The 57,671-nt window shown below is 68.9% G+C and carries 5 protein-coding genes (2 of these 5 only partly in view); 4 read left to right on the top strand and 1 reads right to left on the bottom strand.

The genetic code is table 11. The annotated features are described in order from the left end of the window. Window positions 1-27,972: the 3' portion of a non-ribosomal peptide synthase/polyketide synthase gene (locus PSR88_RS00650; protein ID WP_029539649.1), read on the top strand. The gene continues 3,147 nt to the left of window position 1, outside the view; the window shows 27,972 of its 31,119 coding nt (coding positions 3,148-31,119); its start codon lies beyond the left edge, outside the window; the stop codon is at window positions 27,970-27,972. Between the two features lie 534 nt (window positions 27,973-28,506). Here the strand turns inward: PSR88_RS00650 and PSR88_RS00645 are convergent. Then, the gene (locus PSR88_RS00645; protein WP_005255751.1) at window positions 28,507-28,845 is read right to left on the bottom strand and encodes an RNA polymerase-binding protein RbpA; all 339 of its coding nucleotides are present in this window, start codon (window positions 28,843-28,845) and stop codon (window positions 28,507-28,509) included. A 172-nt stretch (window positions 28,846-29,017) separates the two neighbouring features. Between PSR88_RS00645 and PSR88_RS00640 the strand changes: the two genes are divergently transcribed. The 3 genes from PSR88_RS00640 to PSR88_RS00630 form a co-directional block, all read left to right on the top strand. Further along, window positions 29,018-29,350: a hypothetical protein gene (locus tag PSR88_RS00640; RefSeq protein ID WP_005246337.1), complete on the top strand. Its 333-nt coding sequence runs from the start codon at window positions 29,018-29,020 to the stop codon at window positions 29,348-29,350. A gap of 215 nt (window positions 29,351-29,565) precedes the next feature. Continuing rightward, window positions 29,566-56,352: a non-ribosomal peptide synthase/polyketide synthase gene (locus PSR88_RS00635; protein WP_016884223.1), complete on the top strand. Its 26,787-nt coding sequence runs from the start codon at window positions 29,566-29,568 to the stop codon at window positions 56,350-56,352. A gap of 117 nt (window positions 56,353-56,469) precedes the next feature. Beyond that, window positions 56,470-57,671: the 5' portion of a lipase family protein gene (locus tag PSR88_RS00630; RefSeq protein ID WP_009472685.1), read on the top strand. It continues 19 nt past the right edge of the window; only the first 1,202 of its 1,221 coding nucleotides appear in the window; it begins with the start codon at window positions 56,470-56,472; the stop codon falls past the right edge of the window.

Below are 57,671 nucleotides of genomic sequence, written 5' to 3'. Positions count from 1 at the left end.
ACCGCCCTCGGTGTGCGGATCGGGGTCCGCGACCTCTTCCAGTCGCCGTCGGTGTCGCAATTGGCGGTCCCGGCGGCGAACACCGGCCCGCAGGCCGACTCGCGTCCGGTGCTGGAGGCGCGGGAACGACCCGACCACGTGCCGCTCTCCGTTGCGCAGCAACGCATGTGGTTCCTCAACCAGTTCGACACGGCGTCGCCCGCCTACAACCTGCCGATCTCCCTTCGGCTCACCGGCGCACTCGACCGGGAAGCCCTGCGAGCGGCACTCGGCGATGTCCAGGAACGGCACGAGGCGCTGCGCACCGTCTTCCCCGACACCCCGGACGGACCCCACCAGCTGGTCGTGCCCGTCGTGAGCGTGCTGGCCGAGACGGATCCGATCGACGTCGACGCGAAGTCGCTCACCGCCGCAGTGACGGCCCTCGGCGGTGCCGGATTCGACCTCACCACCGACACGCCGCTGCGCGCCGGGCTGTTCCGGGAGACGCCCGACCGGCACGTTCTCGTCCTCGTGGTTCATCACGTTGCCGCCGACGGCTGGTCCATGACGCCGCTGGCCGCCGACGTGATGGTCGCATACGCGGCGCGCGTCGCCGGTCACGCGCCCACCTGGGCGCCCCTCCCGGTGCAGTACGCCGACTACACCCTCTGGCAGCGTGAACTACTGGGTTCGGAAGACGACCCGGACAGCGTGTCCGCGCGGCAGATCGCCCACTGGCAGTCGGCGCTCGCCGGAGTGCCTCAGATGCTCGAGCTGCCCGCCGACAGGCCGCGGCCCGCCGAGATGTCGCATCGGGGCGGTCGTGTCGAATTCACGATCACGGCCGACGTCCACGGGCGTCTCGTCGATCTGGCGCAGAGCACCGGCACCACGCTGTTCATGGTCACCCACGCAGCCCTCGTGGTGCTGTTCCATCGCCTCGGCGCCGGGACGGACATCGTCATCGGCACCCCGGTCGCCGGACGCGGCGAGGAGGCGCTCGACGACCTGGTGGGCATGTTCGTCAACACCCTGGTGCTTCGTGCGACCGCCGAGCCGGGCGACACGTTCGAGGAGGTTCTCGACCGGGTCCGGGACGCCGACCTTGCCGCGTTCTCCCACGCCGACGTCCCGTTCGAGCGCCTCGTGGAGGTGCTCAGCCCCGACCGGTCCGCCGCGCGTCATCCGCTGTTCCAGGTCATGCTCTCGTTCCAGAACACCGCGCCGACCTCCGTCGAACTTCCAGGCCTCGAGGTCGCGGCGGCGGAAATCGATGTCCATGTTGCGAAATTCGACCTCCAGTTGACCGTCACCGAACGGTTCGTCGGGGCGGGCATGCCGGGTGGTCTCGCGGCCGGCTTCGATTACGCCACCGATCTGTTCGACGAGTCGACCGTAGCGTCGATGGCCGAGCGATTCGCGAACCTGTTGCGCTCGGTCGCGGCTTCCTCCGCGACGGTGGTCGGTGATCTGCCCCTGCTCCACGCCGCCGAACGCGACCGTCTTCTCGGCACGTGGAACGACACCGCGCACCGCGTGCCTGCGATGTGTCTGCCCGAGCTGTTCGACGCGCAGGTTGCCCGCACCCCGGATGCGGTCGCGGTGGTGTTCGGAGACGTCACGCTGTCGTATTCCCAACTCGATTGCCGCGCGAACAGTGTGGCGCGCTACCTGATCGACCGGGGAGTGGGACCCGAATCCCGCGTCGGGCTGGCGATGCGGCGCTCACCGGACCTGCTGGTCGGCATGTACGCGATCGTCAAGGCCGGCGGTGCCTACGTGCCGGTCGATCCCGACCACCCGACGGACCGGATCGGGTATGTGCTCGACTCCGCACAGCCCGTCTGCGTGCTCACGACCTCGGCCGACCGCGGCGCACTTCCCGCGGGTCAGTCATTCGTGGAGATCGATCGGATCGCGCTCGATTCCTATTCCGGCGGACCCGTCACCGACTCCGACCGACTGGCACCACTCCGCCCCGACAACCCCGCGTACGTCATCTACACCTCGGGCTCCACCGGTCGGCCCAAGGGTGTGTCGGTGCCGCACCGCGGGATCGTCAATCAGCTCCTGTGGATGCAGTCGGAATACGCGCTCACCGAACGGGACGTGCTGCTGCAGAAGACCGCAACCACTTTCGACGTATCGCTGTGGGGCTACTTCTGGCCCCTGCACACGGGCGCCACGATGGTGCTGGCCACCCCGGACGGTCACCGCGACCCCGAGTACCTCGCTCGGGTCATCGACGAGCACGGTGTCACCGTCACCGACTTCGTGCCGTCGATGCTCGACGCCTTCGTCGCGTCCGTGCCCATCACCTCGTGCAGCACTCTTCGGCACGTCTTCGTGATCGGCGAGGCGCTGCCCCCGGAGACCGTCACGCGGTTCCGGGCACTGTCCGATGCCGGACTGCACAACCTGTACGGGCCCACCGAGGCGGCAGTCTCGGTCACGTACTGGGACACCGCGACCACGGTCGCCGGCACGGTGCCGATCGGCGTGCCCGAGTGGAACACCCAGGTTTACGTTCTCGATTCGCGTCTGCACCCAGTTCCCCCCGGCGTTGCTGGTGAGCTCTACCTGGCGGGCGAGCAGCTCGCCCGGGGATACCTCGGCCGCGTCGATCTCACCTCGGACCGGTTCGTGGCCAATCCGTTTACTCCCGGCCTGCGTATGTACCGCACCGGCGACCTCGTGCGATGGACGTCGGCGGGCGCCCTCGAATACATCGGGCGCACCGACTTCCAGGTCAAGTTCCGAGGTCAGCGCATCGAGCTCGGCGAGATCGAATTCGTCCTGCGGGCACAACCGTCGGTCACCAGCGCTGCCGTGCTGGTCCATTCCGATCCCGGCACCGGCGATCGCCTCGTCGCGTACGTCGTGCCCGAGCCGGGACACGACCTCGATACCACGCGACTTCGAGAGTGCGCGGCCGCGTCCCTGCCGGCGTACATGATTCCGGCGGCGCTGATGGTCGTCGACGAATTCCCGCTCAATACAAGTGGAAAGCTCGATCGTCAGGCCCTGCCCGCACCTGAATTCGGTGGTTCCGGCACGGAGTACGTGGCCCCGCGCACGTCCGTCGAGGCCAACCTCGCGGAGATCTTCGCCGAGGTTCTCGGTCTCGACCGTATCGGCCTCCGGGACAACTTCTTCGACGTCGGCGGTAACTCCCTTGTCGCGACGCGGGTCACCTCGCGTATTCGGGCCGAGTTGGGTGCGCCGCTCGCCTTGCGTGACCTGTTCGATGCCCCCACCGTCGGGGCGCTCGCGGAGCGCATCGAGGGAACAGTGCCGACGACACCGCGCGCCCCACTGGTCGCCGCCACGCGCGCCGGACGGATTCCGCTGTCCCCGGCACAACGTCGCATGTGGTTCGTCAACCAGTTCGATACCGCATCCGCCGCCTACAACATGCCCTTCGCCCTGCGGCTGTCCGGCATTCTCGACTGTGACGGCCTGCGTTCGGCGATTCGCGACGTCCTCGAGCGTCACGAGTCCCTGCGCACCCTGTATCCGGACTCGACGGACGGCCCACATCAGGTGATCGTCGGCGCCGACGAGGTGCCCCTCGATCTCGACGTGCAGCCGATCACCGAGGCCGAGCTGCCGACGCGACTCGTGGAGCTCGCCACCGAGGGCTTCGACGTCACGTCCGCGGTGCCGCTGCGCACGGCATTGCTACGACTGTCCGTCGATGAGTACGTGCTCGCCGTGGTGGTGCACCACATCTCCGCCGACGGATCCTCGATGGCCCCGCTCGCACGTGACATCCTGCTCGCCTACACGGCGCGTACGGCTGGGCGGGCACCGTCGTGGCCGCCGTTGGACGTGCAGTACGCGGACTACAGCTATTGGCAGGCGGAGTTCCTCGGCGACGAGACCGACGGTCGGTCACAGGCCACCGAGCAGATCGAATTCTGGTCCGCGGCGCTCGACGGCATCCCCGACCTGCTGGAGTTGCCTGCTGATCGGCCCCGCCCAGCCATGCCGACGAATTCGGGTGCGACGGTACCGTTCTCGGTCGACGCTGCCACGGCGAAAGCCGTCGCCGACCTCGCGGCCCGCTCCGCTGCCACGCCGTTCATGGTGTGGCACGCCGCGCTGTCGGTTCTGCTCTCACGGCTGTCGAACGCGGTGGACGTCACCGTGGGCACGCCCGTCGCCGGTCGTGCCGAACCCTCTTTGCAGGACCTCGTCGGCATGTTCGTCAACACTCTCACCCTGCGCGCTCGAGTGTCCGGTGACCTGTCATTCGCCGACCTGCTTGCGCAGGTGCGGGAGTTCGACCTCGCCGCGTTCGCGCACGCCGATCTGCCGTTCGAGCGTCTCGTGGAGGTACTCGAACCCGCGCGGTCCACAGCCCGTCACCCACTTTTCCAGGTGGGTCTGTCATACGAGAACTTCGAACCGGGAGTGCTGGAACTACCGGGTCTGACGGTGAGCGCCGTCGAGATGAATCCGGAGATCGCGAAATTCGATCTGAACGTGACGCTCACCGAGATCCGCGACGAGCGCGGCACCGTGTCCGGTCTCACCGGTGCGTTCACGTATGCGGTCGATCTGTTCGACCGCGACACGGTGGAGTCGTTCGCGGACCGTTTCGCGCGGATCGTGACGGCGGCGCTGGCCGATCCGGGCACGGCGGTGGGGGACCTGCCGGTGCTGGATCAACGGGAACTGGTTCGCGTACTGCGCGAATGGAACGCCACGGACGTGGAGGTGAGCGGGCGCCCCTACCTCGCCCGCTACGACGAGCAGGCGGCACGGACGCCTGATGCGGTGGCGGTGGTGTACCGCGACGTGTCTGTGACGTACCGGGAATTCAACTCGCGGGTCAACCGGCTGGCCCGCAAACTCATCGCCGAAGGCGCCGGAACCGAAACCACCGTCGCGGTCGCAGCCCGCCGGTCGATCGAGTTTCTGATCGCCCTGCACGCCGTGTTGCGGAGTGGTGCGGCGTACGTGCCACTCGACGTCGACCTTCCGGCGGAGCGAGTGGCCCATGTCATCGAGGCAGCCCACCCGGTTCTCGTTCTGACCGCAGTTCGAGGCGAGTTCGAGTCGGACTCCGGAGTCCGGGTTCTCCCGATCGACGGTCTCGAACTCGACCGGTTCGACGATGCCCCGGTGACGAACCGCGACCGGCTGCGGCCTCTCGCGGCCGACAACCTCGCGTATGTCATCTTCACCTCGGGTTCGACCGGCCGACCCAAGGGAGTGGCCGTCTCGCACGCCGGTCTCGGAAGCCACTTCGAGTTCCTGATGTCTCTCTGCGCGCTGGACGAGACCGATCGGGTTGTCGTCAAGACACCACAGTCGTTCGACGCATCACTCTGGGAACTGTTGTGGCCCCTGGCTGTGGGCGCACGCGTCGTGATCGCGGAACCGGACGGACACAAGGATCCCGACTACCTCGCGGAACTGATCGATACCGAGCAGATCACGGCGATACATTTCGTCCCGTCGATGCTCGCCGTCTTCACCGACGTGATCGCGCCGTCCCGGTTCTCGTCGCTGCGTACCGTGTTCGTCGGCGGCGAGGCACTGTCCGTCAATGTGGCGCGGCGGTTCGCGGCCGTCTCCGACGCTGCCGTCCTCAACGCATACGGTCCCGCGGAGGTCGCGGCCGCCTCCACCACCTCATGGGTGGACACCTCGAACTCGGCCATCGTCACCGTGGGTACACCGGTGTGGAACACCCGAGCCTACGTGTTGGACCAGCGGCTCCACCCCAGTCCTGCAGGGGTGACCGGTGAGTTGTACCTGGCCGGCACGCAGGTGTCTCGCGGATACGCGGGACGGCCCGACCTCACCGCCGAACGGTTCGTGGCGAACCCCTTCGACGCGCCGGGCACTCGGATGTACCGGACCGGTGACCGTCTTCGCTGGACCGGCCGGGGCGAATTGGAATACCTCGGCCGCAACGATTTCCAGGTGAAGCTGCGCGGACTGCGGATCGAGCTCGGTGAGATCGAGGCGGTACTCGAGTCGGCGGACTCGGTTGCCCAGGCGGTCGTGACCGTGTACTCCGGAGCGGCGAGCGAACAATTGGTGGCCTATCTCGTCGCACGTGCGGGCACGAGGGTCGACCTAGAGGCACTGACGGCGTATGCCGCGAGTCGGCTGCCCGAATACATGGTTCCGGACGGGTTCGTCACGCTCGACGCCTTCCCGCTCAACGCGAGCGGCAAACTGGATCGAGTGGCGTTGCCTGCCCCGGCCGTCGGTGACGTCGCGGTCGATCGAGTGGAGCCACGTACTCCGATGGAGGAATCACTCGCGGCCTTGTTCAGGGAGGCGCTCGGCGTCGACGACCTGGGGGTGAACGACTCGTTCTTCGCTCTCGGCGGCGACAGCATCGTATCGATCCAGCTGGTTTCGCGAGCCAAGGCCGCGGGGATCGTATTCACCCCACGGGACGTGTTCGAGCGCAAGAGCATTGCCGCGCTCGCCGAAGTGGTTACCGTCGCGTCGGCGGATCGACTCGCGCTCGCCGAACTGGCGGGTGGCGGCGTGGGAAACGTCGAGTTGACACCGGTTGTCCGATCACTGTTCGACCGGTCGGGTTCGGTGGGCCGGTATTCGCAGTCCGTGTTACTGACGCTGCCGACCGGGATCGAGCGATCGGACATCGTGGCGACGGTGCAGGCGGTGCTCGACAGGCATGACGCGCTGCGGTCCCGGCTGGTCCGCGACGGTGCGGACGTGCGTCACTCGGTGTTGCCCACCGGTGCCGTCGACGCCGATCGACTGGTCACGACGGTGTCCGTGAATCCCGACCTCGGCGACGCAGCGTTCGATGCGCTGATCGACCGCGAACTCTCCGCCGCGGCCGACCGGTTCGACTTCGAGACCCCGGTGCTCACGCAGTTCGTCTGGTTGGATCGTGGTGCGACCCGGCCCGGGCGGCTCCTCGTGGTTGCGCATCACCTGGTCGTCGACGGTGTGTCCTGGCGGATCATCGTGCCGGACCTCGTTGCGGCGGGAGGTGCCGTCGCGGCCGGTCACGCTCCGAACCTGCCGGAGGTCGGTACGTCGTTGCGGCGGTGGTCGCACGGGTTGTCGGAGGCTGCCCGTCAGCCGTCCACCGTCGCGCAGTTCGACTACTGGCGAAGTGTTGTCGACGCTGCGGACCCGCTCCTCGGCGGCAGGGCTCTCGATCCGGTGCGGGACCGGACCTCGACCACGCAGGAGCTGCACGTCGAGCTGTCCACCGAGATAACGGCCACGCTGCTGGCCCGCGTGCCGGAGGCATTCGGGTGCTCTGTCGGTGATTCGCTGCTTGCCGGCTTCGCGGTGGCCCTCACCGAATGGCGCCGTGCGCGCGGGGTGCCCGCCGCCTCTGCGTACATCACGCTCGAGGGTCACGGCCGCGAAGAGTCGGTCGTGCCGGGCGCCGATCTGTCTCGTACCGTGGGCTGGTTCACCAGCGTTTATCCGGTGCGGCTCGCCCTCGAGGGGGTGGACACACAGGACGCACTCGTCGGCGGCGCGTCCGCCGGCGCCGCGATCAAGGCGGTGAAAGAGCAACTCCTGGCGGTCCCCGACCGGGGCGTCGGGTACGGACTGCTGCGGTACCTCAATCCGGCGACGGCCACCGTTCTCGCGGGCTTCGACCCGCCCCAGGTCGTCTTCAATTACCTCGGAAAGACCGGGATGGGCGATCTGTCCCCGGAGATGCGCGAGATCGGCTGGGTGCCGGATCTCGAATCGTCGCGCGTCTTCTCAGGTGAAACCGATCAGGACATGAGCGCTTCCGCAGCGATCGAGATCAATGCCGGAGTGACGGATACGGATGCCGGACCGCGACTCGGAGCTTCGGTGCGGTTCGCCGGTGAACTGCTCGCAGCCGACGACGTTCGCGAACTCGTCGATCTGTGGCAGCAGGCGCTCGTCTCACAGATCGAGCACGTCGTCGCCGGATCCGGTGGGGGGCTGACCCCGTCGGACATCGGCACGGTGGCGCTCACCCAGTCCCAGATCGACCTCTGGGAGCGGGCGTACCCGACCCTCGAGGATGTGTGGGCGCTGTCGCCGCTGCAGGCCGGTTTCCACTTCCATTCACTGTTGGCCGCCGAGCACAGTGTCGATGTCTACCATTCTCAGCTGCGGATGACCCTGCTCGGCGACGTGTCGGCGGATCGGATGCGGGCCGCTGCTGCTGCGCTCCTGGACCGGTACTCCAACCTGCGGGTGGTGTTCGTGCAGGACGGCGACGTCACCGCGCAGATCCCCCTCCGCGGGGTGGAGGTCCCACTGACCGTGGTCGACCTCTCGGGCCGTGAGAGTGATTCCGGGGAAAGGGAACTCGAGTCGCTCGTCGCAGAGAACCGGACCGCGCCGTTCGACTTGTCCGAGGCGCCGCTGCTGCGACTGCTGCTCGTGCGCACGGGAGCCGATCGGCACGAGTTGGCGATGACCAACCACCACATCCTCCTCGACGGATGGTCCATCCCGCTGATCGTCCAGGACCTGCTGGTGCTCTACGCGACCGCGGGCGATCAGTCCGCACTGCCGGCGGTGCGGCCCTACCGGGAATACCTCGACTGGCTGACCCGTCGAGACCCCTCCGCCTCGCGGGCCGCGTGGGCGCACGCGTTGGAAGGCTTCGACGAGCCGACTCTGCTTGCACCTGCCCGCACCGGCGGCAGCGCAACGGCGGACCCGGAGGAAGTTCCGGTCCACTTTTCCGCGGCGGACACCGCCGAGCTGCTGGCGTTCGCCCGACAGCACGGCGTCACGCCGAACACGGTGATCCAGACCGCCTGGGCTCTGCTGCTCAGGCGACTCACCGGACGGGACGACGTCGTATTCGGCGCCACCGTCTCGGGCCGCCCCCCGCACATCCCCGGGATCGAGTCGATGGTCGGGCTCTTCATCAACACCGTCCCCGTCCGGGTACGAATCGACGCCGACGAGTCGGTGGCCGAATTGCTGGTACGGGTGCAGGGGCAGCAGGCCGATTTGCTCGATCACCACTACCTCGGCCTGACGGAAATCCAGGCAGAGGCGGGGGTCGGGGCGCTGTTCGACACGCTCACCGTCTTCGAGTCGTACCCCATGGATCAGGCGGCGCTGCAGGCGCAGACCGACATCGCAGGTATGCGCGTGGACTCGGTCCAGGTGCACAGTGTCACCCACTACCCCTTGAGCCTGATGGCCCAGGTCGACGACACCCTGCGGCTCGGGGTGGCCTACCTGCCGGACACCTTTGAGCGCGACGAAGCGAGGTTGATTGCGGCGCGGCTCGATTCGGTGATTCGAGCGTTGATCGCAGAGCCCTCCGCCGCGGTCGCCCAGGTCACCGGATTCATCCCGGGCGAGTATGCGCGGGTGATGCACGACTGGAACGCCACCGACCACCACGTGCCGGAGTCGACGCTGCTGACGTTGTTCGAGGCGCAGGCTGCGCGTACACCCGATGCTGTTGCTGTCGATTTCGACGGTGACGTGCTGACGTACGCAGCCCTCGATGCGCGCGCGAACCAGCTGGCCCGGCATCTGATCGCGCTGGGCGTGGCCCCCGAAACCCGAGTGGCCGTGGTGATGCGGCGGTCGCTGGAACTGGTCGTCGGAATCTATGCCGTACTCAAGGCCGGTGGTGCGTACGTGCCGGTCGATCCCGATCACCCGGCGGAGCGAACGAGTTACGTGCTCGCGTCGGCGCAGCCGGTGTGCGTGCTGACCACCTCGGCCGACCGACCGGACCTGCCGAACCGGATCCCCGTGTCGGCCCTCGACACGCTCGACCTCTCGGGTGTCTCTGCGGTGCCGTTGACCGACGCCGAGCGTATCGAACCGTTGCGGCCTGCACACCCTGCGTACGTCATCTACACCTCCGGCTCCACCGGCAAGCCCAAGGGGGTCGCGGTACCGCATGCGGCAATCGTGAATCAATTGCTCTGGATGCAGTCGGAGTACGCACTCACCGATCGGGATGTGTGGTTGCAGAAGACCGCAACCACGTTCGACGTGTCGTTGTGGGGTTACTTCTGGCCCCTTCAGGTGGGTGCCACCATGGTGCTGGCCACTCCGGACGGGCATCGAGAGCCTGCCTATCTGACTCGGGTCATCGACGAGCGTGCGGTGACGGTTACCGATTTCGTGCCGTCCATGCTCGACGTGTTCGTCGCGGCCGCCCCGGAGGGGACGTGCCGTTCGTTGCGGCTCGTGTTCGTCATCGGCGAAGCGCTGCCGCCCGCGACAGTTCTGCGTTTCCGGGAACTCTCCGCGGCCGGACTGCACAACCTGTACGGGCCCACCGAGGCCGCAGTGTCGGTGACGTACTGGAAGACCGGTGACGCCGACACCACGAACGTGCCGATCGGTGTGCCGGAATGGAACACACAGGCCTACGTGCTCGATTCCCGGCTGCACCCCGTTCCCGTCGGCGTTCCGGGAGAGCTCTACCTGGGCGGTGCTCAGCTCGCACGCGGATACCTCGGCCGCGTCGATCTCACGTCCGACCGATTCGTCGCGAACCCGTTTGGACGCACGGGCGAGCGCATGTACCGCACCGGCGACCTCGTGCGATGGACGTCGTCGGGAGCGCTCGTCTACATCGGACGTACCGACTTCCAGGTGAAGTTCCGTGGTCAGCGCATCGAACTCGGCGAGATCGAGACAGTGCTCCGGTCGCACCCGGCGGTCACCGGCGCCGTCGTATCGGTGTACTCCGACACCACCGTCGGCGATCATCTGGTCGCGTATGTCGTCGGTACACCCGGCGAGTTGGACGTCGCGCAGCTTCGCCGGCAGGCTTCGGAATCCCTTCCGTCGTACATGGTGCCGTCCGCGATCACAGTGCTCGACGAGTTCCCGCTGAACACCAGCGGAAAACTCGATCGTAAGGAGTTGCCCGCTCCGGAATTCCACGGGAGTTCGACCGAGTACATCGCGCCGCGAAATGAGGCCGAGCGCACAGTCGCGGCAGTGTTCGCTGACGTGCTCGGTTCGAGCCGGGTCGGCGCGCACGACAACTTCTTCGATCTCGGCGGCAACTCGCTCTCCGTCACACGAGTGGCGGCTCGGCTCGGTGAGTTGTCGGGCACCGGACTCTCCGTGCGCGATGTGTTCACCGCGCCCACGGTCGCGGAGTTGGCTCGTCGTCTCGCCGAGCCCACGGCCGCAGGGGGCGCGCGCCCGGTGCTGTCCGGGATGCAGCGACCGGCCCGGATACCGCTGTCACCGGCGCAGCAGCGGATGTGGTTCATCAACCAGTTCGACCCCTCGTCGCCCGCGTACAACCTGCCGTTCGCGGTCCGCATGTCCGGTGCTCTCGATGTCGCCGCGCTGTCTCAGGCACTGGACGACGTAGTCGGGCGCCACGAGTCGCTTCGTACCGTTTTCCCTGACACGGACGACGGACCCGCCCAGGTCGTCGTGTCCGCGGCAGATCTCTCGATGCCCCTCGAGGTCGTGGACGTACCGGAGGGCGAGCTCGATTCCCGGATGATTGCATTCTCGTCGCACGGGTTCGACGTGTCCGAGGACTTGCCGGTTCGGGCAACGCTGTTCCGCACCGGTCCCGGCGAACACGTCCTGGCGATCACGCTGCACCACATCGCCGCCGACGGTTGGTCGTTCGGACCTCTCGGCGCGGATGTCATGGTCGCGTACGCGGCCCGAGCAGAGTCGCGAAGTCCGGAGTGGATTCCGCTTGCTGTCCAGTATGCCGACTACAGTGTGTGGCACAGGGCGGTTCTCGGCAGCGAGGACGAGCCGGAGTCACTCGCCCGGCGCCAACTCGAGTACTGGACGCGGACGCTCGACGGTCTCCCGGACGAGCTGAAACTCCCCTTCGACCGCCCGCGCCGGACTGAGCAGTCCTACGTCGGGGGATCCGTGGGCTTCACCATCACCCCCGAGATTCACAGCGGCATCGAACGGTTGGCGCGTGAACACGGGGCCACGGTCTTCATGGTGGCGCACGCTGCCTTCGCGCTCCTGTTGGCCCGCCTGTCCGCGTCGGACGATATCGCCGTCGGCGCTCCGATCGCGGGACGTGGCGAACGTGCTCTCGACAACCTGGTGGGAATGTTCGTCAATACGCTCGTGCTCCGCACGCGCATCGAGAGCACCGAGACGTTCGCGGAGTTGCTGACGCGGGTACGCGACGGCGACATCGGGGCATTCGGTCACGCGGACCTCCCCTTCGAGCGTCTCGTCGACGTACTCGACCCCGTGCGGACGTCCGCGCATCACCCGGTCATCCAGACTGCGCTGTCGATGCAGCCGACGGCCATCGACGACATCGAGCTGCCCGGACTCCGGGTGCGTGTCGAGGACATCGACGCGCGTGTCGCGAAGTTCGACCTGCAGCTGACATTGGGTGAGGACATCGATCCCGCGGGCGTTCCGTCGGGTATTCGCGCCGAGTTCACCTACGCCGCAGACTTGTTCGACGACGTTACTGTGCGCCGGTACGCGGGGCAGCTCGTGCGAATCCTCGAAACGGTGATTGCAGACCCGACCACGGTGGTCGGCGACGTGAATCTCCTCGACGACGCCGAGAGGGCCCGCCTGGCACCGGTTCGCGGGCCTGCGAGTCGACCTAGTCGACTGCTTCCCGAAGTTCTAGCCGAGTCGGCGGCCGACCCGTCCGCGACGGCGCTCGTCTTCGGCGACCGTTCGATGACCTACGGAGAACTGGACCGGCGATCCAACCTCTGGGCGCGCGAATTGATCGAAGCCGGAGCCGGACCCGAGACATTCGTGGCCGTCGCGCTCGCCCGCTCGATCGAATCGGTGCTCGCCGTCTGGGCCGTTGCCAAGACAGGTGCCGCGTTCGTGCCGGTGGATCCGAACTACCCGGCCGAACGAATCGCACACATGCTCGGCGATTCGGGGTCCGCGCTCGGCCTGACGACGATCGAGTTCCGAGCCGGATTGCCCGACTCGACACAGTGGCTCGTGATGGACGATCCCGACCACACTGCGCTGGTGACGTCCCACTCCTCGGCCGCGGTGACAGCGGCCGATCGCCTCGGACGGATGCACGCGGACCAACTCGCCTACCTCATCTACACATCCGGATCCACCGGACTGCCCAAGGGCGTCGCCGTCACACACTCGGGGCTCGCGAACCTCCTGACCGAGCTGGCCGACGAGTACGAGCTCACCGCCGACGCCCGTACCCTGCACTTCGCATCACCCAGTTTCGACGCCTCCGTATTTGAGTATCTGATGGCCTTCTGCAGGGGCGCGACGATGGTGGTCGTTCCCCACTCGGTGTACGGCGGTACGGAGCTCGCCGAACTCCTGGGCGCGCAAGGAGTCACGCACGCCTTCTTCACACCGGCCGCGTTGGCGTCCGTCGACCACACGGGACTCGACGAACTCGCCGTCATCGTCGTCGGCGGAGAGGCCTGGGGTGCCGACCTCGCCGAGCGTTGGGTACCGGGGCGGGCACTGTTCAACGGATACGGGCCGACCGAGTCCTCGATGATGGTGACGCAGTCTGGACCGCTGATGCTCGGCGAGCGGATGACCATCGGCGCTCCTGTGCGCGGTGTCGAGGCTTTCGTTCTCGACGCGCGGCTGCATCCCGTGTCACCCGGTGTGCCGGGGGAGCTGTACATATCGGGGCCGGCGCTTGCCCGCGGCTACCACCAGCGACTCGGTCTCACCGCGGAGCGTTTCGTCGCGAACCCCCACGGTGCACCCGGTCGGCGGATGTACCGTACCGGTGACCTCGTCCGGTGGGTCGAGTCCCGCACCGGGACATACGTCATCGAATACGTCGGGCGCAGCGACTTCCAGGTGAAGATTCGTGGATTCCGTGTGGAACTCGGTGAGATCGACTCCGTGTTCCGAGCGCATTCTGCGGTCGGATTCGCCGCAACCATCGCGCACGACACCGAATCCGGCGTTACAGCACTGGTCACCTATGTCTGCGCTGCGTCGGGGAACGACGTCGACGTCGACGACTTGACCGCATTCGTCGGCGGGGTGTTGCCGGCGCACATGGTCCCCGGTTCGATCATGGTTCTCGACTCGATCCCGCTGACACCGGCGGGCAAGCTCGACCGCCGCGCCCTCCCCGAGCCCGTGTTCGTGAGCCATACCCGATTCACCGCACCCGACACAGCGGACGAGATCGCAGTCGCCGCAGCGTTCGCGGATGTGCTGGGTGAATCACGCATCGGTGTGGACGACAACTTCTTCGCTCTCGGTGGCAACTCCTTGTCCGCCACCCAGGTGGTTTCCCGGGTCGGTTCAGCGTTCGGCACCCGTGTCTCCGTTCGCACGCTGTTCGACAACCCCACTGTGCGTCAACTTGTCTCCGCAGTGGCCACGTCGGGGCCGGACGCGTCCTCGGGTCGGCCCGCGCTGACCCGACGCGAGCATCCCGGACGAATCCCGTTGTCGCTGGCGCAGCAGCGGATCTGGTTCCTCAACCAATACGATCCTTCGTCGTCCGCATACAACATTCCACTCGCACTGCGGATGTCGGGGCGTATCGACGTCCCGGCCTTGCGTGCCGCGCTCGGTGACGTTCTGGAACGACACGAGTCGTTGCGGACCGTGTACCCAGGTTCTGCGGACGGTGCGCATCAGGAGATCCTGCCGGCCGCCGCCGCAGAATTCGATCTCACACCGATCCGAACCGCGCCGGACCAGCTGATGCTCCGGATCGCCGAGTACGCAGTCGCCGGTTTCGATGTGACCCGGGAGATCCCGTTCCGAATCCACCTGTTCCGGGAGAACCGTTCCGAACACGTGCTGCTGCTCGTCGCGCACCACATCGCGGCAGACGGATGGTCGTTCGGTCCGCTCGCCGCCGACGTGATGGCCGCATATGCATCCCGAGTGGAAGGGCTGGCGCCGTCCTGGGAGCCGCTGCCCGTCCAGTACGCCGATTACAGTGTGTGGCAGCGGGAACTGCTCGGCGCCGAGGACGATCCGGACAGTCTGTCCGCCACGCAGATCGAGCGTTGGCGTGCGGCGCTGGACGGTGCGCCCGAGGCACTCGATCTGCCTACGGACCACCCCCGTCCCGCGGTAGCGTCGCACCGCGGTGAACGCGTGGACTTCGAGATCGATGCCGACACCCACCGGGGGCTGGTCGAGCGCGCCCAGAAGGGCGGCACTACGCTGTTCATGGTTGTTCATGCAGCGTTCGCGACGCTCTTGCACAGGCTCAGCGGCAGCACGGACATCGTGATCGGCACACCCGTCGCAGGCCGCGGGGACGAGGGACTCGACCCGCTCGTCGGAATGTTCGTGAACACCCTGGCCTTGCGCACACGGATTGACCCCGGCGAGAGTATCGACGCTCTCCTGGAACAGGTGCGCGATGTCGATCTCACGGCATTCCAGGACACGGAGGTTCCCTTCGACCGGCTCGTCGAGATCCTGCGTCCCACCCGGTCGTCCGATCGGCACCCGCTGTTTCAGGTGATGTTCGCCTTCCAGAATCTGCGGCCGGTGACGATGGAACTGCCGCAGTTGGTGGTAGAGGCCGTCGACTTCGATCCTCACATCGCGAAGTTCGATCTGGATCTGGCGCTCGCCGAGATCGTGGACGACGCCGGACACCATCATGGGATTTCCGGTGCCTTCACATTCGCATCGGAACTCTTCGAACGCGCCACTGTCGCGGGATTCGCGGACCGATTCCTGCGGATCCTGGAGGCGGTCGCTTCCGCCGACGACATCGCCGTCGGCGATATCGCCATCCTGGGTGCGGCCGAGCAAGGGTCCCTCGCACCGGTGTGGGGCGGGCCGTTGCTCGCGAACGCCACCCTGCCCGAGCTGCTCGTCGCGACGGCGGAACGGTATCCGGACTCGACTGCCGTCGTCTTCGACGGTGTCTCGATCGATTACCGTGAGCTGGACCGAAGATCGACACAGCTGGCACGTGCACTCATCGGGATGGGCGTCGGCCCGGAAACCTACGTCGCACTAGCCTTGCCGCGCTCTGTCGAATCGGTGCTGTGCGTGTGGGCCGCTGCCAAGACCGGTGCGGCCTACGTTCCGATCGACCCCGCGCATCCGGCGGACCGCATCGCGCACATTCTGCGGGATTCGGGAGTCGTCGTCGGTGTCACCTGCGCCGAGTTCGCCGAACACCTCCCGGGGGTGACGGACTGGCTCGTACTCGACGATCCGGCAGTGCTCCGCGAATTGTCCTCGGCGAGCACTGCGCCGGTCGGGGATGCGGATCGTACCTCCGCTCTGCATGTCGATCATCCCGCCTATCTCATCTACACGTCGGGTTCGACGGGACTGCCCAAGGGCGTGGTGGTGTCCCACCGCGGTCTCGCGAATCTCGCCGGCTCGTATACCACCGCAGTGCGGGCCACCGAGGAATCCCGGGTCGCGCATCTCGCGTCCCCGACGTTCGACCTGTCCGTCCTCGAACTGCTTCTGGCCCACACTTCCGGGGCCGCGCTGGTGGTCTGCCCGCCCGGTGTGTACGGCGGCGTAGAGCTACACGAGGTGTTGCAGTCCGAACGCGTCACGCACATGACCATCACGAATGCTGCTCTGGCGTCGGTCGAGCCGGAGGGACTGGACGATCTACGCTCGATCGTCGTCGGCGGCGACGCCTGCCCACCGGAGACGGTGGCGCGATGGGCCGACCGACTCGAACTCGTCAACGGGTACGGTCCCACCGAAGTGACGGTGGGCGCCACGTTCAGCTCGGTGCTCGGCCAGGGCCGAGACATCACCATCGGCGGGCCGCTGCCCGGGGTCGCCGCCGTGGTTCTCGATTCGAGGTTGCGGCCCGTGCCGGTCGGTGTCGTGGGAGAGCTGTACCTGCTGGGACCGGCTCTGGCACGCGGATACCACGAGCGTGCCGCGCTCACGGCACACCGCTTCGTGGCCAGTCCGTTCGAGGCCGCCGGTGCCCGGATGTACCGCACCGGTGACATTGTGCGCTGGCGCGCAGTACATTCCGGTGTGACCGGCAGCATGACCGACGGCACTTTTCCCGGACATGCGATCGAGTACCTCGGCCGCTCCGACCATCAGGTCAAGGTTCGTGGACTTCGTATCGAACTCGGCGAGATCGATGCCGCCCTCAACGCACATCCCGATGTCGAATTCGCTGCCACCCTGGGCTACGAGTCGCCCGCGGAAACCCGACTGGCATCGCACGTGCTGGTCGGTGCGGGCGCCGACCGTGATCCGGCAGCTCTGCTCGCGTTTCTGCGTCAGGCATTGCCGGGATACATGGTTCCGTCGGCGCTCGTGTTCCTGGACACGATTCCGCTGACCCCGAATGGCAAACTCGACCGGGACGCCCTGCCCGCGCCCGACTTCGGTGCGGCAGCCAAGGAGATCGTGTACCGGGAACCGCGGAACCCCCTGGAGCAGTCGATCGCGGATGCGTTTGCCGAAGTGCTGGGCGGTACGGACATCGGTCTCGACACGGATTTCTTCGATGCAGGCGGTAACTCGCTCTCCGCGACCCGGGTGACCGCCCGGGTCGGCGCCCTGCTCGACATCCGGGTCACCGTGCGTGATCTCTTCGAAGCCCCGACCGTCCTCGCGCTGGCCGAGTCGCTGGCGCCGCGAATGTCCGAGGCGGGCGACGGCGCTTCCGCCGGACCGGCCCTGGCGCCGCAGCCGCGTCCCGACCGGATCCCGCTGTCGCTCGCGCAGCAGCGGATGTGGTTCCTCAACCAGTTCGAGACGTCCTCGCCCGCATACAACCTGCCTGCCGCGGTCCGGCTCACTGGACCGCTGGACACGGCGGCGCTGGCCGCGGCGATCGACGATCTGATCACCCGGCACGAATCGCTGCGGACCGTCTTCCCCGATTCCCGGGGCGGACCGCACCAGGTGATCCTCGAGCCCGGACAGTTCACCCCCGACACCGCACCGGTCCGCGTGAGCGAGAGCGGTCTACGCGCGGATCTCGAGCAGTTCCTGCTGGCCGGCTTCGACGTCTCCCAGGCCGTGCCCCTGCGGGTGAAGGTGTACTCGCTCGGCGACACCGAGCACGTGCTCGCTTTCGTCGTCCATCACATCGCCGCCGACGGCGTGTCCATGGAACCGCTGATCCGGGACGTGATGATCGCGTACTCGAGCCGCGCGGCAGGTCATGCGCCCAGCTGGGCGCCGCTGCCGGTGCAGTACGCCGACTACGCGCTGTGGCAGCGGGAGGTGCTCGGCGTCGAATCCGACCCGGGCAGCCTCGCCGCCGCCCAGCTCGAGTATTGGACCCGGACACTCGCCGGTGTCCCGGACCAGCTGTACCTGCCGGGGGACCGGGGCAGGCCGGCCGTTCCGTCGCATCGGGGTGCGGCAACGCGTTTCACCCTGGACGCCGACACGCACCGGGCCCTGGCCGAGCTGGCACGCGCGCACGGCGCCAGCATCTTCATGGTCGCCCACGCCGCGCTCAGCGTCCTGCTGGGCCGGCTCAGCACGAGCTCCGACATCACCGTCGGCACGGCGATCGCCGGTCGCGGCCGGGTGGAACTCGACGACATCATCGGCATGTTCGTCAACACCCTCGTGTTGCGCACGACGCTGGACCCGGGGGCGTCGTTCGTGTCGCTGCTCGAACAGGCCCGGGACGTCGACCTCGAGGCGTTCGCCCACGCGGACCTGCCGTTCGAGCGGCTGGTGGAGGTTCTCAGCCCGGTCCGCTCCACCTCGCACCACCCGCTGTTCCAGGTGGCGCTCGGCGTGCAGGCGGTCTCCGCCGACCGACTCGAACTGGACGGGCTGTCGCTGGAGCCGCTCACCCTCGACGCGAGCACCGCGAAGTTCGACCTGCACTTCACGCTCACCGAGCGTCTCGACGACGCCTCCGAGGCCGCCGGCATCGACGCCGAACTGGTTTACGCGACAGACATTTTCGACGAGAGCACCGCCGCCGAGTACGCGATCCGGCTGCGGCGGATCTTCGAGGCGGTCGTCGCCGACCCGCAGCGGCCGATCGGTGACATTCCGGTCCTCGGCGACGAGGAATACGCGGCGCTCACCCCGGTGCGCGGCGCCGACGCGCGACCTGTGCAGATGCTGCCCGAGATCCTCGCCGACGCCGTCGCCGCGGCACCCGACGGACCCGCCGTCGTCTTCGAGGGGGAGAGCCTCACGTACCGGGACCTCGACGAACGGTCGAACCAGCTGGCCCGGTTGCTCGTCGACAGGGGAGTGGGACCCGAAACCCGGGTCGCGCTGGCGCTGCCGCGGTCCCTCGAATCCGTGGTGGCCGTGTGGGCGGTGGCCAAGACCGGTGCAGCCTTCGTGCCCGTCGACCCCGGTTATCCCGCGGACCGGGTCCTGCACATGGTGCAGGACTCCGGGGCGATGGTCGGGATCACCGTGTCCGCGAAACAGGACGTCCTCCCGGACTCGATCCGGTGGATGCTGCTCGACGACCCGGCACTCGCGGTGCGCTGCACCCACGAATCCCGGTTGCCGCTGACCAACCGCGACCGCATGCGGCCGATCCTGTCCGACCAGGTGGCGTACGTCATCTACACGTCGGGGTCCACCGGCCGGCCCAAGGGAGTCGCGGTCACGCATCGCGGTCTGATGAACCTGGTGACCGACGAGCGTGAGCTCCTCGGGGTCACCTCCGGCTCGCGGACACTGCATTTCGCGTCCCCGAGCTTCGACGCCTCGGTGTTCGAGATGCTGATGGCACTCGGCGCGGGAGCCACGATGGTCATCGCCCCGCCCACGATCTACGGCGGATCGGAACTCGCGGAACTGCTCGCCGCGGAACACGTCACCCATGCGTTCTCCACTCCGGCGGCGCTGGCGTCGGTGGACCATCACGGGCTCGACGACCTCGCCGTGGTCGTGGTCGCCGGTGACGTGTGCCCACCGGAACTGGTCGCCCGCTGGGCGCCCGGGCGTCGCATGGTGAACGCGTACGGCCCCAGCGAGGCGACGATCATGTCGTCCATCACCGAACCCCTCCGCGCCGGCGAACCGGTCACCATCGGTGGCCCGAGCCGCGGAGTGCGGGCACTCGTGCTGGACGGCCGGCTGCGCCCGGTGCCGGTGGGTGTGCCGGGCGAACTGTACGTCGGAGGACCGAGCCTCGCCCGCGGCTACCTGGGACGGCCGGGACTGACCGCCGAACGCTTCGTCGCCGACCCGTACGGCGAGCCCGGCGACCTGATGTACCGCACCGGCGACCTCGTCCGGTGGCGGGAGAACCGCGTCCTCGATTTCGTCGGCCGCACCGACCACCAGGTGAAGATCCGCGGATTCCGGATCGAACTCGGCGAGATCGATGCCGCGCTCACCGCACACCCGCAGATCGAGTACGCCACCACGATCGGGTACGAGCACCCGAACGGGGAGACCTCCCTCGTCGCGTACGTGCTGCCGTTCACCGGTGAGGACGTGGACCGGGTCGAGGTCGCGAACTTCGTCGGGCGCACCCTGCCCGCCTACATGGTTCCCGCCTCCGTCACGCTCCTCGACGCCCTGCCGCTCACCCCGGCGGGCAAGCTCGACCGGGCCGCGCTGCCCGAGCCGATCTTCGTCGCCGCGGCCACGACATTCGAGGCACCGCGGAACCCGATGGAAGTGATCGTCGCCGGCATCTTCGCGGACATCCTCGCGTTGCCCGAGATCGGCATCCACGACAGCTTCTTCGACCTCGGCGGCAACTCGTTGCTCGCCACCCAGGTGGTGTCGCGGATCAACGCCGCACTCGACGTCCACGTCGGGGTCCGTGAAGTGTTCGAGTCGCCGACCGTCGCCGCACTCGCGGCACGCATCACCGAGACCACCACCCACGGTTTGCGACGCCCCGCGCTGACGGCGAAGCCCCGGCCCGAGCACATTCCGCTGTCGCTCGCCCAGCAGCGGATGTGGTTCATCAACCAGTTCGACACCGCATCGCCCGCCTACAACCTGCCGGTCGCGCTCCGGCTGTCGGGCGAGGTGGACCTGCGTGCCATGCAGATCGCGATCGCCGATCTCGTCGGGCGGCACGAGGCGCTGCGCACCGTCTATCCCGACTCCGTCGACGGTCCGCACCAGGTGATCGTGCCCGCCGGGGACGCGGTGCCCGACCTGACACCGGTGGCGGCGCACCCCGACGACGTCCTCGACCGGGTGCTCGCACTCGTCACGACGGGCTTCGACGTGACCGCGGACGTGCCGCTGCGGGCGCGGATGTACCGCGTCGGCGCCGACGACTACGTGCTCGTGATGGTCGCCCACCACATCTCGGGTGACGGCTGGTCGCTCGCCCCGCTGGCCCGCGACGTCATGCTCGCCTACACCGCCCGCGCCGAGGGACACGTTCCCCGCTGGACGCCGCTGCCGGTGCAGTACGCCGACTACAGCCTGTGGCAGCGGGAACTCCTCGGCGACGAGACCGATCCCGAATCGGTCGCCGCCGCTCAGATCGCCTACTGGACCCGCACGCTGGAGGGTCTGCCGGACCGGCTGTCCCTGCCGACCGACCGTCCCCGCCCCGCGGTCGCGTCGCACCTGGGCGCGCACGTGCCGTTCACCATCGACGCCGGCACCCACCGCGCCCTGCTGGCGCTCGCACGCGGCCGGAACACCTCCCTGTTCATGGTGATGCACACCGCGCTCGCGGTGCTGCTCGCGCGACTGAGCAACGAGTCCGACATCGCCGTCGGCGCACCCATCGCCGGCCGCGGTGAGGAATCCCTCGACGAACTCGTCGGCATGTTCGTGAACACCCTGGTACTGCGCACCCAGGTGGCCCTCGCGAGTTCGTTCGCGGACAGCCTCGCCGACGCACGCTCTGCCGATCTGAATGCGTTCGCGCACTCCGACATTCCGTTCGAGCGCCTCGTCGACGTGCTGAACCCGGCCCGGTCCCGCGCGCACCACCCGCTGTTCCAGGTCGCGTTCTCGTTCCAGAACCTCGCCACCACCACACTCGAACTTCCCGGACTGCACGTCGAGGGACTCGACGTGCCGAACACGATCTCCAACTTCGATCTGCACCTGACATTGTCGGAGAAGCACGACGCCGACGGATCCCCGGACGTGATCGAGGCACAGTTCACCTACGCCACCGACCTCTTCGACGAATCCACCGTGCGGGCGTTCGCGGAACGCTTCACCCGCGTGCTCGCGTCGGTCGTGGAGGATCCGGACGTGGCCGTCGGGGCCATCGACCTCCTCGACGGCCCCGAACGACAGTCGATCGTCGCCGACTTCAACGACACCGGCGTCGATCTGCCGCCGACGACGCTCGCCGAACTGTTCTCCGCCCAGGCGGCGCGCACCCCCGAGAAGGCCGCGGTGTTCTTCGAGGGCACCGAACTGACCTATGCGGAGTTCGACCGCCGTGTCGACGTGCTCGCCCACCGCCTGATCGATCGCGGGGTGGGACCGGAATCCGTGGTGGGACTGGCGATGAACCGGTCGATCGAACTGCTGGTCGGGATGTACGCGGTGCTGCGAGCCGGCGGCGCGTACCTCCCGATCGATCTCACCCATCCGGCCGACCGCCTCGCCTACGTGCTCGCGACCGCACGACCGGTGTGCATCCTCACCACGTCCTCGGACGGGTTCGCCGCCGAGTCCGTCCCGGTCATCGAGATCGACACCCTCGACCACACCGGCTCACCACGCGAACCGGTGACCGATGCGCGTCGCCTCGCCCCGCTGCGGCCGGAGAACACGGCGTACCTGATCTTCACGTCCGGGTCCACCGGCCGGCCCAAGGGGGTCGCCGTGACTCACGCCGCCATCGCGAACCAACTCCGCTGGAAGCAGCACGAATACCCGCTCGACACCACCGACGCCGTCGTGCAGAAGACACCCGTCACGTTCGACCTGTCGGTGTGGGAACTGTTCTGGCCGCTGACCACGGGCGCCCGACTCGTCATCGCCCGCCCGGACGGTCACCGCGACCCGGCCTACCTGGCGGACCTGATGCGTCAGCAGCGCGTCACGACAGCACATTTCGTGCCGTCCCTGTTGGAGGCCTTCCTGGCGACGCCGGATGCGGGGGAGCAGCCGGCCCTGCGGCGAGTGCTGTGCATCGGCGAAGCGCTGCCCGTCGACACCGCCGCCCGCTTCCGCCGCCGGTTCGGGGCCGTCGCGCTACACAACCTGTACGGGCCCACCGAGGCCGCCGTGTCCGTGACCGCCTGGACACACACCGCCGACGATGTCGACACCGTTCCCATCGGCGGACCCGAGTGGAACACGCAGGTGTTCGTGCTGGACGCCCGCCTGAACCCGGTCCCCGTCGGGGTAGCGGGTGAGCTGTATCTCGCCGGTGAGCAACTGGCCCGCGGCTACGTCGCTCGCGCGGATCTGACGGCCGAACGCTTCGTGGCCAACCCCTTCGGCGCATCCGGTTCGCGGCTCTACCGCACCGGCGACGTCGTCCGCTGGCGCGTCCGGGACAGCAGGGGCGTCCTCGAGTACCTCGAGCGCTCCGACTTCCAGGTGAAGGTCCGCGGGTTCCGCATCGAACTCGGCGAGATCGAGTCCGCCCTGGTGTCGAGCGCGGGAGTGGGGCAGGCCGTCGTCGTCGCCCACCAGCACCCGCACACCGGGACCGCCCTGATCGGCTACGTCGTCCCCGAGGACGGTGCCACCGTCGACTCCGCCGCGGTTCTCGCCGAGGTCGGCGCCGCCGTCCCGAGCTACATGGTGCCCGCCGCCCTCGTCGTGCTCGCGCAACTGCCCCTGACCTCGAACGGCAAACTCGACCGCAAGGCCCTTCCCGCACCCGACTTCGCCTCGGCGACAGACGAATATCGTGCCCCCGCGACGCCCACGGAGGAAGCGGTTGCCGCCGTGTTCGCCGACGTGCTCGGCGTCGACCAGGTCGGTACCGCCGCGAACTTCTTCGATCTCGGCGGCAACTCCCTCGTCGCCACCCGGGTGGTCGCCCGGCTGTCCGAGCGGCTCGGGTGCCGCGTGGAGATTCGAACCCTGTTCGAGGCGCCCACCGTCGCCGCCCTTGCGGCACTGCTGGATTCGATCGACGCCACCGCACCCGCCCGCCCGGCGCTGACACCGGCGGTGCGCCCCGAACGGATTCCGCTGTCGTCGGCGCAACACCGGATGTGGTTCCTCAACAGGTTCGACCCGAATTCCGCGGTGCACAACATTCCCGCGGCGGTCCGGCTGTCGGGCGCGCTGGACGTCGACGCACTGCAGCATGCGGTCGCCGACGTCGTCCGCAGGCACGAGTCGCTGCGGACGGTGTACCCGGACTCCGCGGACGGCCCGCACCAGGTGATCCTGCCCATCGACCGGGTGGGGGGCGAAATGTCCGTCGTCGCGACGGACGAGGCCGCGCTGCCCGCTCTGATCGCCGGCCTGGTGACCACCGGATTCGACGTCACCACGGAGGTTCCGGTGCGGGTGCGGATCTTCCGCATGTCCGCGACGGAACACGTTCTCGCCCTGGTGGTCCATCACATCTCCGGCGACGGCTGGTCGATGGCCCCGATGGTGCGGGACGTGATGACGGCGTACGCGGCGCGGTCGGCGGACACCACGCCCGACTGGGCGCCGCTGCCGGTGCAGTACGCCGACTACGCGCTGTGGCAGCGGGCGCTTCTCGGCGACGAGACCGATCCCGAATCGGTGTCGGCACAGCAACTCGCGTTCTGGACGCACACCCTCGCGGGCGCACCGGATCAGTTGGACCTGCCCACCGACCGCCCGCGTCCCGCGGTCGCGTCGTACCGGGGCGGCACCGTCGACTTCGCCGTGCCGGCCGACCTGCACGGCACGCTCCTGGGTGCGGCGCGGGACGCGAACGCGTCCCTGTTCATGCTCGTGCACTCGGCGCTCGCGGTGCTGCTGAGCCGACTCTCCGGCACCGGGGACATCGCCATCGGCACCCCCGTCGCGGGCCGTGGCGAACGCGAACTCGACGACCTGATCGGCATGTTCGTCAACACGCTGGTCCTGCGCCAGCAGGTCGACGGAGGCCGGACCTTCGCCGAACTGGTCGCCGACGTGCGCGAGACCGATCTCGCCGCCTTCTCCCACGCGGACGTCCCGTTCGAGCGCCTCGTGGAGATCGTCAATCCGTCGCGGTCCACCGGGCGGCATCCCCTGTTCCAGGTGATGCTCACGTTCCAGAACCTCGACCAGGCGACCCTTCGACTGGGTGACCTGTCGGTGAGCGGCGTCGACTTCGACGTCGACATCGCCAAGTTCGACCTGCAGCTCACCCTGATGGAGCAGTTCGACTCGGCGGGAAGTCCGGACGGGATCGCGGCCCGCCTCACGTACGCCTCCGACCTGTTCGACGAGCCGTCCATGTACGTGTTCGGACAGCGGTTCCTGCAGGTTCTCCGGGCGGCCACCGACAGTCCGGACACCGCGGTCGGCGACATCGACGTCCTCGGCAGCGGCGAACGGAAGCAGATCGCCGGCACCAACGCGACATCGCACGAGGTGCCCGCCGGCACCCTGGCGTCGCTGTTCGACACGAGGGTCGCGGCGGACCCCGACCGCGTCGCGGTGATCTTCGACCGGGACGAGTTGACGTACGCCGACTTCGACGCCCGGGTGAACAGGCTGGCGCGCCGACTGATCGAGCAGGGCGTCGGCCCCGAGTCGGTGGTGGCGGTCGCGATGCGCCGTTCGATCGATCTGCTCGTCGCGATCTACGCCGTCGTGAAGGCCGGCGGCGCCTACCTGCCGGTGGATCCGGACCACCCCGCCGAGCGCACCGCGCATGTACTCGACACCGCACAGCCGGCATGTGTGCTGGTCAGCGGTGCCGGACTCGCCGGCGGCGGATCGGTCCCCGTCATCGACGTCGCGTCCGAGGACGTCTCCGGCTTCGACAGCTCGCCCGTCACCGACGCGGACCGGCTGTGGCCGCTGTCCCCGGCGAACACGGCGTACGTGATCTTCACGTCCGGGTCGACGGGCCGGCCCAAGGGCGTCGCCGTCACCCACGGCGCGATCGTGAACCGACTGCTGTGGATGCAGCACGAATACACCCTGACCAGCGCGGACGTCGTCCTGCAGAAGACCCCGGTGACGTTCGACGTGTCGGTGTGGGAGCTGTTCTGGCCGCTGCAGGTGGGAGCCTCCCTGGTGATCGCCGCACCCGACGGACACCGCGATCCGCGGTACCTGACAGGGCTGATACAGGAACGTCACGTGACGACCACCCACTTCGTGCCGTCGATGCTGTCGGTGTTCACCGCCGAACCTGCTGTGGCGGTGTGTGATTCGTTGCGGTTGGTGTTATGTTCAGGTGAGGCGTTGACGCCGGAGCAGGTGTCGCGGTTCCGGGCGGTCTGTGGTGCCGATCTGCACAATTTGTACGGGCCGACGGAGGCCGCGGTCGATGTCACGTATTGGGAGACCGGTGCGGCGGATACGGTGACGGTGCCGATCGGGCGTCCGGTGTGGAACATGCAGGTGCATGTGCTCGATTCGCGGTTGCATCCGGTGCCGAACGGGGTGGCGGGGGAGTTGTATCTGGCGGGCGATCAGCTGGCGCGGGGGTATCTGAATCGTCCGGATCTGTCGGCGGATCGGTTCGTGGCGAACCCGCACGTGGCGGGTGGGCGGATGTACCGGACGGGGGATCTGGTGCGTCGCCGCGCGGATGGGGTTCTGGAGTATGTGGGGCGTACCGATTTCCAGGTGAAGTTGCGGGGGCAGCGGATCGAGTTGGGGGAGATCGAGGCGGCGCTGGAGGCGCATCCGGACGTGTCGCAGGCGGTGGTGGTGGTGCACCGCGACGACCGCGGCGAGGAAGCGTTGGTGGCGTACCTGGTGGGACCGCGCGCGGCCGACTGGTCCGACGTGCGCGCACACCTGTCCGCGCGCGTCCCGTCGTACATGATCCCGGCCCAGGTCGTGCACCTGGATACCCTGCCGCTGTCGGCGAACGGCAAACTCGACCGCACGGCCCTGCCCGCACCGGCCGCCCGGTCGGCGGCCGACGAGTACCAGGCGCCGCGAACGGCGGCCGAGCGCGCCGTCGCCACGGTGTTCGCCGACGTGCTCGGCATCGACCGCGTGGGAGTCACGGACAGCTTCTTCGACCTCGGGGGCAACTCGCTGATCGCCACCCGGGTCGCATCCGCGCTCGGGTCCGAGCTGGGAATCGACTTCCCGCTGCAATGGATGTTCAGCGACCCCACACCGCAGTCGCTGGGACAACGCATCCAGAAGTGGACGAACGACGGGGTGGACGGTGCCGGTGCGTCACTCGACGTGCTTCTCCCGATCCGCACGAGAGGAACGGCGGAGCCGCTGTTCTGTGTGCATCCGTTCATCGGGCTCGCCTGGAGCTACGCGGGGCTCGGCCGCGAGCTGACCCAGGACCGGCCGATCTACGGGCTGCAGTCGCCCGCGCTGACCGAGGACGAACCGCACCTGGAGACGATCACCGACTTCGCGGCCCGCTACGTCCGAGAGATCCGTTCGATCCAGCCGCACGGCCCGTATCACCTGGTGGGGTGGTCGCTGGGTGGAGTCATCGCCCACGAGATGGGAGTGCAGTTGCAGGATGCCGGTGAAGAGGTGCGTCTGCTGGGGCTCCTCGACAGCTACGTCGGGATCGACCGCAGCGTGGAGAACTCCGCGACCACCGCGGATCTTCTCGGCGGTGTCGGCCTGGACCTCCCGGACGACAGCGTGCTCGACGAACTCGCGCCGGACGGACAGTTCGACGCCGAGCGTGCGGCGGCACTGCTGCGGGTCGTCGGAGGGCCGCTGGCGGCGCTGACCGCGACGGAACTCGAACGGATCTACGGCAATGCGCTGCGAGCCCCCGCACTGATCGACGCGCACCGGCCGAGGGTCTTCGACGGCGAGCTGGTGTTCTTCACCGCCGCCCTGGACGACGGTTTCCACGTGGACCCGGTGACCTGCTGGGGGCAGTTCGTGCGCGGGAGTATCGACGAGCACCCGGTGGACGCGACGCACTGGACGATGACGACGCCGGATGCTCTCGCCGCGATCGCACCGCACCTCGAGCGTTCGCATCGCCGGCCGCGGCACGCCGCGCCCGACACCGGCAGGGACAGCGATCCCGACGACAGCGCGAACCGGCCGCACTCGGTGCGCTGACCGCATCACCGCCGCCCGACAGACCGGAAGGTTTGGTTTGGGCGGTGGTGGGGGAATACCACGAAATGTGAGTGGTTGTACAGAAAACGAGCGGTTGACCACCCCGAATGTCGTGGACGCCCGACCGGTCGTGGTTTCGGGGTGCCGATTTCATACCCCAGGTGTGAGATCTACCCGAAGAGAAGACCAAACCCTTGACTCCGCGGTACCGAATAGTAGATTGAGAGCGGTCATGTGACCTACCTCTCAAACGGTACGGAAGCCCGAGAGGTCGGTCATACGTGGTTTCTTCGACTGCGTGTTCGGGGCGTGACGCTCGGTGCTTTGTGTGCTCGGAATGTAACGCGCCCGCGTTCAGCAGATCGGAGTACTTGGATGAGTCCTGTCGAGACGGTGACCAGCCCAGTGACCAACAGAAGCTCGTCCGTGTCGAACACCCCGTCCGCGCCGAAGCCGGGGTCGCAGCCTCCCCGAACGCGGCGAACGCCGCCCCGGCAGAGCCGAGACGGCGTTCGTACGGTTCGGTTGCCTGTGTCAGGCTCCGCGGCGCTTCGCCTTCAGCAGGTCGAGGCGCTCCTTCAGCAGCTCCTCCAGTTCCTCCTTGGAACGGCGTTCGAGCAGCATGTCCCAGTGGGTACGCGGCGGCTTGACCTTCTTGGCTTCGGGCGCAGTCCCCTCGACCAGGGTTCCCTCGAGGCCGTTGCGGCACAGCCACGTGCCGGGAATCTCGGCATCGTCGGCGAAGGGAATGTCGAAGACCTCACCGTTGTCGCACCGGTACTTGGCCATCCGACGGGGCGCGAGGTCGTGGTCACGGTCGGTCTCGTAGCTCACCGCTCCGAGTCGACTTCCTCGAAGTACGCGATCTGCCATGGTTGTGTCCTCTCCTCGATCGTCTCCGCGCGAGTACGCCTGGACCAGAACCAAGCGTTCACACTCATCTACAACGCCACGGCCTCCCGATTGGTTCCCGCACGCCGCGCAGATGCAACCTCGACATCTTACCGGGCGGGCGTCGAGGCGCCGCGCAGTAAGGTGGTTGACCATGACCGGCGCCTCCCGCAGACCCGATTCCTGTGTGTGGTGCGGCCGCGAAGTGGCCGAGACGGGGATGGGGCGGCGCCGCCGGTACTGCCGCCAATCCTGCCGGCAGCGCGCATACGAGCAGCGCAACCAGGTCAAGGGCACGAGCATCCCCGCCGATGCGGTGGTGCTCACCTCGGAGGAAGCCTCCGCCATGGTCGACCGGGTTTTCCAGGTTCGATGTGCCGCCGAGGACGTGGCGACAGCCGTTGCCGAAGGTGCGGCGGCCCATGAGGTGGAGTCCCTGTGCGCCGACCTCGTGCAACTCGCACGTGAGGCCGAACGCTTCCGCTGAGCCTCGGACAGAGGCGGGGGAGCGTAGGACGCACTCTGCTCGACCGGTCCGACCGTCGCCCGTCGATGGCGATTCCGAAACGAACATCACGAATCGACGCACACCGGGCCCGCGCGTACAGCACGATCAGTACAGCGTGGGAGACCGGCGTCGGTGGGTCCGTCTCACGCGCAGGACTTGCGCATCCAAGGTCTTCTACCCGCTGGGGGAACGAGATGACGAGTGTGAATTCGCCGCAGCCGAATAACGGCGCCGAAGATGTGACCGTTCCCGAAGGGGCCTTCCCGCTCTCCTCGGTGCAACGCAGCATGTGGTTTGCCCAACAACTGAGCCCCACGGTTCCCAAGTTCATCGCCCAGTACATCGAGTTGCGGGGCGAGATCGACCTGGACCTGTTGAGCGATGCGGCGGTCCGGGCGGGTCAGGAGTTCCAATCGCCGTTCCTGCGACTGCTGGACGTCGACGGGGAGCCTTACCAGGCGGTCGATTTCAGCATCGACCCGTCGATCGGCTTCCTCGACTTCCGGGGCGAGTCCGACCCGATGGCTGCCGCGCAGGTGTGGATCGACGAGGATTACGCGACACCGCTCCGGCTCACCCGGGACCGGCTCGTCGAGATGACCGTTCTCCAGGTCGGTGAGCAGCACTACTTGTGGTACACCAGAATTCACCACGTCGCGCTCGACGGGTACAGCGGTATGACCATGGTGAACCGGATCGCGGCGCTGTACACCGCGGCGGTCGAGGGCACCGAACCGGAACCGAACCGTGCGCTGGATCTGCGCGACCTCTACGAGCTGGACCAGAAGTACCGGGCGTCGAGCCGATTCGAGAACGATCGGTTGTACTGGGCCGAACGCATTGTCGGCATCGAGCACGGATCGACGCTCGCCACCCACGACGCCCCCGCGGCGGCGAAGAGCCGGCTAGAGAGCGCGAAGATCTCCGACACCGCACTGGGCTTCCTCGGTGAGTCGGATCAGCGGGTCGGCGCCACGTCGGCGGCCGTGCTGCTCGCCGGGTTCGCCTGCTATCTGTCCCGGATGACGGGCAAGCGGGACGTGCTCATCAACCTGCCGGTGTCGGCGCGCACCACGGCGCCGTTGCAGCGGTCCGGTGGCATGCTCGTCAACGTCGCCCCGCTGCGGATCACCGTCCGCCCGGAGGACACGGTGGCCGAGCTCGTGCAGCGAACGCAGCTCGAATTGATGGGTGCGCTGCGCCATCAGCGGTGCAGCCTCGAGGACATCCGCCGCGATGCCGGGCTCGCCGGCACCGCGGAGGGCCTCGCCGGCCCGATGGTGAACGTCATGCTGTTCCACCAGGCGTTCACGCTGGGCACGGTCACGGGTGAATACCACATCGTGACGTCGGGCCCGGTGGACGACCTGCTGGTCAACATCTATCAGAGCGGTGACGGGCAGACGCTCCTCGATTTCCGCGGCAACCCCAACCGGTACGGCTCGGAGGAGTTGCGTGCCCACCACCGCAGGTTCGTGGAGCTCGTCGAGGAGTTCGTCACTGCCGAGCCGCAGACGCGGACCGCCGACATTCACGCCGAGAGTGCCCGCCTCGGTGCGCGGTTCCTCGAGCGGGAGGCCCAGCTCGCGTTCTGGAAGCGGGAGTTGGCGGGCCTGCCGGAGGTGGCGGCACTGCCGCTGGACCGGCCGCGCCCGGCCGAGCGGGCGGGGGCCGGCGAGGTCGTCGGGTTCGCCGTCGACGCCGAGGTGCAGCGCCGCGCGGCACTGCTTGCCGAGGAGGCGGGCACCGGGATCTTCACCGCGCTGCACGCCGCGCTGGCCGTTCTGCTGGGCCGGCTGGGCGACACCGACGACGTCGTGATCGGAACGCCGATCGTCGGGCGCGAGGCGGCCGACTCCGACGACCCGGAAGCCGGAGCATTTTTCAACAAGACCGTCCTGCGGTCGCAGGTGGACACCGCATCGTCGTTCGTCGACCACCTGAGCCGGGTCCGGGACGCCGACCGGGCCGCCTTCACGCATGCGGCGCTGCCCTTCGACGACCTCGTCGCCGCCCTGGGAGCCGAATCCGATCCCTCGCACACACCGCTGTTCCAGGTGATGCTCGAGTTCACCGACGGTGGGCATCCGCACGACTCGTCGGGCAACGTGACAGTCAGCCCGATCCAGCGCGAACACCGGGCCCTGGGTCTGGATCTCGTGTTCTCCCTCACCGAATCGGAGTCGGGCGGCATCAACGGCCGGTTGCGGTTCGCGACGGACGTCTGGGACCGCGCCAGCGCGGAGGCCCTGGCCGCGCGCTTCGTCCGGATCCTGCAGACGGTGACGGCGGAACCCACCGCACCGATCGGGGACGTCGACCTCCTCGAGCAGGTCGAATACGCGGAACTCGCGCCGGTCCGCGACGAACCCTCGGTCGAGCCCCGCACGCTTCCCACGTTGCTCGCGCGCGCCGTGGAGGCGGGCGGCGACGGGGACGCTCTCGTCTATCAGGGACGCACCCTGACCTACCCCGAACTCGACGCGCAGTCGGACCGTCTCGCCCGCATGCTGATCGGGCACGGGGTGGGGCCGGGTTCGGTTGTGGCGCTGGCGATCGCGCGGTCGATCGAGTCGGTGCTGGCCACCTGGGCGGTCGCGAAGTCCGGGGCCGCGTTCGTCCCGGTCGACCCGAACTATCCGGCCGATCGCATCGAACACATGCTCACCGATTCCGGTGCGGCCGTCGGTCTCACCGTGGCGGCGCACCGGTCGTCGCTGCCGGAGACCACGCCGTGGCTCGTGATGGACGACGCGTCGTTCGGCCGGGACCTGGCGCAGCACGCAGCCGGCACGGTCGCCGATGCCGACCGCCTCCGGCCGCTGCGGACCGCGGACCCGGCCTACCTGATCTACACGTCCGGTTCCACCGGCACACCCAAGGGTGTCGTCGTCACCCACGTCGGCCTGGCCAATTTCGCCGAGGACGAGCGGCAGCGGTTCGCCGTCACCGCGGGATCCCGCACCCTGCACTTCTCGTCACCGAGTTTCGACGCGTCCATCCTGGAACTGCTTCTCGCGGTAGGTGCCGGCGCCACGATGGTGGTGGCGCCGTCGACGGTGTACGGCGGTACCGAACTCGCGGACCTGCTGCGTCGGGAACGGGTGACGCACGCGTTCGTGACCCCTGCCGCGCTGGCATCCGTCGATCCCACCGGCCTCGACCACATCCGGTGCGTCGTCACCGGTGGTGAGAGCTGTCCTCCTGCGCTGGTGGCGCAGTGGGCGCCGGGGCGGGTCATGTTCAACGCATACGGCCCGACCGAGGCCACCGTCGTCGCGAGCGTGGCCGGACCGTTGACGGTCGGCGAACCGGTGACGATCGGCCGTCCGTCCCGCGGTTGCGGTCTGCTGGTGCTCGATTCGCGGTTGCACCCCGTTCCGAGAGGGGTCCCCGGCGAGCTGTACATCACCGGCGACGGTGTGGCACGCGGGTACCACAATCGGTCGATCCCGACCGCCGAACGGTTCGTCGCCGACCCCCACGGGGCGCCCGGCGAGCGGATGTACCGCACCGGAGACCTGGCGCGGTGGAACGCTGCCGGACAGCTGGAATACCTGGGCCGCACCGACTTCCAGGTGAAGATCCGCGGGTTCCGCATCGAACTCGGCGAGATCGACGCCGTCGTCCGCTCGCACCCGAGTGTGGCGTTCGCGACCACGGTCGGACGGACCGCACCGTCCGGCGACACCGTGCTGGTGACGTACGTGCTCCCCGAGGACGGGACGGACATCGTCGTCGGCGACATCCTCGAGCACGCCGCGGCCGCGCTGCCCGCGCACATGGTGCCCGCCCGGGTGATGGTGCTCCGCGAGGTCCCGCTGACCCCGGCGGGCAAACTCGACCGGAAGGCGTTGCCGGAACCGCAGTTCGAGGCCACCTCCACCGTCTACCGGGCGCCGGTGACCCCGACCGAGATGCAGATCGCGGAGGTGTTCGCGGCGCTTCTAGGAGTCGAACGCATCGGCGTCGACGACAGCTTCTTCGACCTGGGCGGCGACTCCCTCGTCGCGACCCGCGTGGTGTCCCGGGTCAACGCGGCCCTCAGCACGGAGATCGGGGTGCTCGATCTGTTCGAGGCGCCCAGCGTCGCGTTGCTCAGTGCCCGCGTCGACGCTCTCGGGCCCCGCACCTCCGCCCGCCCCGTGCTCGCGCCGCGGGCCGGGTCCGGCCCGGTGCAGGTGTCGCTGGCGCAGCAGCGGATGTGGTTCATCAACCAGCTCGACACCGCCTCGCCCGCATACAACATTCCCGTCGGTATCCGGCTGCGCGGCACGCTCGACGTGGAGGCGCTGCGGACCGCGGTGAGTGACGTCCTCACCCGGCACGAGTCGCTGCGGACGGTGTTCCCGAACACCCCCAACGGTCCCATTCAGGTGGTTCTGCCGGTCGCGGAGGTGAGCCCGCACCTCGACGCGGTCGAGGTGGCCGAGAACGAGCTCGAATCCCGCCTGATCGCCGACGCCGCAACCGGTTTCGACGTCACCGTCGAACCGCCGATCCGGGCGGAGCTCTACCGCACCGCGACCGACGATCACGTGCTGGTGTTCGTGGTGCACCACATCGCCGCCGACGGCCTGTCGATGACACCGCTGACCCGGGACGTGATGGTGGCCTACCACGCCCGCGCCGCAGGCGACACGCCGCAGTGGGCACCGCTCGAGGTGCAGTACGCCGATTTCGCGGTGTGGCAGCGCGAGCTGCTCGGTTCCCCCGACGATCCGACGAGCCTCCTCGCACGCCAGCTGGCGTTCTGGGCCCGCACCCTCGACGGCGCCCCCGAGGTCATGGATCTGCCGACCGACCGGCCGCGCCCGGCCCGGCAGTCGATGATCGGCGCCACCGCCGACTTCTCGATCCCGGCGCGCATCCACGCCGCCCTGCTCGAGATCGCGGGCGCCAACGACGCCAGCCTGTTCATGGTGGTGCACGCCGCCCTCGCGGTCCTGCTGTCCCGGTCGAGCGGATCATCCGACGTGTCGATCGGATCCCCGGTCTCCGGTCGAGGGGAGCGCCAACTCGACGACGTCGTCGGCATGTTCGTCAACACCGTCGTCCTGCGCACCACCGTCGACCCCGATCGCAGCTTCCCCGAGATTCTCTCGCACACCCGCTCCGTGGATCTGGCGGCGTTCAGCAACACCGATCTGCCGTACGAGCGGCTCGTCGACGAACTGAAGCCGACCCGCTCCGAGGCACATTCACCGCTGTTCCAGGTGATGCTGGTGCTGCAGGGATTCGCGAACACGCGGCTCGAGCTGCCCGGGCTCGACGTGGAGGTCGAGGCGCTCGAGACCGGCGCCGCGAAGTTCGACCTGCAGGTCATCCTCACCGAGCACACCGAGGAATCCGGCGCCCCGGGTGCGATCGACGTCCAATTCTCGTACGCGTCGGAATTGTTCGACCCGCCGACGATGACGGCGCTGGCCGAACGCTTCGTCACCCTGCTCGAGACCATCACCGCCGGTTCGGATGCGAAGGTCGGCGACATCGACCTGATCGGCGCGGACGAGACCCACCGGATGCTCGAGCAGTGGATCGACACCGATGTCGCCGTGCCGGACTCGGCGACCCTGGTCAGCCTGTTCGAGGCGCAGGTGGCCCGGACCCCGGACGCCGTGGCCGTCGTGTTCGCCGAAGAGGAACTGCTGTACGCGGAATTCGATGCCCGCGCCAACCGGCTGGCACGCGAACTCCTCGCCCGCGGCGTCGGACCCGAATCCCGGGTCGCCGTCGCCCTGCGCCGTTCACTCGAGCTGATGATCGCGATCTACGCGGTCGAGAAGACCGGGGCAGCGTACGTTCCGCTCGACCCCGACCACCCCGCCTCGCGAATCGCCTACGTGATCGAGAGTGCCGAGCCCGCATGCGTTCTCACCTCCTCCCGCGACCGGTGCGAGGGCGTCGACAGCGCGGCGGGTGCGGCGGTGATCGAGATCGACACCCTGAACCTGTCCCGGCGGCCGAGCACCCCGATCACCGCCGCCGAGCGGGGCGGTCCGATCCACCCCGATTCGACCGCCTACGTGATCTACACCTCCGGATCGACCGGCAGGCCCAAGGGGGTCGCCGTCAGCCACCGCGCGATCGTGAACCGGTTGCTGTGGATGCAGGACACGTACCGGATGGACCACACAGACGTCGTGCTGCAGAAGACGCCCGTCACGTTCGACGTGTCCGTGTGGGAACTGTTCTGGCCCCTCGAGGTCGGTGCTCGACTCGTCCTCGCCGCGCCGGACGGTCACCGCGACCCGACCTACCTGTCCCACATCATCGCCGACCACCAGGTCACCACCATGCACTTCGTGCCGTCGATGCTCGCGGTGTTCACGGCGGGCGCCGAACCGGAACTGTGCGGTTCGCTCCGCCAGGTGTTCTGCAGTGGTGAGGCGCTCCCGCCCGCCACCGCCGATGCGTTCCGGGAATTCGGGTCCGCGGCGCTGCACAACCTGTACGGCCCGACGGAAGCGGCGGTCGACGTCACCTACTGGGAGTGCACGGAAGGCGACCGGGCCTCGGTCCCGATCGGGGCACCCGTGTGGAACACGCAGGTGTACGTCCTCGACTCCCGGCTGCACCCCGTGCCGGTCGGGGTGCACGGCGAGCTGTACCTGGCCGGCATCCAGCTGGCCCGCGGCTACGTCGGCCGCAGCGATCTGACGTCCGACCGGTTCGTGGCGAACCCGTTCGGCGCGCCGGGACAGCGGATGTACCGCACCGGCGACGTCGTCCGCTGGCGTGCCGACGGCAACATCGAGTACATCGGCCGCCGCGACTTCCAGGTCAAGCTCCGCGGTCAGCGCATCGAACTCGGCGAGGTCGAGGCGGCGGTGCTGGCGCACCCGTCGGTGGCGCAGGCGGTCGTGACCGTGCACCGCAGCGAGGCCACCGGCGAAAGCCTCGTCGGCTACGTGATTCCCGTGGCCGGCGCCGACATCGACACCGCCGTCGTGCGCGACGCGGCGGCGGAGGCGCTGCCCGCCTACATGGTGCCGACCCGGATCATCGTGCTCGACCGGTTCCCGCTCGGCGCCACCGGCAAGCTGGACCGGGGTGCCCTGCCCGAGCCGGAGTTCCTCAGCCCGTCCGCCGAATTCGTCACTCCGCGGAACCCGATCGAGGAAATCCTCGCGTCGATCTTCGCGGATCTGCTCGACGCGCCCCGGATCGGTGTGTACGACAGCTTCTTCGACCTCGGCGGCAACTCACTGGTGGCCACCCGGCTGGTCGCGCGGGTGAACGCCGCGCTGGGCAGCCGGATCGGGGTCCGGGAGATCTTCGACGCCCCGACCGTCGCGACGCTGGCCACCCGGATCGAGTCCGAGGCCGTGCAGGGCGCCGAACGGCCGCCGCTGGTGGCCGGGGCGCGCCCCGATCGACTGCCGGTCTCGCTGGCGCAGAAGCGCATGTGGTTCATCAACCAGTTCGACCTCGACTCCCCGGCCTACAACATCGCCCTCGCGGTGCGGTTGACGGGCGACCTCGACGAGGACGCGATGCAGGACGCCGTCGCCGACGTGATGGACCGGCACGAGTCGCTGCGCACCCGGTTCCCGATGGTGGAGGGCGAACCCGTCCAGGTGATCCTGCCGACCGAGGACGTGGTGCCCGACCTGTCGCCGATAGCGACGACGGAAGCGGAACTGCCCGAGCACATCTCGCGACTGGCGGGCGCCGGGTTCGACGTCACCGTGTCGGTGCCGGTGCGCGCCGCCCTGTTCCGTACCGATCCCGGCGAGCACGTGCTCGTGATCGTCGTCCACCACATCAGCGCCGACGGCTTCTCCATGGCCCCGCTCGCCCGGGACGTGATGACCGCCTATGCGGCCCGCACCGGGGGACAGGCACCGGACTGGACGCCGCTGCCGGTGCAGTACGCCGACTTCGCGCTCTGGCAGCACCGGGTGCTCGGCAACGCCGACGACCCCGACAGCCTGCTGGCCGCGCAGCTCGACTACTGGACGCACACGCTCGCCGGGCTTCCGGAACTCCTCGCGCTGCCGACGGACCACCCCCGGCCGACGCAGCAGTCGATGCGCGGCGGGATCCACTCGTTCAGCATCGACCCGCAGGTGCACAGCCGGTTGATCACGACTGCCCGCGAACACAATTCGAGTGTGTTCATGGCCGTGCACGCGGCGCTCGCCGTGCTGCTGGCCCGGCTGGGCGACACGGGCGACGTGTCGGTGGGCACGCCCATCGCCGGTCGTGGCGACGCCGCCCTGGACGACATGGTCGGCATGTTCGTCAACACCCTGGTGCTGCGCACCCCGGTCGAGCCGGCCGGCACGTTCACCGACCTGCTGTCCACGGTCCGCGACACCGACCTGAACGCCTTCCACCACGCGGATCTGCCGTTCGAGCGGCTGGTCGACGCGATCTCACCCGAACGCGCGACGTCGCATTCGCCGCTGTTCCAGGTGGTGCTCGAGTTCCGCAACAACGAGCGCCCGCGGCTGGAGCTGCCCGGGTTGACCGTCACCGGCCTCGACCTGGCCACCGACATCTCCAACTTCGACCTGCAACTCACCCTCACCGAGGAATTCGGGGCGTCGGGGGAGCCGGCGGGGATCTCCGCGGCCTTCACGTACGCGTCGAGCCTGTTCGACGCGTCCACGATCGCCGGCTTCGCCGACTACCTGCAGCGGATCTTCGACGCGGTGACGTCCGAGCCGGGGATGGCCGTCGGTGACATCGACCTGATGGTGGCGTCCGAACGTGCGGCGCTCACCCCGGTGATGGACGGACCCGACGCCGAACCGCGGACCCTGCCCGAACTGCTCGCGGCCGCGGCCTCCGTGGACCCCAAGGCGGCCGCGCTGTCCTACGAGGGCCGTGAGGTGACGTACCGCGATCTCGACGAGCGGTCGAACCGGCTCGCCCGCTTGCTGATCGGGCGTGGCATCGGCCCGGAATCGGTGGTGGCGCTGGCGTTGGCGCGCTCGCCGGAGTCGGTGCTGTCGCTGTGGGCGGTCGCCAAGACCGGTGCCGCGTTCGTCCCGGTCGACCCGAACTACCCGACCGACCGGATCGTCCACATGCTCAGCGACTCCGGTGCGGCGCTCGCGCTCACCGTCGCCGAGTTCCGTCCCACGCTGCCGGACTGCACGTCCTACGTCGTGGTCGACGCACCCGGATTCGACGACGAGGTGAGCGCGCACTCCGCCGCGGTCGTCACCGACGCCGACCGGACACACCCGCTCGCGCTGGAGAACCCGGCCTACCTGATCTATACGTCCGGGTCCACCGGCACCCCGAAGGGTGTCGTCGTCACCCACCGCGGCCTGGCGAACTTCGCCACCGACGAACGCGTCCGCTTCGGGGTCACCCCGCGGTCGCGCACGCTGCACTTCTCGTCGCCGAGCTTCGACGCGTCGATCCTGGAACTGCTGCTCGCGGTCGGCTCCGGCGCGACCATGGTGATCGCTCCGGCGTCCGTCATCGGCGGCACCGAACTCGCCGACGTGCTCCGGGAAGGCCGGGTCACGCACGCGTTCATCACCCCGGCGGCCATGGCGTCCGTGGACCCCGCGGGCCTCGACCAGCTCGAGTGCGTCGCCACCGGTGGCGACGTGTGCCCGCCGGAGCTGGTGGCGCAGTGGGTGACCGGGGGCAGGCGGATGTTCAACGCCTACGGCCCCACCGAGGCGACGGTCGTGTCGAGCGTGACGGGACCGATGATTCCCGGTGAGGGCGTCACCATCGGCCGTCCGCCGATGGGAACCGGGGAGATGGTGCTCGATTCACGCCTGCACCCGGTGCCCAACGGGGTGACCGGCGAACTGTACGTCAGCGGTTCCGGTCTGGCCCGCGGCTACAAGGACCGGGCGGGAACGACGGCGGAGCGTTTCGTCGCCAACCCGTACGGGGGTCTCGGGGCCCGCATGTACCGGACCGGCGACCTGGCGCGCTGGAACGGTGCCGGCCAGCTCGAGTACCTGGGCCGCAGCGACTTCCAGGTGAAGATCCGCGGTTTCCGCATCGAACTCGGCGAGATCGAGACCGCCCTCACGCGTTACCCGGGGGTCGCCCGTTCGGTGGTGTCCGCGCACAGGGGCAGCACCGGAGCGAACCGGCTCGTCGGGTACCTCGTCCCCACGGCGGGCGCGGAACTCGACCCGGAGGCCGTCCTCGAATTCGTCGGCGGATTCCTCGCCCCGTACATGGTGCCGTCCGCGCTGATCGTCCTCGACGAGTTGCCACTCACCCCCGCAGGCAAGCTGGATCGCCGTGCGCTGCCCGAACCCGACTTCGGCGCCCGGGTGTCGACCGGCCGCGCGCCGGTGTCGGAGATGGAGGAGGTGCTCGCCGGACTGTTCGCCGAGGTCCTCGGTCTGGAATCGGCCGGTGTCGAGGACTCGTTCTTCGCCCTCGGCGGCGACAGCATCATGTCGATCCAGTTGGTGGCCCGCGCGAAGGCGGCGGGTGTGGTGCTGACCCCGCGGGACGTGTTCGAGGCCAAGACCGTTGCCGGTCTCGCCGCGGTGGCGTCGTGGGTGGGTGCCGCCGACGTCGTCGTCCTCGACGAACTGCCCGGTGGCGGAGTCGGCGACATGCCGACCACCCCGATCACGAAGTGGCTGCTCGAACGGGGCGGCGAGTTCAACCGCATGTCGCAGTCGGCGCTGCTGACCGCACCGCCGAACCTGCGCGAACTCGAACCCCTGAGCGCCACGTTCCAGGCCGTACTCGACCGGCACGACATGCTGCGCGCGCAGCTGATCGTCTCCGCCGAGGACTCGCACCTCGCCGTCCGCCCGGTCGGCGAGGTCGACGCCCAGGACCTGATCCGCCGGGTCCCCGTGTCCACCGCGCCGGGAACCCGGGCATTCGCGGCGACGGTGATCGCGGAACTCGACGCCGCGCTGGACCGGCTCGATCCCGCCGCCGGTGTCATGGTGCAGGTGGTGTGGTTCGATGCCGGGGAATCCGGCGGCCGCCTGCTCGTCGTCGCGCATCACCTCGTCGTCGACGGTGTGTCGTGGCGCATCCTCGTCCCCGACCTCGCGACCGCCTGGGCGCAGATCTCGGCAGGCCAGGAACCGGTTCTCGAACAGGTCGGCACGTCCATGCGCCGGTGGGCGCACGGACTGGTCGACGAGGCCGCGAGCCGCGCAGGCGAACTGGACCTGTGGCAGCGCATCCTCGACTGCGAGGACCCGCTCGTCGGCAGCCGCCCGCTCGACCCCGACATCGACGTCAACGCGACCGTCGGCCGCGTCACGGTGCAGCTGCCCGCCGAGGTCAGCGAGGCCGTCCTCACGGCCCTGCCGGAGGCCATCCACGGCAGCGTGAACGACGGACTGCTCACCGCGCTGGCGATGGCGGTCACCCAGTGGCGGCGCACCCGCGGCCACACCCTGCACGGCAGGTCCGTCGACGGGACCCTGGTGAGCCTCGAGGGTCACGGCCGTGAAGACCAGGTCGTGCCGGGCGCCGATCTGGGCCGCACCGTCGGCTGGTTCACGGCCATGTTCCCGGTGCGTCTCGACCTGTCGGGCATCGACCTCGACGATGCGTTCGACGGCGGCAAGGCCGCCGGCTCCGCGATCAAGGCGATCAAGGAACAACTCCTCGCGATCCCGGACCACGGCATGGGTTACGGCATGCTGCGGTACCTCAACGCCGACACCGCCCCGCTGCTCGCGGCCCGTTCGCTGCCGCAGATCAGTTTCAACTACCTGGGACGCTTCGCCGCCGACCTGTCCGAGGCGGCCACCCGCGCCGGCTGGACGCCGACCGGTGAAGTCGACATGGACCGTGCGCAGGACCTCGACACCCCGGTCACCTCGGCCATCGACGTCAACGCGGTCACCACCGAGGTGGAGGACCGGCCTCAGTTGCGCGCCACCTGGGCGTACGCGGCCGGTGTCCTGACCGTCGCCGAGGTCCGGGAACTCGCCGAACTGTGGGTCCGGGCGCTCACCGCGCTCACGACGTACGCGGCCCGCCCCGACGCCGGCGGCGTGACACCGTCCGACCTCGAACTGGTCAGCCTCGACCAGGACGCCATCGACCGCATCGAATCGCGCTTCCCGGCGCTGTCCGACATCTGGTCGCTGTCGCCGCTGCAGTCCGGACTGCTGTTCCACGCACTGCTGGCCGATCAGACGATCGACTCGTACACGGTGCAGGTGACTCTCGAACTGCGCGGTGCCGTGCCGTCCCGCATGCGGGTGGCCGGGCAGGCCCTGCTCGACCGGCACGCGAACCTGCGCGCGTCGTTCGTCTACGACGAGGGCGGCACCCCGGTCCAGGCGATCCACGGGTCCGCGGAGCTGCCCTGGACGGAGATCGACCTGTCCGGTCTGGACGCGGAGAGCCGCGAGGCCGAGATCGTGCGACTCCTCGACGCCGACCGGCGTCGCGGGTTCGACATGGCCACCCCGCCGCTGTTGCGGTTCATGCTGATCCAGATCGGTGGGGACGAGCAGCGCCTGATCATCACCAACCACCACATCCTGCTCGACGGCTGGTCGATGCCGCTGCTGATCCGCGACCTCCTGACCCTGTACGCCACGGAGGGTGACGCCACGGCGCTGCCGCGGGTGCACCCGTACCGCGACTACCTCGCGTGGATGTCGCACCGCAGCACCGAGGACTCCCTCGGTGTGTGGCAGCGCGCCCTCGCCGGGGTGGAGGAGCCGACGCTGCTCGCGCCTGCCGACGCGTCGGTGCAGAGCGACACACAGTCCAGCGAACTGCTCGTCGAACTCGACGTCGACCGCACCGATCAGCTGAGTGTGCTCGCACGCGAGCACGGCCTGACCCTCAGCACCCTGATCCGCACCGCGTGGGGAATCGTGCTGGGCGGCTTGGTCGGCCGCTCCGATGTGGTCTTCGGTGGGACGGTGTCCGGTCGGCCTCCGCAGATCGCGGGGATCGAGTCGATGGTGGGCCTGTTCATCAACACCCTGCCGGTGCGCGTGGTTCTCGACCCGCGGGAAACGCTGGGGGAGTTGCTCGAACGCATCCAGGGCGAGCAAGCTGCGCTGCTCGACCACCACTACGTCGGATTGACGGACATCCAGTCGGTGGCCGGTCCCGGTGCCGGTTTCGACACGCTGACCGTGTTCGAGTCGTATCCCGTCGATCGGGAGGGGCTGACCGACCAGACCGACATCGCCGGCATGCACGTCCTCGACGTGCACGACAGCGCGAACGCCGCCCACTACCCGCTGGCGCTGATCGCCTCGGCGCACGAGAACCTGCAGCTGAAGCTCGAGTACGTCGAGGAGCTGTTCGACCGGGCCGAGGTGGAGCGGATCGGCGACCGGATCGTCCGGGCGCTGATCGCGCTCGCCGAGCACCCCGGGATGAAACTGGCGCAGCTGCGGCTGCTCACCGACGTCGAGGAGGCCGAACTGGTTCCGGCCCGCGGCCTGCCCGGCCGCTCCGTGCGGACACTGCCGCAGATGTTCGCCGAGACGGCCGCCGCGGCGGGTGACGCGACCGCACTCGTGTTCGGGGACCGCCGGATGTCCTACCGGGAACTCGACGAACGGTCCAACCAGCTCGCGCGTCTGCTCATCGACCGCGGCGTCGGCCCGGAAGACATCGTGGCCCTGGGTATCTCACGGTCCATCGAATCGGTCCTGGCGGTCTGGTCGATCACCAAGACCGGCGCGGCGTTCGTTCCGGTCGATCCGACCTACCCGCGTGAGCGGGTCGAGCACATGGTCACGGATTCCGGGTGCACGTTCGGTCTCCGCCTGGAGGCCGACCACGGCCGGCTCCCCGACACGGTCAGGTGGCTGACCCTGGACGACACCGAGACCGCGACGGCCATCCGGGCCATGTCCACCGACACCGTCACCGACGACGACCGCGTCGCGCCCCTGCGGTTCGCACACCCGGCGTACGTCATCTACACGTCCGGCTCCACCGGCAAGCCGAAGGGCGTGGTGGTCAGCCACCGCGGTCTCGACAATTTCGCCGAGGAGCAGCGGACCCGCTATGCGACGGATTCCACGTCGCGGGCGTTGCACTTCTCCTCACCGAGCTTCGACGCCTCGGTCCTCGAATACCTGCTGTCGTTCGCCGTCGGCGCGACCATGGTGATCGTGCCGCCGTCCGTGTACGGCGGCGAGGAACTCGCGGAGTTGATCCGCACCGAGGGCGTCACCCACGGGTTCGTCACCCCCGCGGCCCTGGCCTCGGTGGACCCCGAGGGGCTCGAGGTGTTCCAGAACGTGGTCGCCGGCGGCGAGGCCGTCCCGCCGGAACTGGTGACCCGCTGGGCGCCGGGCCGCACCATGTACAACGGCTACGGTCCCACCGAGACCACCATCATGAGCAACCTCAGCGACCACCTGCAGGTGGGGGAGACGGTCACCATCGGTGCCCCCGTCCGCGGCGTCTCCGAGGTGATTCTCGACTCGCGGCTGCAACCGGTCTCCGTCGGCGTCGCCGGCGAGCTCTACATCTCCGGTGAGGGCCTGGCCCGCGGCTATCATGCACGCGCCGGGCTGACCAGCGAGCGGTTCGTCGCCAACCCCTACGGCGAGCCGGGCGACCGGATGTACCGCACCGGCGACCTCGCGCGGTGGCGGTCCGATCACACGGTCGAATACCTGGGCCGCACCGACTTCCAGGTGAAGATCCGCGGCTTCCGCATCGAGCTCGGCGACATCGACAGCGCACTCGCCGCGCACCCGTCCGTGGCGTTCGCCGTCACCCTCGGGCGCCCCGGTCCCGCCGGCGACACCGTGCTCGTGTCCTACGTGCTGCCGGAGGCCGAGTCGGCACTCGAACCGCCGGAACTGAAGGAGTGGACGGCGAACCTGCTGCCCGCACACATGGTGCCGTCGAGCATCATGATCCTGGACGAGATCCCGCTCACCCCCGTCGGCAAGCTCGATCGGGCGGCGCTGCCCGAACCGCAGTTCCTGCCCACGTCGGACGACTTCCGGCCGCCGTCGACGGTCCTCGAACACACGATCGCCGACGTCATCACCACGGTCCTGGGCATCGAACGTGTCGGCATCGACGACAACTTCTTCGACATCGGCGGAAACTCGCTGATCGCGACCCGTGTCGCCGCACGCCTGACCGCGGAACTGGACACCGACATCGGCGTCCGCACCCTGTTCGAGGCGCCGACGATCCATCAACTGGCCCGCCTCATCGAGTCGACGGCATTCGCACCCGCGCAGGACGGCGCCCACGTCCGGATCCCGCTCGGCCCGATGCCGCGGCCCGCGCACGTGCCGGTGTCCCTGGCGCAGAAGAGGATGTGGTTCCTCAACCAGTTCGACACGTCGTCGGCGGCCTACAACATCCCCCTTGCCGTGCGGCTGACCGGTCATCTGGACGTGGAGTCGCTGCGCGCCGCGGTGACGGACGTCTTCGTCCGCCACGAATCGTTGCGGACCGTGTTCCCGTCCCACGACGGCGAACCGACCCAGGTGGTCCTCTCACCGGGTCAGTGGACGCCGAACCTCGAGATCGTCGAGGTGTCCGAGGACGAACTGAGGGAGCACATCGCCGGTCTCGCGACGGCAGGCTTCGACGTGACGGCCGACGTGCCGATGCGGTCGGCGCTGTTCGCACTCGCCCCCGACGACCACGTGCTCGTCATCGTGGTGCACCACATCTGCGCCGACGGGTTCTCGCTCACCCCGCTCGCCCGGGACGTCATGACCGCGTACGCCGCCCGCATCGCGGGAAGCGCACCACAGTGGAACCCGCTGTCGGTGCAGTACGCCGACTACACCCTGTGGCAGCTCCAACTGCTGGGCGACGAAAGCGACGCCGAATCGCTGATCTCCCAGCAACTCCGGTACTGGACCGATCAGCTGGCCGACCTGCCCGAACTCCTGCAGTTGCCCACCGACCGGGCGCGGCCGGTCCAGCAGTCGTTCCGCGGTGCGCAGGTCGACTTCACGATTCCGGCGGACGTGCACCGGGCGCTGGCGGCGTTGGCGCGCAAGCACAACTCCACCATGTTCATGGCCGTCCACGCGGCCCTGTCGGTGCTGCTGTCCGCGCTCTCGTCCACCGAGGACATCGCGGTCGGCACACCCATCGCCGGCCGCGGTGACGCGGCGCTCGACGACATGGTCGGCATGTTCGTCAACACCCTGGTGCTGCGGAGCGCCGTCGACCCGGCGGCAGGTTTCGGCGCCCTGATGGATCAGGTCCGGTCCACCGACCTGGCCGCGTTCCACCATTCGGACCTGCCGTTCGAGCGGCTCGTCGACGTTCTCGCGCCGGAGCGCTCCACCGCGCACTCGCCGCTGTTCCAGGCGCTGCTCGAGTTCCGGAACAACGAGACACCGCGGCTCGAGCTCCCGGAACTGACCGCGGCCGCCGTCGATTTCGATCTCGAGGTCGCCAAGTTCGACCTGCAGCTCAGTGTCGAGGAAGGATTCGACGCGGACGGGGTGGCGTCGGGTATCGCCGCGTCGTTCATCTTTGCCACCGATCTGTTCGACGCCGGCACCGTCCGGACGTTCGCCGACCGGTTCCTGCGCATCCTCGGCGCCGTCACCTCCGACCCGCTGGCCCCGGTCGGGGACATCGTGATCCCCGATGCCGCCGAGCGGTCGGCGATGGCGACCGAATGGAACACCGCCGGATTCGACGCGGGCACCGACACCCTCGCGGACCGGTTCGCGCAGAGCGTGGCCCGGTTCCCCGACGCCACGGCCGTGACGTCGGAGGACGTGGCACTGACGTACGCGGAGCTCGACGCCCGGTCGAACCGGCTGGCCCGCCTGCTCATCTCCCAGGGAGTGGGGCCGGAAACGCTGGTGGCCGTGGCACTTCCACGCACTTGCGATCTGATCATCGCCCTGCTGGCGGTGATCAAAACCGGCGGCGGCTACCTGCCCGTCGACATCACCTACCCGGCGGACCGGCTGGCGTTCGTGTTCGAGGACGCCGCACCGAACTGTGTCATCACCACCACGGGAGACGTCTCCGCCCTGCCGGATTCGGAGACCCCGGCGATCCTGCTCGACGACCCCGAGACCACCGCCGACCTCGCGCAGCAGTCGCCGGCGACGATCACCGACGCCGACCGGGTGACGCCGCTCGACTCCTCGTCGGTGGCGTACGTCATCTACACCTCCGGGTCGACGGGCCGTCCCAAGGGCGTGGTCGTCTCGCACCGCAACGTGCTGACACTGTTCGCGAACACGCAGCCGCTCTACGGGTTCGACGAGAACGACGTGTGGACGATGTTCCACTCGTACGCGTTCGACTTCTCCGTGTGGGAGCTGTGGGGTCCGCTGCTCTACGGCGGCCGACTCGTCGTCGTCGACTACTACACGGCGCGGTCGCCGGAAATGTTCCATGAACTCCTGCGGAACGAGCAGGTCACCGTCCTCAACCAGACCCCGACCGCGTTCTATCAGCTCGCCGAGACCGACCGAATCGTCTCGGAGATCGACGTGAACGCGGCGGCGCTCGCGCTGCGGTACGTGATCTTCGGTGGTGAGGCTCTCGACCTCGGACAGCTCGGCCGCTGGTACTCGCGGCACGACGACTCCGCCCCGACGCTGGTGAACATGTACGGCATCACCGAGACGACGGTCCACGTCAGCTACCTCGCGCTCGACCGCGAATTCGCCGAGTCCGCGTCGGCCAGTGTGATCGGCCGCGGAATCGCCGGGCTGCACGTCCACGTCCTCGACCGGCGCCTGCACCCGGTTCCCCCAGGCACCATCGGGGAGATGTACGTCTCCGGTGACCAGGTGACCCGCGGCTACCTCGGCCGGGCCGGGCTCAGTTCGACCCGGTTCGTGGCCGACCCGCTCCGTCCCGGGGCCCGGATGTACCGCACGGGCGACCTGGCGCGCTGGAACACCGACGGCCAGCTCGAGTACCTGGGCCGCAGCGACTTCCAGGTGAAGATCCGCGGTTTCCGCATCGAACTCGGCGAGATCGAATCCGCGCTGCTCCGGTACCGCGGCATCGCCCAGGCCGTCGTCCTCACCCGCGACGACGGGCACGGCGGTCACCGGCTGATCGGCTACGTGGTTCCGGAATCCGGCGCCACCGTCGAGGTGTCGTCGGCGCTCGAATTCGTGGGCACCCAGCTCACCTCGTACATGGTGCCCGCCACCCTCGTGGTGCTGGACGCGCTGCCGTTGACGAGCAACGGCAAACTCGACCGCCGCGCGCTGCCGGAACCCGACTTCGGGGCCCGGGTGTCGGCGGGCCGCGCCCCGGCCACGGAGATGGAAACCGTCCTCGCCGGTCTGTTCGCCGAGGTGCTCGGTCTGGAATCGGTGGGTGTGGACGACTCGTTCTTCGCGCTCGGCGGCGACAGCATCATGTCGATCCAGTTGGTGGCCCGGGCGAAGGCCGCCGGTGTGGTGCTCACCCCGCGGGACGTGTTCGAGGCCAAAACCGTTGCCGCGCTGGCCGAGGCCGCCTCCTGGGCGGGTGCCGCCGACGTCGTCGTCCTCGACGAACTGCCGGGTGGCGGGATCGGCGAGATGCCGGTCACCCCGATCACCGCGTGGCTGCTCGAACGCGGCGGCGACTTCCGCCGCTACACCCAGACCGCGCTGCTCTCCCTGCCCGCCGCGGCCGACGAGACGCTGCTGAAGCGCACGATCGCGGCCGTCGTGGATCACCACGACATGCTGCGGGCCCGTCTCCTCGGCGCCGAGCCGCAGTGGCGGATCGAGGTGCAGGCCGTGGGCGTGGTCGACGTCGACGACGTGCTGCACCGCGTCGAGGTCGCGTCGGTGGTCGGTTCCGGGTTCGCGGAGGTCGCGACCCGTGAACTCGACGCCGCGGCAGGACGACTGGACCCCGAGGCCGGGGTCATGCTGCAGATGGTGTGGTTCGACGCGGGCGATCAGGGCGGGCGGCTGCTGGTCGTGGCCCACCACCTGGTGGTCGACGGTGTGTCGTGGCGGATCCTCGTCCCCGACCTGGCGACCGCGTGGGCGCAAGTCTCCGCGGGTCAGGAACCGACCCTCGAACCGGTCGGCACGTCGATGCGGCGCTGGTCGCACGGCCTCGTCGAGGCGACGCGCGAACGCGCCGGCGAGATCGAACTGTGGCGGCGGGTGCTCGAGGCCGACGACCCGCTCATCGGATCGCGTCCGCTCGACGCGGCGATCGACGTGGCCGGGACCGTCGAGAAGGTCACCGTGGAGGTGCCCGCCGACGTCACGGACGCCCTGCTCACCCGTGTCCCCGAGGCGTTCCACGGCGGCGTCAACGACGGACTGCTCACCGCGCTGGCGCTGGCGCTGGCCCAGTGGCGGCGCACCCACGGCGACTTCACGCGCGAATCGCTGGTCAGTCTCGAAGGCCACGGCCGCGAGGACCAGGTGCTGCCGGGCGCCGATCTGGGCCGCACCGTCGGCTGGTTCACGGCGATGTTCCCGGTGCGTCTGGACCTGTCGGGGATCGACCTCGACGACGCGTTCGCCGGTGGCAAGGCCGCCGGGTCCGCGGTCAAGGCGATCAAGGAACAGCTGCTGGCCATTCCGGACCACGGCATCGGCTACGGCATGCTCCGCTACCTGGACCCGGAGAGCGCGGATCAGCTGCGGGCGCTGGCGAAGCCGCAGGTCACGTTCAACTACCTGGGCCGGCTGGGCGGCGCGACGTCCACCGACATCCACGGTCACGCCTGGGTTCCGGTGACGGACACGAAGCTCGACGACATCCCCGCCTCCGACATCCCGGTGGCGTCGGCGCTCGACATCAATGCCGTCACCGGCACCGGGGCCGACGGCAACCGGCTGCGGGCCACCTGGGCGTTCCCGACCGGGGTCCTCACCCCGTCCGAGGTCCGCGCACTCGCCGACCTGTGGGTGCAGGCGCTGACCGCGCTGACCACCCACGTCGCACGGCCCGACGCCGGCGGTGTGACCCCGTCCGATCTGGACCTGGTCACCCTCGACCAGGACGCGATCGACCGGCTCGAGGCCCGGTTCCCGGCGCTGTCGGACATCTGGTCGCTGTCACCGCTGCAGTCCGGGCTGCTGTTCCACGCCCAGTTCTCGGACGCCTCGGTCGACCCGTACCTGGTGCAGCTGGCGCTGAAACTGCGGGGCAACATCGACCCGGACCGGATCCGCCGGGCCGGGCAGGCCCTGCTGGACCGGCACCCCAACCTGCGGGCCGCGTTCGTCCACGACAGCGCGGGCGCCTCCGCGCAAATCATCCAGCAGCACGTGGAACTGCCGTGGTCGGAGTTCGACCTCTCGGCACTCGACCCGGACGAGACCACCCGCGAATACGACCGGATCGTGGCACGGGACCGGTCGGTGAAGTTCGACATGGCGAACGCGCCGCTGCTGCGGCTTGCCCTCGTCCGGCTCACCGAGGAGGACTACCGGCTGATCCTGACCAACCACCACATCCTGCTCGACGGCTGGTCGACTCCGCTGGTCATTCGCGACCTACTGACGCTGTACGCGTTGGACGCCGACGGCAGCCTGCTGCCCCGGGTCCACTCCTACCGCGACTACCTGTCGTGGATGAAGCGGCACGACACCACGGACTCCCTCGACGCCTGGCGCACCGCGCTCGACGGTGTCGAGGAGCCGACCCTCCTCGCGCCGCTGGAGCGGGGTGAAGCGCACTCCGCCGTGGCGGAGGAAACCGCCTTCACGCTGTCGGAGGAGCAGACCACCCGGTTGCGGGACCTGAGCCGGGAACGCGGGCTCACCCTCAACACCGTCGTCCAGACGGCGTGGGGAATCGTGCTGGGCGGCTTGGTCGGCCGCTCCGACGTGGTGTTCGGTGGGACGGTTTCGGGCCGGCCGCCGCAGATCGCGGGCATCGAATCGATGGTGGGTCTGTTCATCAACACCCTGCCGGTGCGGGTGACCCTCGACCCGTGGGAGTCGCTGGGCGAGTTGCTCGAACGTGTGCAGAGCGAACAGGCCGCACTGCTCGATCACCACTACGTGGGTCTGACCGACATCCAGTCGGCGGTCGGCGGCGGCGGCGCCTTCGACACGCTGACCGTGTTCGAGTCGTACCCGGTGGACGAGGCGGGGCTGACGGAACAGACCGACATCGCCGGGATGTTCGTCACCGGCATCGACGGCAAGGACTCCGCACACTACCCGCTCGCCGTCGTCGCCTCCGGGGACGCGCGGCTGAACTTCAAGTTCGAGTACCTCCCCGAGGTCTTCGAGGAAAGCGCGGTCGACGAGATCGCGGACCGGCTGCAGCGGGTGCTCGACGCCCTCGCGGACCGGCCCGAGATTCCGCTCGCCCACATGCAACTGCTCACCGAGGCCGAACTCGCCGAGTTCGCGCCGGTGCGCGGCCGCCCCGGGTTCTCCGTCCGGACGCTGCCGCAGATCTTCGAGGACGCGGCCGCCCTGGATCCGAACCGCACGGCGCTGACGTTCGAAGGCCGCAACGTCTCCTACCGGGAACTCAACGAACGCTCCAACCAGCTCGCCCGGGTGCTCATCTCCCGCGGCGCCGGCCCGGAGACGTTCGTGGCGCTCGGCATTCCCCGATCGATCGAGTCGGTCCTCGCCGTGTGGGCAGTGGCCAAGACGGGCGCCGCATTCGTCCCCGTCGACCCGAACTACCCGATGGACCGCATCGAGCACATGCTCACCGATTCGGGTGCCACCATCGGACTGACCATGGCCGCGTACGAGAAGGCGCTGCCCGACTCGGTGCCGTGGCTGCAGCTCGACTCGCCCAAGTTCGAGAAGGCCTGCCAGTCGAAACCGGCTCTGCCGGTAGCCGATTCGGATCGGCGGTCGCCGATAAGCCTCGACAACGCCGCCTACATCGTCTACACCTCCGGTTCGACGGGGAAGCCGAAGGGCGTCGTGGTCACCCACGAGGGCCTCGACAACTTCGCCGAGGACCAGCGGCAGCGTTTCGCCGCGGCACAGACGTCCCGCACCCTGCACTTCTCGACGCCCAGCTTCGACGGGTCGGTGTTCGAGTACCTGCAGGCCTTCGGGGTCGGTGCCACGATGGTGATCGCACCGCCGACGGTGTACGGCGGAGCGGAACTGGCCGAACTGATCAGGTCCGAACACGTCACCCACGCGTTCGTCACCACCGCGGCGCTGTCCACGGTCGACCCGACGGGGCTCGACGAATTCCAGCACGTCGTGTTCGGCGGCGAGGCGTGCCCGCCGGAACTGGTGACCCGCTGGGCGCCCGGCCGGCAACTGTCCAACGCGTACGGCCCCACCGAGACCACGGTGATGGCCAACATCAGCGACCCGATGACGGTGGGCGACCCCATCACCCTCGGCGGCCCGATCCGCGGCGTCGGTGAGCTCGTGCTGGATTCACGTCTCCAGCCGGTGCCCGTCGGAGTTCCCGGCGAGCTGTACATCACCGGTGCCGGGCTCGCCCGCGGCTACCACCGGCGCCCGGAACTGAGCAGCCAGCGGTTCGTCGCCAACCCGTTCGGGGAGGCGGGGGAGCGGATGTACCGCACCGGCGACATCGTCCGGTGGCGCGCCGACCACACCGTCGAGTACGTGGGCCGCAGCGACTTCCAGGTGAAGATCCGCGGTTTCCGCATCGAACTCGGCGAGATCGACAACGAGATCGCCACGTTCCCCGGGGTCAGCTTCGCCGCGACCCTCGGTGTTCCCGGCCCGTCCGGTGACACGGTGCTGGTGACCTACCTGCTGCCCAACACGGCCGGCGGCGTCGATCCGGCCGAACTGACCGCGCACCTGTCGACCCGGCTCCCCGCGCACATGGTGCCGACGAGCGTCATGTTCCTGGACGAGATCCCGTTGACCCCGGTGGGCAAACTGGACCGGTCGGCGCTGCCCGCACCCGAGTTCCACGTCACCACCACCGAGTTCCAGCCGCCGACCAACGATCTCGAACGCAAGATCGTGGACATCTTCGCCGATGTCCTCGGTCTCGAACGGATCGGCATCGACGACAACTTCTTCGATCTCGGTGGAAACTCGCTGGTCGCCACCCGGGTCACGGCGCGGTTGCGGGACGCCCTCGACACCGACATCGGTGTGCGCGCCCTGTTCGAGGCGCCCGACGTCCGGTCGCTGGCCGCACGCGTCGCCGACAGTGTGAGCGGCGGTGCCCGCCCGGCCCTCGCGCCGGTCGAACGGCCCGACCGGATTCCGCTGTCGCTGGCGCAGAAGCGGATGTGGTTCCTCAACCAGTTCGACACGTCCTCACCGGCCTACAACATTCCGTTGGCCGTCCGGCTGACCGGAACCCTGGACGAGGACGCCCTGCGGCTGGCGATGGCCGACGTCCTCGAACGGCACGAGACGCTGCGCACCGTCTTCCCGACGGTCGACAACGAACCGACCCAGCGGATCCTGCCCGCCGCCGATGCGCAACCGGGCGTCGACACCGTCTCGGTGGCGGCGGAGGACCTGCCGCGGCACATCATGGACCTGGTGTCCCGCGGGTTCGACGTCAGCACCGACGTGCCGGTCCGGGCGGCCCTGTTCCGGATCGCGCCCGACCATCACGTGCTGACGATCGTGGTGCACCACATCAGCGCGGACGGATTCTCCCTCGCGCCGCTCGCCCGCGACGTCATGGTGGCGTACACGTCACGGCTCGGCGGCGACGGCCCGCAGTGGGATCCGCTGCACGTCCAGTACGCCGACTACACGCTGTGGCAGCATGCCGGACTCGGCTCGGAGAACGATCCCGAATCGATGATCAACCAGCAGTTGCGGTTCTGGTCCGAGACCCTGGCCGGGGTGCCGGACGTCATCCAGCTGCCGACCGACCGGCCGCGCCCGATCCAGCAGACGTTCGAGGGTGATCGGGTCGAATTCGCGATCGACGCCGACCTCCATCAGCGGCTCACGGCACTGGCCCGGGCCAACAACGCCACCATGTTCATGGCCGTCCACGCCGCGCTGGCGGTGCTGCTGTCGAGGCTCGGCAGCACCGACGACGTCGTCATCGGCACCCCCGTCGCCGGGCGCGGTGAAGCCGCCCTCGACGACATGGTCGGCATGTTCGTCAACACCCTGGTCCTGCGGAACCGGATCGACCCGGCGTTGACGTTCACCGAACTGGTGCAGCGGATCCGGGAAACGGATCTGGCCGCGTTCCAGCACTCGGATCTGCCGTTCGAGCGCCTCGTCGAGGAGCTCAACCCGACCCGGTCCACGTCGTACTCGCCCCTGTTCCAGGTGGCCCTCGAGTTCCAGAACAACGAGAACCCGACGCTGGAACTGCCGGATCTGCGGGTCGAGAACGTGGACCTCGAAACCAAGGTGGTGAAAGAAGACCTCGAGGTGATCCTGGCCGAGCAGTTCGACCAGGACGGCGCGCCTGCGGGTGTCGCCGGCGGTCTCGACTTCGCCGTCTCCCTGTTCGACCGCGGGACCGCACGCTCGATCGCGGACCGGTTCGTCCGGATCCTCGCGGCTGTCACCGCCGATCCGGACCGGCCGATCGGCACCCTCCCGCTGCTCGACGAGGCGGAGATCGAGGAGATGGTCCCGGCGCGCGGCAAGCCCGACGTGCGCCCCGAGGTGTGGCCCGACCTGCTGACGGCCGCCGCGGCACTCGACCCCGATTCGGTGGCGTTGTCCTTCGAGGACCGGCAGGTCACCTACCGCGAACTCGACGAATGGTCCAACCGGCTGGCGCGGGTGCTGTGCGCCCAGGGAGTCGGGCCGGAGACATTCGTGGCCATCGGAATGCCGCGATCGATCGAGGAAGTCGTGTCGATCTGGTCGGTCGCGAAGTCGGGTGCGGCGTTCGTGCCCGTCGACCCGACCTACCCGCGGGACCGCATCGACTACATGCTGACCGACTGCCGGGCGTCCGTCGGCCTGACCGTCGCCGGCCGTCGCGACAACCTGCCGGACACCGTGCCGTGGCTGGTGCTCGACGACGAGTCCTTCGCCGAGCAGGTCGCGGCCGTCTCCTCGTCGCCGGTCACCGACGCCGACCGCACGCGCCCGCTCCATCTGGCCCACCCGGCGTACCTGATCTACACGTCGGGATCGACCGGTAAACCGAAGGGTGTCATCGTCACTCACCGCGGCATGGCCAACCTCACCGCGGAGGAACACGAACGGTTCCAGGTCACGCACGAGTCCCGGGTCTCGCATCTGGCGTCCCCGAGCTTCGACGCGTCGATCTTCGAGCTGATGATGGCGTTCGGTGCGTCGGCCCGGGTCGTGATCGTGCCGCCCACCGTCTTCGGTGGCACGGAGCTGGCGGACCTGTTCCGGCGCAACGCGGTGACGCACGCGTTCATCACGCCCACCGCGCTGTCGTCCATCGAGGACGTGGGACTCGAATCGCTCCGCGTCCTCGCGGTGGCCGGTGAGGCCTGCCCGCCGGAGCTCGTGGAGATCTGGGGTAAACACCGCAACATGCACAACGGGTACGGGCCCACGGAGACGACCATCCAGGCGAGCGTCAGTGCTCCGATGCGTCCGGGTGGGGTCGTGAACATCGGCGCCCCCGCGCTGGGATTCGGTTCGCTGGTCCTCGACGAGCGCCTGCAGCCGGTCCCGGTCGGTGTGCCCGGCGAGCTGTACATCACCGGACCCGGACTGGCACGTGGGTACCACAACCGGTCGGCGCTGACGTCGGAACGGTTCGTCGCCTGCCCGTTCGGCGAGCCCGGTCGCCGGATGTACCGCACCGGCGACGTGGTGCGCTGGCGCGGCGACCACACCATCGAGTACATCGGCCGCACCGACTTCCAGGTGAAGGTCCGCGGCTTCCGGATCGAACTCGGTGAGATCGACGCCGTCCTCGCCCGCCACCCCGCGGTCGCGTTCGCCGCCACCATCGGTCACACCGGACCGTCCGGCGACACGCTCCTCGCGTCGTACGTGCGGGCGGCGGAGGGACACGATCTCGAACCGGCGGAGTTGCGTACCCACGCGGCCGACCGCTTGCCCGCGCACATGGTCCCGTCCGCGGTGGTCGTCCTCGATCAGATCCCGATGACCCCGGTCGGCAAACTCGACCGCAAGGCGCTGCCCGCGCCCGAGTTCGGCACCACCGGCGCGGCCTTCCGGGCCCCGACGACGGCGACCGAGCGGATCATCGTCGAGGCCTTCGCAGAGGTGCTGGGCGTGGACCGCGTCGGCACCGCCGACAGTTTCTTCGACCTCGGCGGCAACTCGATCGTCGCCACCCGGGTGATCACGGTGCTGCAGGAACGCCTCGGACGGCAGATTCCGTTGCAGTCCATGTTCCTGGACCCGACCCCCGCGGGCCTGGCGCTGCGGGTCGACACGGAGAACGCGGCCGGGTCGCCGGTGGATGAGGCGCTCGGCGTGGTCATCCCATTGCGGCCGACGGGGGACAAGCCGCCCCTGTTCTGCATCCATCCCGGGATCGGCCTGTCGTGGGGTTACGCGGGTCTCCTGCAGCACCTATCGCAGGACCGGCCGGCGTTCGGCCTGCAGTTGCCGATCATCAGCGGTGGCCCGAGCTTCGAGTCGATCGAGCAGCTGGCGCACCAGTACGTGCTGGAGATGCGAAAGGTCCAGGCGCACGGGCCCTACCACCTGCTGGGCTGGTCGCTCGGCGGCGTCATCGCCCACGCGATGGCCGTCGAACTGCGGCGGGAAGGGGAGGCGGTCGACACGCTGGCCGTCATGGACAGCTACGTGACCGACGGGACCGACCAGGGCCCGGAGAGCCTCACCGTGCCCGAGTTGCTCCACGGGCTCGGACTGGACCTCGAGTCCGTCTCCGGGGAGGAACTCACCTACGAGCGGGCAGTCGAGTTGCTGGACGACGCGTTCGGGCAGAAGACGGGACTGACCCCGCAGCACCTGGAGCGGATCAGCGCCGGATTCACCAACTCGTCGCGGATCATGAACAACTTCCGCCCGCAGGTGTTCGACGGGGATCTGCTGTTCTTCACCGCCGCCGGATCGGCGTCGACGGACCAGCATTCACCGGAGGAGTGGCGGAGTTCCGTCACCGGCGGCATCCGGGAAGTGAAGATCGAGTGCGAGCACAATCAGATGATCGAACCCGAGGTCCTGGCCGTGGTGGGGCCCGTCCTCGAGGACTATCTGAGCGCGCATTGACCCGTTTTCGTTGCGGCGGGCCCGCCATGCATTGCAGTGGCGTAACGGGCGGGCCCGAATACCGATATCTCCTGCGAACTCGGTAACAATCGATCTCTACGCAAACTAGGAGGCGGCATGAAGCGCTCACGTATCTCGAGCCTCACCGCGGGTGCACTGTGTGCCGCATTCGTCGCCTGCGCCACCGTCGCGAACGTCGGAGTCGCGGCCGCCGTGCCGATCTATCCCGCCTCCGACCCTGATCCCTTCTACCTGCAGCCGCAGGGTCTGGCGGATACGGCGGTCGGCGAGCCGCTCGCGGTCCGGCCGATGCCGCCGTTGCTCGCCTTCCCCGACACCGACGTTTGGCAGGTGAAGTACCGCACCACCAACTCGGAGGACCACCCGATCTCGTCGGTCACCACCGTGCTGGTACCCCGCACCCGGCCGGTGAACGGGCCGCTGCTGTCGTATCAGCACATCATCAACGCGCTCGGACCGAGGTGCGCGCCGTCTCGGACCCTGTACTCGAACGACCCCGACCTCCAGATCAAGGAGGCGCCGGCACTGAACCTCGCACTGCAACGCGGCTGGACGGTCGCGCTTCCCGATCACCTCGGCCCGAACAGTGCGTACGGTGCCGCGCGACTCGGCGGAACCATCACCTTGGACGGCATCCGCGCGGTTCAGCGGGTGCCCGAACTCGCCGTGGCGGAGAGCCCGGTCGCGCTGGCCGGGTACTCCGGCGGCGGCATGGCGTCGGCGTGGGCCGCGGCGCTCGCACCCACGTACGCGCCGGAACTGAACATCGTCGGTGTCGCCGAGGGCGGTGTGCCCATGAACATCGGCAAGATGGCCAACGGTCTCGGCATGCAGCCGCATCCGGCGTTCGGTCTCGCGATGGCGGCGGCACTCGGACTCGAGCGTGAGTACCCGGACCGCCTGCCGATCAGCGAGCAACTCAATGATCGCGGCCTGGCGATGCGCGACGAGATGGTCAACGCGTGCACCAACGGCATTCTCGCGGCAGGCGCAGGGCGCAGCGCGACGGAGGTCGCCAGGACCACCGACCTCATGAGCAGCCCGCAGGCCTGGGAGGTGCTGAACGAGAACAGTGTCGAGCTGTATCCGGGGGTACCGACCGCGCCGATCTTCGAATGGCACAGCCCGACAGACGTACTCATTCCGATCGACTCGATCGAGGCGACCGTCGCGCGATACTGCGCCGCCGGCGCCAAGGTGCAGTCCGATCTGTTCCCGAGTCCCGACCATCTGACCACCGCCGTGCTGGGCCTGCCGACCGCCCTGGACTACCTCGACGCCCGGTTCCGCGGCGACCC

It is taken from the genome of Rhodococcus sp. DK176, from assembly GCF_038447315.2.
GTDB lineage: Bacteria > Actinomycetota > Actinomycetes > Mycobacteriales > Mycobacteriaceae > Rhodococcus_F > Rhodococcus_F jostii_A.
The sequence above is the reverse complement of the archived record's forward strand: the minus strand, read 5'-3'. Positions and strand labels throughout refer to the sequence as shown.

Excerpts from the sequence above, each read along its gene's own strand:
- PSR88_RS00645 (WP_005255751.1), bottom strand. The coding sequence starts at position 28,845 with ATGGCAGATCGCGTACTTCGAGGAAGTCGACTCGGAGCGGTGAGCTAC.
- PSR88_RS00640 (WP_005246337.1), top strand. The coding sequence starts at position 29,018 with ATGACCGGCGCCTCCCGCAGACCCGATTCCTGTGTGTGGTGCGGCCGC.
- PSR88_RS00635 (WP_016884223.1), top strand. The coding sequence starts at position 29,566 with ATGACGAGTGTGAATTCGCCGCAGCCGAATAACGGCGCCGAAGATGTG.